General features: G+C 71.2%; 46 protein-coding genes and 3 pseudogenes (1 of these 49 only partly in view). 12 read left to right on the top strand and 37 right to left on the bottom strand.

The window, feature by feature from the left end:
* The 5 genes from ACWD26_RS35390 to ACWD26_RS35370 all read right to left on the bottom strand — a co-directional run.
* A protein-coding gene (locus tag ACWD26_RS35390; RefSeq protein WP_451276307.1) for an alpha/beta fold hydrolase crosses the window boundary here: on the bottom strand, positions 1-1,289 show its 5' portion. Its footprint begins 631 nt before the window's first position; only the first 1,289 of its 1,920 coding nucleotides appear in the window; its start codon is at positions 1,287-1,289; the stop codon falls past the left edge of the window.
* A 148-nt stretch (positions 1,290-1,437) separates the two neighbouring features.
* Positions 1,438-1,731 carry a hypothetical protein gene (locus ACWD26_RS35385; RefSeq protein WP_451276305.1) on the bottom strand — a complete coding sequence of 98 codons (294 nt, stop codon included), beginning with the start codon at positions 1,729-1,731 and terminating at the stop codon, positions 1,438-1,440.
* Between the two features lie 205 nt (positions 1,732-1,936).
* Complete coding sequence (locus tag ACWD26_RS35380) at positions 1,937-3,352, bottom strand: phytoene desaturase family protein (protein ID WP_451276303.1); 1,416 nt, start codon at positions 3,350-3,352, stop codon at positions 1,937-1,939.
* A gap of 429 nt (positions 3,353-3,781) precedes the next feature.
* Positions 3,782-5,116: a sensor histidine kinase gene (locus ACWD26_RS35375; protein ID WP_451276301.1), complete on the bottom strand. Its 1,335-nt coding sequence runs from the start codon at positions 5,114-5,116 to the stop codon at positions 3,782-3,784.
* A 99-nt stretch (positions 5,117-5,215) separates the two neighbouring features.
* Positions 5,216-5,905: a response regulator gene (locus ACWD26_RS35370; protein ID WP_451276299.1), complete on the bottom strand. Its 690-nt coding sequence runs from the start codon at positions 5,903-5,905 to the stop codon at positions 5,216-5,218.
* Positions 5,906-6,088: 183 nt separating this feature from the next.
* Here ACWD26_RS35370 and ACWD26_RS35365 point away from each other — a divergent pair, with 183 nt between their 5' ends.
* Together ACWD26_RS35365 and ACWD26_RS35360 are read left to right on the top strand one after the other, a co-directional pair.
* Complete coding sequence (locus ACWD26_RS35365) at positions 6,089-6,415, top strand: response regulator transcription factor (RefSeq protein ID WP_451276297.1); 327 nt, start codon at positions 6,089-6,091, stop codon at positions 6,413-6,415.
* A gap of 82 nt (positions 6,416-6,497) precedes the next feature.
* Positions 6,498-7,706: an MFS transporter gene (locus ACWD26_RS35360; protein ID WP_451276376.1), complete on the top strand. Its 1,209-nt coding sequence runs from the start codon at positions 6,498-6,500 to the stop codon at positions 7,704-7,706.
* 47 nt (positions 7,707-7,753) lie between these two features.
* On the opposite strand, the gene ACWD26_RS35355 is transcribed toward ACWD26_RS35360, so the two are convergent.
* The 3 genes from ACWD26_RS35355 to ACWD26_RS35345 all read right to left on the bottom strand — a co-directional run bounded on the left by ACWD26_RS35355 (position 7,754) and on the right by ACWD26_RS35345 (position 12,712).
* Positions 7,754-8,293, bottom strand: coding sequence for a hypothetical protein (locus ACWD26_RS35355; protein WP_451276295.1), 540 nt, complete (start codon positions 8,291-8,293; stop codon positions 7,754-7,756).
* Positions 8,294-8,471: 178 nt separating this feature from the next.
* On the bottom strand, positions 8,472-10,361 hold the full coding sequence (locus tag ACWD26_RS35350) for a glycoside hydrolase family 97 catalytic domain-containing protein (protein WP_451276293.1): 1,890 nt from the start codon (positions 10,359-10,361) through the stop codon (positions 8,472-8,474).
* Positions 10,362-10,408: 47 nt separating this feature from the next.
* Positions 10,409-12,712, bottom strand: coding sequence for a glycosyl hydrolase family 95 catalytic domain-containing protein (locus tag ACWD26_RS35345; RefSeq protein ID WP_451276291.1), 2,304 nt, complete (start codon positions 12,710-12,712; stop codon positions 10,409-10,411).
* Positions 12,713-12,957: 245 nt separating this feature from the next.
* On the opposite strand from ACWD26_RS35345, the gene ACWD26_RS35340 reads away from it, so the two are divergent.
* Positions 12,958-13,647: a polysaccharide lyase family 7 protein gene (locus tag ACWD26_RS35340; protein WP_451276289.1), complete on the top strand. Its 690-nt coding sequence runs from the start codon at positions 12,958-12,960 to the stop codon at positions 13,645-13,647.
* Here the strand turns inward: ACWD26_RS35340 and ACWD26_RS35335 are convergent.
* The 10 genes and pseudogenes from ACWD26_RS35335 to ACWD26_RS35290 form a co-directional block, all read right to left on the bottom strand.
* Positions 13,632-14,447, bottom strand: coding sequence for a gamma-glutamyl-gamma-aminobutyrate hydrolase family protein (locus tag ACWD26_RS35335; RefSeq protein WP_451276287.1), 816 nt, complete (start codon positions 14,445-14,447; stop codon positions 13,632-13,634). The two genes, ACWD26_RS35340 and ACWD26_RS35335, sit on opposite strands and share 16 nt — an antisense overlap.
* Positions 14,444-15,934 carry an aldehyde dehydrogenase gene (locus ACWD26_RS35330; RefSeq protein WP_451276285.1) on the bottom strand — a complete coding sequence of 497 codons (1,491 nt, stop codon included), beginning with the start codon at positions 15,932-15,934 and terminating at the stop codon, positions 14,444-14,446. Before ACWD26_RS35330 ends, ACWD26_RS35335 begins: the two co-directional genes overlap by 4 nt.
* 100 nt (positions 15,935-16,034) lie before the next feature.
* A complete protein-coding gene (locus tag ACWD26_RS35325) occupies positions 16,035-17,492 on the bottom strand; it encodes an APC family permease (RefSeq protein ID WP_451276283.1) in 1,458 nt (485 codons plus the stop codon).
* A gap of 309 nt (positions 17,493-17,801) precedes the next feature.
* A pseudogene (locus ACWD26_RS35320) lies at positions 17,802-18,452 on the bottom strand (TetR/AcrR family transcriptional regulator); the annotation flags it as partial.
* 37 nt (positions 18,453-18,489) lie between these two features.
* Entirely contained in the window at positions 18,490-19,335 is an 846-nt protein-coding gene (locus ACWD26_RS35315) for a fumarylacetoacetate hydrolase family protein (protein WP_451276281.1), read from the bottom strand.
* Complete coding sequence (locus ACWD26_RS35310; protein ID WP_451276280.1) at positions 19,332-20,252, bottom strand: 3,4-dihydroxyphenylacetate 2,3-dioxygenase; 921 nt, start codon at positions 20,250-20,252, stop codon at positions 19,332-19,334. The genes ACWD26_RS35315 and ACWD26_RS35310 overlap by 4 nt, the downstream gene beginning before the upstream one ends.
* Complete coding sequence (locus ACWD26_RS35305; RefSeq protein ID WP_451276278.1) at positions 20,245-21,705, bottom strand: aldehyde dehydrogenase; 1,461 nt, start codon at positions 21,703-21,705, stop codon at positions 20,245-20,247. The genes ACWD26_RS35310 and ACWD26_RS35305 overlap by 8 nt, the downstream gene beginning before the upstream one ends.
* A 98-nt stretch (positions 21,706-21,803) precedes the next feature.
* Positions 21,804-22,616, bottom strand: a complete 813-nt coding sequence (locus tag ACWD26_RS35300; RefSeq protein ID WP_451276276.1) for an acetoacetate decarboxylase family protein — start codon at positions 22,614-22,616, stop codon at positions 21,804-21,806.
* Positions 22,617-22,630: 14 nt separating this feature from the next.
* Positions 22,631-23,821, bottom strand: coding sequence for an NAD(P)/FAD-dependent oxidoreductase (locus tag ACWD26_RS35295; protein ID WP_451276274.1), 1,191 nt, complete (start codon positions 23,819-23,821; stop codon positions 22,631-22,633).
* Positions 23,822-23,825: 4 nt separating this feature from the next.
* Entirely contained in the window at positions 23,826-24,014 is a 189-nt protein-coding gene (locus ACWD26_RS35290; protein ID WP_005484148.1) for a ferredoxin, read from the bottom strand.
* Positions 24,015-24,186: 172 nt separating this feature from the next.
* Here ACWD26_RS35290 and ACWD26_RS35285 point away from each other — a divergent pair, with 172 nt between their 5' ends.
* Complete coding sequence (locus ACWD26_RS35285) at positions 24,187-25,542, top strand: glutamine synthetase family protein (protein WP_451276272.1); 1,356 nt, start codon at positions 24,187-24,189, stop codon at positions 25,540-25,542.
* A gap of 20 nt (positions 25,543-25,562) precedes the next feature.
* On the top strand, positions 25,563-26,861 hold the full coding sequence (locus ACWD26_RS35280; RefSeq protein ID WP_451276270.1) for a cytochrome P450: 1,299 nt from the start codon (positions 25,563-25,565) through the stop codon (positions 26,859-26,861).
* Between the two features lie 3 nt (positions 26,862-26,864).
* Here the strand turns inward: ACWD26_RS35280 and ACWD26_RS35275 are convergent, their stop codons facing one another.
* From ACWD26_RS35275 to ACWD26_RS35260, 4 genes are read right to left on the bottom strand one after another with little or no spacing between them, the layout of a single operon-like run.
* The gene (locus tag ACWD26_RS35275; RefSeq protein WP_451276268.1) at positions 26,865-27,737 is read right to left on the bottom strand and encodes a sugar phosphate isomerase/epimerase family protein; all 873 of its coding nucleotides are present in this window, start codon (positions 27,735-27,737) and stop codon (positions 26,865-26,867) included.
* Positions 27,734-28,750 carry a Gfo/Idh/MocA family oxidoreductase gene (locus ACWD26_RS35270; protein ID WP_451276266.1) on the bottom strand — a complete coding sequence of 339 codons (1,017 nt, stop codon included), beginning with the start codon at positions 28,748-28,750 and terminating at the stop codon, positions 27,734-27,736. Before ACWD26_RS35270 ends, ACWD26_RS35275 begins: the two co-directional genes overlap by 4 nt.
* Before the next feature lie 25 nt (positions 28,751-28,775).
* Positions 28,776-30,197, bottom strand: coding sequence for a sugar porter family MFS transporter (locus ACWD26_RS35265; protein WP_451276264.1), 1,422 nt, complete (start codon positions 30,195-30,197; stop codon positions 28,776-28,778).
* Between the two features lie 8 nt (positions 30,198-30,205).
* Entirely contained in the window at positions 30,206-31,156 is a 951-nt protein-coding gene (locus ACWD26_RS35260; protein WP_451276262.1) for a TIM barrel protein, read from the bottom strand.
* Between the two features lie 240 nt (positions 31,157-31,396).
* Between ACWD26_RS35260 and ACWD26_RS35255 the strand changes: the two genes are divergently transcribed.
* The gene (locus ACWD26_RS35255) at positions 31,397-32,398 is read left to right on the top strand and encodes a LacI family DNA-binding transcriptional regulator (protein WP_451276374.1); all 1,002 of its coding nucleotides are present in this window, start codon (positions 31,397-31,399) and stop codon (positions 32,396-32,398) included.
* A 108-nt stretch (positions 32,399-32,506) separates the two neighbouring features.
* Here ACWD26_RS35255 and ACWD26_RS35250 read toward each other — a convergent pair whose 3' ends face one another.
* Positions 32,507-33,511 (bottom strand): sugar ABC transporter substrate-binding protein, encoded by a 1,005-nt coding sequence (locus tag ACWD26_RS35250; protein WP_451276260.1) that lies wholly within the window; start codon positions 33,509-33,511, stop codon positions 32,507-32,509.
* 282 nt (positions 33,512-33,793) lie between these two features.
* On the opposite strand from ACWD26_RS35250, the gene ACWD26_RS35245 reads away from it, so the two are divergent.
* Both ACWD26_RS35245 and ACWD26_RS35240 read left to right on the top strand, forming a co-directional pair.
* Positions 33,794-34,660 carry an AraC family transcriptional regulator gene (locus ACWD26_RS35245; protein WP_451276372.1) on the top strand — a complete coding sequence of 289 codons (867 nt, stop codon included), beginning with the start codon at positions 33,794-33,796 and terminating at the stop codon, positions 34,658-34,660.
* A gap of 279 nt (positions 34,661-34,939) precedes the next feature.
* Positions 34,940-36,115, top strand: coding sequence for an FAD-dependent monooxygenase (locus ACWD26_RS35240; RefSeq protein WP_451276258.1), 1,176 nt, complete (start codon positions 34,940-34,942; stop codon positions 36,113-36,115).
* Positions 36,116-36,224: 109 nt separating this feature from the next.
* On the opposite strand, the gene ACWD26_RS35235 is transcribed toward ACWD26_RS35240, so the two are convergent.
* Positions 36,225-36,860: a DUF6215 domain-containing protein gene (locus ACWD26_RS35235; protein ID WP_451276257.1), complete on the bottom strand. Its 636-nt coding sequence runs from the start codon at positions 36,858-36,860 to the stop codon at positions 36,225-36,227.
* Between the two features lie 261 nt (positions 36,861-37,121).
* Between ACWD26_RS35235 and ACWD26_RS35230 the strand changes: the two genes are divergently transcribed.
* Positions 37,122-38,141, top strand: a complete 1,020-nt coding sequence (locus ACWD26_RS35230; protein WP_451276255.1) for a Gfo/Idh/MocA family protein — start codon at positions 37,122-37,124, stop codon at positions 38,139-38,141.
* A 38-nt stretch (positions 38,142-38,179) separates the two neighbouring features.
* Here the strand turns inward: ACWD26_RS35230 and ACWD26_RS35225 are convergent.
* Positions 38,180-38,398: pseudogene (locus ACWD26_RS35225) on the bottom strand (FCD domain-containing protein); the annotation flags it as partial.
* 186 nt (positions 38,399-38,584) lie between these two features.
* On the opposite strand from ACWD26_RS35225, the gene ACWD26_RS35220 reads away from it, so the two are divergent.
* Positions 38,585-40,801 carry an alpha-L-fucosidase gene (locus ACWD26_RS35220; RefSeq protein ID WP_451276253.1) on the top strand — a complete coding sequence of 739 codons (2,217 nt, stop codon included), beginning with the start codon at positions 38,585-38,587 and terminating at the stop codon, positions 40,799-40,801.
* Positions 40,802-40,808: 7 nt separating this feature from the next.
* Here ACWD26_RS35220 and ACWD26_RS35215 read toward each other — a convergent pair whose 3' ends face one another.
* Genes ACWD26_RS35215 through ACWD26_RS35205 form a run of 3 tightly spaced genes read right to left on the bottom strand, consistent with a single transcriptional unit; the run spans position 40,809 to position 43,776 of the window.
* Entirely contained in the window at positions 40,809-41,849 is a 1,041-nt protein-coding gene (locus tag ACWD26_RS35215; protein ID WP_451276252.1) for an L-idonate 5-dehydrogenase, read from the bottom strand.
* Positions 41,850-41,900: 51 nt separating this feature from the next.
* Positions 41,901-42,671, bottom strand: coding sequence for an SDR family oxidoreductase (locus ACWD26_RS35210; RefSeq protein WP_451276250.1), 771 nt, complete (start codon positions 42,669-42,671; stop codon positions 41,901-41,903).
* A 13-nt stretch (positions 42,672-42,684) separates the two neighbouring features.
* Positions 42,685-43,776 carry a 2-hydroxyacid dehydrogenase gene (locus ACWD26_RS35205; RefSeq protein ID WP_451276248.1) on the bottom strand — a complete coding sequence of 364 codons (1,092 nt, stop codon included), beginning with the start codon at positions 43,774-43,776 and terminating at the stop codon, positions 42,685-42,687.
* Between the two features lie 152 nt (positions 43,777-43,928).
* Between ACWD26_RS35205 and ACWD26_RS35200 the strand changes: the two genes are divergently transcribed.
* Positions 43,929-44,696, top strand: a complete 768-nt coding sequence (locus tag ACWD26_RS35200; protein WP_451276246.1) for an IclR family transcriptional regulator — start codon at positions 43,929-43,931, stop codon at positions 44,694-44,696.
* Between the two features lie 204 nt (positions 44,697-44,900).
* Here the strand turns inward: ACWD26_RS35200 and katG are convergent, their stop codons facing one another.
* The 3 genes from katG to ACWD26_RS35185 form a co-directional block, all read right to left on the bottom strand.
* A complete protein-coding gene (gene katG, locus ACWD26_RS35195) occupies positions 44,901-47,114 on the bottom strand; it encodes a catalase/peroxidase HPI (protein WP_451276244.1) in 2,214 nt (737 codons plus the stop codon).
* Between the two features lie 24 nt (positions 47,115-47,138).
* Positions 47,139-47,582 carry a Fur family transcriptional regulator gene (locus ACWD26_RS35190; RefSeq protein ID WP_451276242.1) on the bottom strand — a complete coding sequence of 148 codons (444 nt, stop codon included), beginning with the start codon at positions 47,580-47,582 and terminating at the stop codon, positions 47,139-47,141.
* Between the two features lie 123 nt (positions 47,583-47,705).
* Complete coding sequence (locus ACWD26_RS35185; RefSeq protein ID WP_451276240.1) at positions 47,706-48,614, bottom strand: EamA family transporter; 909 nt, start codon at positions 48,612-48,614, stop codon at positions 47,706-47,708.
* A 372-nt stretch (positions 48,615-48,986) separates the two neighbouring features.
* Between ACWD26_RS35185 and ACWD26_RS35180 the strand changes: the two are divergent.
* Positions 48,987-49,631, top strand: a pseudogene (locus tag ACWD26_RS35180) (UdgX family uracil-DNA binding protein); the annotation flags it as partial.
* 30 nt (positions 49,632-49,661) lie between these two features.
* Here the strand turns inward: ACWD26_RS35180 and ACWD26_RS35175 are convergent.
* From ACWD26_RS35175 to ACWD26_RS35150, 6 genes are all read right to left on the bottom strand, one after another.
* Entirely contained in the window at positions 49,662-50,456 is a 795-nt protein-coding gene (locus ACWD26_RS35175) for an SAM-dependent methyltransferase (RefSeq protein WP_451276238.1), read from the bottom strand.
* 263 nt (positions 50,457-50,719) lie between these two features.
* A complete protein-coding gene (locus ACWD26_RS35170) occupies positions 50,720-51,373 on the bottom strand; it encodes a LutC/YkgG family protein (protein WP_451276236.1) in 654 nt (217 codons plus the stop codon).
* Positions 51,370-52,848: a LutB/LldF family L-lactate oxidation iron-sulfur protein gene (locus ACWD26_RS35165; protein ID WP_451276234.1), complete on the bottom strand. Its 1,479-nt coding sequence runs from the start codon at positions 52,846-52,848 to the stop codon at positions 51,370-51,372. The genes ACWD26_RS35170 and ACWD26_RS35165 overlap by 4 nt, the downstream gene beginning before the upstream one ends.
* Positions 52,845-53,600, bottom strand: coding sequence for a (Fe-S)-binding protein (locus ACWD26_RS35160; protein WP_451276233.1), 756 nt, complete (start codon positions 53,598-53,600; stop codon positions 52,845-52,847). The genes ACWD26_RS35165 and ACWD26_RS35160 overlap by 4 nt, the downstream gene beginning before the upstream one ends.
* 161 nt (positions 53,601-53,761) lie before the next feature.
* Positions 53,762-55,222: a rhamnulokinase gene (locus tag ACWD26_RS35155; RefSeq protein WP_451276231.1), complete on the bottom strand. Its 1,461-nt coding sequence runs from the start codon at positions 55,220-55,222 to the stop codon at positions 53,762-53,764.
* Entirely contained in the window at positions 55,219-57,258 is a 2,040-nt protein-coding gene (locus ACWD26_RS35150) for a bifunctional aldolase/short-chain dehydrogenase (RefSeq protein WP_451276229.1), read from the bottom strand. Before ACWD26_RS35150 ends, ACWD26_RS35155 begins: the two co-directional genes overlap by 4 nt.
* Positions 57,259-57,435 lie beyond the last annotated feature (177 nt).

The raw sequence follows: 57,435 nt of genomic DNA, 5'->3' as shown, positions 1-57,435 counted from the left end.
AGGATCACCCTGCGCTGCGGCGCGACCGCTCCGTTCACGAGGTCGACCAGGTCGTGCACGGACTCCGACAGCCGGTACGGGGTGGTGGCCCTGCGGCGGCTGCCGGCGTATCCGGCGCGGGCGTAGGCGACGATGCCGTACCGGGTCTCGTGGGCCAGCCGTTCCGAGATCCAGGCGTAGTGCTCGCTCGTCGACAGCAGGCCGCCGGCCAGGACGACGACCGGCTTGTCGGGGTCGCCGGGCGAGTACTCCTCGTACTGGAGCCGGTTGCCGTGACGGGTCGTCAGCATGCGGGAGGAGTGCCAGCCCTCGGTGGTGCGCAGCCGCCGCCGTACGGCGGTCACGGCCGCCGCGGCGGTGCCGCCCGCGAGGGCGACGAGCGCGGCCTTGACGGCACGGTCGTCACGTCCGGCGACGGCGGCGTGGGACCGCGGGGTGCTGGTGTAGGCGACCAGGGGGTGGAACGCGGGGAAGGCGGTCACGAACCTGCTCAGGCCCATGAAGTAACCGTTGGCCACGTGGAACGCCGCGGCGCTGGTGATCATGGAGCGGGTCAGTTTGCCGCCGCGGGCGTAGGCGAGCGGGAAGAGGCATTCCAGCGCCAGCACGCTGTGCGTGAGCGCCTTGGCGGTCTTCGGGTGCTCCTGGGTCCAGCGGAACATGCCCTCGTGCCCGTACGTACGGGTGCGCATCACTCCGCCGAGCGCGGAGGCGTCCCGCCAGGGCTTGCCGAACAGCTTGACCCAACCGGACACCGCGTACGCCATGTTGGCCTGGAGGGCGGCGTACCACACCAGCGCGTCCTTGGCCGCCGGCGAGGGCACCAGACGGGCGGCGCCGGTGGCGATCTGGACCAGGGTGGCCACCTGGTCGGAGCCGTCGCCGCCGTAGTGGTGGCGCGGGGCGAGCACGGCGGAGGAGGCGCCGAGGAACAGGTTGCCGGCACCCCGCCACCGGGAGTCGCCGGGCAGCAGCATGCCGACGGCCACGGCGGAACGGGCCACGTGCAGGGCGGTGGTCGTGTGCACTCCGCTGACGCTGTCGACCAGACGGCGTGTCAGGGGGCCGGCTCCGGCGAGGTACTGCCTGGCCACCTCCCAGTCGTTCATGCCGCCCTTCTCGATGTCCTTGCGCTGGGTCAGGTACTCCAGGGAGGACTGCAGACTGGACACGGCGGCCAGCCGCTCGGACATGCCGATGGCGCGATCCCGGCCGACCGCGGCCGGACCGAACACCGCGGAGGTGATCCTTCCTGGAATTACGGCAGGGATCTTTCCGGTGAATTTCACGGGCCCCTCTTTCGTGGTAACCTCGTCGAACGCTTTCTTGTCTCAGAGCGCGCTGCCGGGCCAGAACACACCTCTGGCCCGGCAGTTTTCATGCACCTTCTCGATTCAGCTCCAGGTGGCCGGCCGCCGCCGGGCCATGCGGAGTGGATCAGACCGGGGTGCCACCCACGGCCGCCGCCTGGGCGTTCGCGGCGTTGGCGATGGCCTGGTTGGCGTCCGCCGCGGCGTTGTTCGCCTCGACGGCGCTGGCCGCGCCGACCACCTGGGCGACACCGCCACCGACCTGGGCCAGGTCCGCCAGACCGCCCAGCGCGGCGAGGGCGTTGTTGGCGTTGGCGATCCGGCCGATGCGCGGGGTGCCGAGGGTGGGACGGGCGGACGCGAGGATGACGCCCTCGACGGGCAGGTCCATGCGGTCCATTGCCTTCGCGATGCTGCTCATTCGCTTTTCCCTTTCGTTTGTCTTCTTCTTTTCGAGGGCTTCGGAAAACCTTTTTCCGTGCCCTTCGAGAAAGAACACTACGGGCGCCCACAGGTGCTTCACATCGAGAAAATTGACGAATCCTGGAGTGGCGGGGGTCACAGTGCGCGGACGGCACGAAAAAAGGCCCGGACCGCGCGGGTCCGGGCCTTTCTGGAAAAGGGACTCATCGACGAATGCGGCGCAACGCCGACGCGGCCGCGTTCGCGCCGCACATGCCGTGGGCGCCGGCCCCCGGTGGCGTGGCCGCCGAGCAGATGTACATGCCCGGCACGCCGGTGCTGTAGGGGTCGAGCGCGGCGCGGGGGCGCAGCACGAGCTGGAAGGCCGTGTTCTCCCCGGCCACGATGTCGCCGCCGACGTAGTTCGGGTTGTACTCCTCGAAGCCGGCCGTCGAGCGGACGGCCATGTCCAGGACCCGCTCGCGGAATCCGGGGGCGAACCGTTCGATCTGTGCGACGACCGCCTCCGTGGCGTCGCCGTCGTAGCCGTGCGGGACGTGCGCGTACGTCCAGACCGGGTGGACGCCGCCCTTCGAGCGCCGCGGATCGGCCAGGTACTGCTGGCCGACGAGGACGAACGGCCGCTCCGGCATACGCCCGGCGTGGATCGCCCGCTCGGTGGCGGCGACCTCCGCGTAGTCCCCGCCGAGATGGACGGTGCCGGCGCTGCGGGCCGCCTCGTTGGCCCATGGCACGCCTCCCTCGACAGCGAAGTCGACCTTGAAGGCGCCGGGTCCGTGCCGGTACCGGCGATAGGCCCGGGCCACCCGCGCGGGCAGCCGGTCGCCCAGGATGTCGGCCACCGCGCGCGGCGTGAGGTCGAAGAGGGTCACGTCGGCCGGTGGCAGATCGGCCGCGGAGCGCACGCGCACACCGGTCTCGATCCGGCCGCCGGACTCCCCGAGCCGCGCCGCGAGCGCGTCGGCGATGGCCTGGGAACCGCCCGCGGCCACGGGCCAGCCGTGGCGGTGGCCGGCGGCGATGATCGTCAGGCCGATGGCGGCGCTCGCCGGCTGGTGGAACGGGCGGAACGCGTGCGCGGCCACCCCCGCGAAGAGCGCGCGGGCTGTCTCCGTCCGCCACAGCCGGGCCATCGCGGCGGTCGGCAGCAGGGCCTGCGGCCCGAAGCGGGCCAGACGCAGGGGATGCCGCGGCAGATGGGCGAGCGGCCGCATGAGGTCCTCGGCGAGGGCGTCGTAGCCGTCCGCGAGCGGGCCGAAGACCCGCCTCCATCTGCGTCCGTCCACCTCACCGAGGCCGGCGGCCGTCTCCGCCACCGACCGGTGCAGGACCCCGGCCTCGCCGGAGTCCAGCGGGTGCACGCAGTCGATGTCCGGCAGGCACCAGGTGAGGCCGTGGCGACCGAGGTCGAGTCCGCGCAGGAACGGGGAGCCGACGGCCATGGGGTGTGTGGCGGAGCAGTGGTCGTGCAGGAGTCCCGGGGTCAGTTCGCTGGTGCGCGTGCCGCCGCCGATGGTGTCGGCAGCCTCCAGGACGGTGACCTCCACACCCTCCCGGGCGAGGAACACGGCGGCGGCGAGACCGTTCGGGCCACTGCCCACCACGACGGCCGTACTCATGGGCCTCCTGCGTCTCCTCGATGACGGGCGCCGCTCAGCCGGTTCGCGAAGTCGTGGACGGCGACGTGGTGGACCGGGCCCTCGAAAGGGCCCGGTCCGGGCCGGTTCACCACTCTGCGGGACGTGAGAAGGCCGTCCCGGCGCCTTGGGTCTTCGACATTAGAGGGCCGGCGGGCCCGGCGCGATTCGCAGAAATGCCTAATTCGCCATCCGGATCGCCTCACCATCGCCGGCCGAGTTCGGCACGGCCTCATTCCGCCGCTCGCTCCGGCAGCGCCGGCCGAGCCAACGATCAACCCGGCAGGGCGTGTTCGGCGTCATCCGCAGCAACGGCTCGCGCTGGCATTGGCGTCAGCCGCTGGGACGATGGCGCTCGCGCCCACCGTGGTAAGGGTGATTCACCCGGGACTTGGTACTGCGGCCGCGGTGCTAGATCGCGTCCCAACTCATCTCCGGCTCCGGCTCCGTGGGGGCATTGCGCTTGGCGTGGCGGCCGGATTGCGGGCGGGGCGTCGCGGCGGTTCCTTCGAGGGTCTCGGAGGCGGATTCGGTGAGGACCGGGAAGTGGGCGATGAGCCACCAGCCGCCGTCGTCGGCCGGGCCCGCGGTCAGGGAACCGCCGACCGCTTCCACGCGCTCACGCAGACCGATCAGACCGTAGCCGCCGTGGCCTCCCGTGGGGCGCGCACCCCGGCGCTCCGCACCGGAGTTGTACACGTCGACGCGGAGCAGGTCCTCGCGCGTGCGGTGCACGCGCACCGTCGCCTGGGCACCCGGCGCGTGCCGCCGTACGTTGGTCAGCGCCTCCTGCACCACGCGATGCACGGCGGAGCCCACCTCGGGCAGCAGACCGCTTCCGCGGGCGGCGCCGGTGATCTCCAGCTGGGCGGCCGACCCGTCACCCTGACCGCTGAACGACGAGACCAGTTTGGTGAGTTCCTCGTACGGCTCCTTGGGGCGCTCGATCGTGGGCTGCTCGCCCTCCTCCCGCAGGATGCTGACCAGACGGCGCATCGAGTCCATGGTCCGCTGCCCGGCTTCGGCGATGTTGCCCAGGATGGGGCCGACCTGGTGGGGCGCGCTCTCGTGGACCACACCGGCGGCGTGTGCCTGCGCGATGATGCCCGTCACATGGTGGGCGACGAAGTCGTGCAGTTCCCGGGCGAGTTGCATGCGCTCGGCGAGCCGTACGGCGGCGATCGTCCGGTTCCGCCGGGCGTCCAGCGTGCGCAGATAGCAGCCCGCTCCGACCGCCCCGCCGACGGCGAACGTCAGCAGGAAGGGATACGTCAGGGTGATGCCGGTGCCGCCGGTGCGCAGGGGTTCGTCGATGACGCTGGCCCCCACCGCGGCGGCCAGCGCGAGGGTGACACCGGGCCGGGTGACGCTGCGGCAGGTGCGGGCGAGCAGGACCAGCAGGCACGCCGTCTCCAGCAGCCCCCATTCGGGCAGGGCCCACCCCATCATCAGGGTGCCGAGCGTCACCGACGTCGAGACGGCCGCGGAGATCCCCGCCCGCCACTCGGTGCTGAGCCGAAGCCGCGGCGCCAGCAGCAGCGCCAGGGCGAGGGAGCCGGTCACGAGCGGCAGCCAGTCGACCGGCCCACGCTGCTGCGAGGCGATGATCCCCAGGTCGAGGAGCCACAGCCCGCCCAGCGCCGGGTACAGGGCACGGTGGTTCAGCCGCTGCGCGGGTAAGCGAGGGGGGCCGTGGTGCGGCTGGGTCGCCCGTGCCGAGAGCGCCGCGAGTGACGAAGTGGTCATACAACCGGAGGCTAGGCATGAGCATGCCTCCCCGGTAGGCGGTGGAACGTTCTGTGGGCAGCGACACAGAGCGACTACCGGACGGTCACAGAATCTCCTTCAACGTCCCGTGCGGACCGTCCCGTTGGCCCACGCCCACGCGGCCACCTCGACGCGGTTGCGCACGCCGAGCTTGTGGTGGATATGGCCCAGATGGGTCTTCACGGTGGACAGCGACAGGCACAGCTCGTCGCTGATCTCCTGGTTGGTACGGCCCACCGCGACCAGCCGGGCGACCTCCAACTCCCGGCTGCTGAGCGACGATTCGGCTACACCGATGCCGTTCGCCGGCGCCGACACCCGCTCCTCCAGCTGCTTCAGCAGCCGGACCGTCACCGCGGGCGAGACCAGCGCGTCGCCACGCGCCGCCGCCCGCACCGCCTCGATCAGCAGCGCGGGCGCGGCGTCCTTGAGGAGGAAGCCGCAAGCGCCGTTGCGCAGCGCCACGTTGAGGTAGTCGTCCTGGTCGAAGCTGGTGACCACCACGACCTGGATCGGGTGTGTCGCTCCGGGACCGGCCAGCAGCCGGGTCACCTCCAGCCCGTCCAGCTTCGGCATACGGACGTCCACCAGACACACATCGGGCCGCAACGCCCGCGCCAACTCCACACAGGTGAGCCCGTCGGGGGCCTCCGCGACCACCTCGATGCCCTCCTGGGCGTCGAGGATGAGACGGAAACCGGTCCGGACCAGATCCTGATCGTCGGCGATGATCACACGTGTCGGGGGGCTGCTCACGAGCCCGAGCATGTCATGGATCACGCGGCCGGTCCGGCCGTCCGTGGAATGACGACTGGTCGATCGACCGATGACTACCGCCGGGTATCGGTCGAACGGTCGATGGCCGGGGCCCGGATGTCACGAAAGAGTCACCACGCCCCAGGCGGACGAAGCCGCGGGTCCTCGACCCCCCTTTCGAACAAGGCAGGCACCATGGCAATGGACAGTTCTGGCCGGCTCAGCGACCGGGAACTGGAGATCCTTCTTCTGGCAGCCCACGGCATGTCCGACGCGGACATGTCCCGCAAGCTGTCGATCTCGCCCCGTACGGTCGCGTGTCACATGCGCAGCGTCCGGGAGAAGCTGTGCGCGAAGAACCGCACGCATCTCGTCGTGATGGCCCTCCGCGTGGGAATCCTCGCGCTGCGGACGGACTGGGCGGAACTGACGGACCGTCCGACCCGGCCGGACCGGTTGGACGAAACGTTCCGCTTGACGGGGCGGAGCCGGACTCAGGCCCAGCGGGTCGGCGTCGCGTAGCGAGTGACCGCCCCTGCGCGAACTCCGCTGCAGGATGGCATAGTTGGGACTCCATGCCGTCGAGTCGATGGGAGAGCGGTGGATGCCGAGTGGGCTGGTCGCGCTGGCGCTCGGCGGGTTCGGCATCGGCCTGACGGAGTTTCTGATCGCGGGGCTCCTGCCGCAGGTGGCGTCGAGTTTCGAGGTGTCCGAGGCGGCGGCGGGCCGGCTGATCTCCGGGTACGCGCTGAGCGTCGCGATCGGCGCGATCCTGCTGACCGCGGCGACGGCGCGGCTGCCCCGCAAGCAGGTCCTGATCGGTCTGGTGGCGTTGTTCGTCATCGGCAACCTGATGTCCGCCCTCGCGCCGAACTACGCGGTGATGATGCTCGGGCGGATCGTCGCGGCGCTGTGCCACGGCTCGTTCTTCGGCATCGGCTCGCTGGTCGCTCGGGGTCTGGTTGCGCCGGAGAGGAAGTCCCGCGCGGTGGCGGTGATGTTCGCCGGCCTGACGCTCGCGAACGTGCTGGGCGTGCCGTTCGGCGCCCTGGTCGGTGAGCGTTGGGGCTGGCGGGCGGCCTTCTGGGCGGTCACCGTGATCGGCGTGCTCGCGCTTGCGGGAATCGTCGCCCTCGTCCCGGCCGGGGCGGGAGACACCCGCCCCGCGACACCTCCGGGCCGCACCGGATCCCCGTCGTCGGCCGACGGGCTGCGGGCCCAGTTCCGGGCGTTCCGCTCCTGGCAGGTCTGGCTGACGCTGACGGCCACCGCGCTCGGTTACGGCGGGATGTTCGGCGCGTTCAGCTATATCGCCTACACCTTCACCGAGGTCGGCGGTTTCGCCTCGGCGGACGTCGCCTGGTTGTTGATGGTGTACGGCGTCGGTCTGGTCGTGGGGAACCTGGTCGGCGGACGCGCCGCCGACCGCGATCGGGACCGAGCCCTGCTCGTCGCCCTGCTCGGACTCACCCTCACCCTGGCCGTGTTCGGTCTGCTCGCCCACAGCGCCACCGCGTCGGTGATCCTGGTGTTCCTGATGGGGGTGACCGGCTTCGCCGCCGTGCCCGGCATGATCACCCGCGTCACCGACTACGCCCACGGCGCCGCCCTCGCCGCCAGCGCCAACGTGTCCGCCTCCAACATCGGCAACGCGCTCGGCGCCTGGCTCGGCGGCCTGGCCATCACCGCGGGCCTCGGCTACACGGCGCCGCTCTACGTCGGCGCCGCCATCACCCTCACCTCCGTCGCCGTCATGGCCGTCGCCGCACACCGAGCCAGGTCTGAGGCGCGGCGGTCCCAGCACGCCGTGTGAACGGACGCCGGCCGGTGTGCGGGAGGTTCAACGGCACGGTCCGGACGTCATGCCGCCAGTTCGCTCCCCTCTCGCAGGGCCGAGTCCATGGACCGGCAGCGTTCGAGGAAGCGGCGGCGCATCCGGAGGATCCACCAGCAGAACGCGGCCACGCCCGCGGCGAAGAACAGCGGGAAGACCACGGAACCGGCGGCCACTCCGAGAACCACCATGCCGGCCGCGAGGAGGGCCATGAAGCCCAGCCAGTACGGCAGCAACCGGCCTCCCCGCTCCAACTGCCCCAGATGCTGGGCGACCAGCCGCCGCATGGCCGCCCGCTCCTCGGGGGCACCGGGCACTTCGCGGTGCCGGAGTTTGCGGTTGAGCTCGGCGACGCCGCGGGCGTCGGTGCCCACGGCACGGGCGACCTTGCGGCGATTCATGGCCAGGAAGGCCACGATGATGGCGGTGTAGAGCACGCTCTGCACCACCCACCACACCGGATGCTCGTCCCGGCGGAACAGGGCGTTGACACCCATGCCCATCAGGAAGACCAGGACTGCCTGCAGGGTCAGACTGCGGTCGAGCCAGCGCTTGAAGGAGCGCACGGCACGTACCTCCTCGGATTCGAACGGGGATCCGCTGAACTCCCCGAGTACCCCGCCGATTCCGGTCTACCGCACACTTTCTGACGCTTCGTCATCATCAGGACGCCCCCCCGCGACCACCTCGTCGAGCCGCACGACGAGGTGGTCGCGGTCGGACCGGTGAGGGAGATCCTGACCCTCAGCGGTGGCAGGTGGTGACCCCCGGGCGCCAGGGGCAGGCGAGGGCGGCGAAACCGCCGTTGGCGACGACGTCGACGGCGAGGGTGTCGCCGCCGCGCAGGACCCGCCGGTCCTGCACGAGGCCGTCGGCGCCGTCCCGGACCGTCTCGACCAGCCAGCGTCCGGGGCCGAGGGACAGCGGTACCTCCGCCGTGCGGGCCGCGCCGGCGTACACCCCGCCCAGGAACCAGCGGTCACCGCCGCGACGGGCGATCACGGCCTCCTCGCCGGGCCGTCCGGCGAGGAGCCGGGTGTCGTCCCAGGCGGCCGGGACCTGGTCGAAGTAGGCCCGGGCGAGCGGCCGGGCGTCGTACGACTCCGGGGTGCCGGCGAACATCTGCAGGCCCGACTCGTAGGCGACGGAGAGCCCGACCTCGGCCGCGTCGGAGTTGGGGCGCAGTCCGACGCGCTGGAAGGCACCGGGGGTGAAGTCCATGGAACCGATGACGTTGCGGGTGAAGGGCAGGGTGGTGAGGTGGGCGGCGGTGTTGGTCCGCTTCTCCTCGCCCGCGACACCCTCCAGGGTCATGACGTGCGGCCAGGTGCGCTGGATGCCCTTGGGGATCGTGGAGCCGTGGAAGTTGACCAGAAGGTGGTGGGCGGCCGTCTCCGGGAGGATCGCGTCGTACCACTGGAGCGTGGACTGCGCCTCGGAGTCCATGAAGTCGATCTTGACGCCCTTGACGCCCCAGCGTTCCAGTGTCGGCAGCCACTGGGCGCGTTCCTCTGCCGTGTCGAGGTCACGTTGGTGGATCCACACGATGATCCCGACGCCCTTGGCGCGCGCGTACCGGACGAGTTCGGGCATCCAGCTGTTGGTCTGCCAGTCCGGGTCGGTGGTGTCCCACGCGTCGGACCTGAAGTACCAGCCCGCGTCGACGGCCTCGTAGGGCCAGCCGCGTTCGGCGGCGTAGTCGACGTAGGCCTTCTGCGCGGCGAGGCTCTGGCCCGCCGGGCGGCCGCCGGCGAGCCAGGTCCACAGCGCGGTGCCGGGCCTGATCCAGGAACGGTCGCGGACCTTGGAGGCGGGCGCGAGGTCGTCGGTGAAGGTGGAACGGGTGACGGTGGCCAGGTCACCGGTGACCATGGCTCGCCAGGGGGTGGTGAGGGGGCCGTCGGCCTGGACCCGGTCGTCGGCGAGCGCGACACGGTAGGTGCCGCTGCCCTGGTCGTGGGTGAGCCGGGCGCCGGAGTAGGCGCCGGTGAGATCGGACTCGGCGAGCAGGGTGTAGCCGCCGTCGGTCTCGAACAGCGCCTGGTCCGAGTACGCGCCGGTGGGGGCGCCGGCGGCGGTGTACCGGACGAACTGGCCCTCGTTGTCGACGCGGTAGGTGCTGAGCCACGCGTTCGCGTCCGCCGGCAGGGTGAACGCGGAGGTCTCGCCGAGCACATCGCCGTACCCGGCGGGCAGGACGTACCGGTAGGCGACACCGTCGGCGGAGGCGCGGACGATCAGGTCGAGCCGGGCACCGGCGGCGGTCGCGAACGACAGCCGGCTCTCGTTCATCCGGACCCGGCGGTCCAGCCGCTTGCCGGCCTTCGTCCGGTACCGCTCGTCCACCACCCGGTCCTTGCGGTGCAGGAAGCGCAGCCCCTCGGACAGATCGGCCTGTTCGGTGACGATGCCGACGGGCGACGGCTCGATGACCGTACGGCCGCCCCGGGACACCGACAGGCTCAGGGCGCCGGTGGTGCCGTCGAGCGACACCCGCGCGCGCGGCGCGTCTGCCGCGGCGGACACGGCCCAGACGCGGTCGTGCTGCTCGGCCCGCGCCGGCACGGTCGTGAGAAGGGTGGCCACCAGCCCGGCGCAGAGCCCGGCGACCGCGGTCCTGATGGGAACCGCCATGGGAAATCCTCCCTGTTGATGAGTACCTGGCCCCGGCACAGCGGCCGCTACGGCAGTCCCCAGGCCGCGCCCGGTTCACTGACGGCGACGGGGGCGATGACGAGGTCGGGCCGGGAGCCCGAGTGGACGAGCACCTCGCGGCCCCGGGGCAGGTCGATGGCGAGAGTGCCGTCGTCCAGATCCTCGGTGCGGGCCGGGGTGCCGTCGTCGAGGAGCACGGTGAGGCGGCCGGTGAGGCCGTGCCTGAGCCTGAGCGGCTCGCCGGCGAGGCTCCTGATCCGGATGAACCGGGTCGCCCCCGCCTTGCGAACGGCACTGACCAGGAAGGCGCCCTGGGTACGGAAGTCGTGCAGCGTGACGTCCGCCCACGCGGTCGGGACGGCGGGGAAGACACGGATCACGCCGCCCCAGCTCTGGCAGAACATGTCGTGCAGCGACTGCGAGGCGGACAGCGGCGTCTCGATGACCGGACCGGCCTCGGTGTAGTGGGTGTTGGCCTGGCAGGGGTAGCGGGTGGTGGGATCGAAGAACTTCCGCAGATAGGTGATCGCGGTGTCGCCGTCGCCGGTCATCGCGTACATCGAGGCGGCCCCGGTGTAGCTGTAACCCCGGTGGGCGCTGGGCAGCGCGTGCCAGCGGACGACCGACTTGGTGATCAGGTCGCGGTTCTCGGGCTGTTCCCAGTTGACGAGGTACAGCGGATAGACCATCAGCAGATGCGAGTAGTGCCGGTGGGACTGCGCGTACGGGGTGTCGGCGCCGATCATGTAGCCGTTGTCGTCGACCGGGTACGGGGTGAGCCGGGTCAGCACCTCCTGCCAGCGGGGGATCAACTCGTCGTCCACCCCCAGCAGTTCGGCGGAGTCGATGAGCGTCTGACAGCCCCAGCGGATGAGGGCCAGGTCGTAGTTGGTGTCCTGCGGCGGGACGACCGGGTACTCGGGTGAGAGCGTGCTCGGCAGATGCAGCCTGCCGTCGCTGCCCGGGGTGAGGAAGTGCAGGTAGTAGTTGATCGTCCGGCGCAGTATCGGGAAGACCGTGTCCCGCAGCAGGGCCTTGTCCATGGAGTGCCGGTAGGTCAGCCACACGTTGTGCAGCGCCCAGGTGAGGTTGCCGACCTCGGTGCCGCCGCCGGGCCGGCCCACCCCCCGGTTGGCGAACATGTCGGAGCTGCGGCCGACGCCGGAGCTGTCCGCGCGGTAGGCGGCGGGGACGTTGGCGATCAGCTGTTCCTGGTTCTGCCGCACCGTGGTGGCGAGCGCGTCGAGCTCCAGGTGGTTGGAGCCGTGGACGATCCAGTACTCCAGCTGGATGTTGAGGTTCCACCAGACCGCGGGCCAGGGCGTCGGCTCCAGCCACGGCCCGCAGGTGGCCATGACTGGGCCGCCCGCCCGGCTGGCGGAGGCGACCTTGTAGAGCTGGATCCAGTGGAAGCTCTGCAGCCGCTCGTCGGGGAACGAGACGAAGCTCTTCGGATAGAAGGCGTGCCACCAGCGGGTGTGCCGTCGCCGGAGGGCGCCGTAGGACCGCGCGCGCCGGAGATGGCGCAACGAGTCGGCCTCGGCGGCGGTGGTCGAGGGCGCACTGTGGCCGACGCTGAGCAGCAGTTCGTCGCCGTCGCGGCGGTAGGCGGTGGCGGTCTGGCCGGTGAGCAGGGGCTGGAGCACCTGTTCGGTGCCGTCGGTGGTGGTCCGGGTGGTCCAGGGCGGGTTGGGGGTGTACCCGGTGGGCGGGGCCTCGCTGATCTTCCGGGGGCTGATGGCCTCCTCGGGGTGGAAGGTCCAGACGACCCGCTCGTCGCCGTCGGCCGCCACCCGGGTGGCCAGGACCTCGTCGTGGATGAGGGCGGAGAGGGTGAGGGTGCCGGCGGTGGTGGTGACGGTGCCGGTGAGTTCGGCGTTCCACAGACTCAGTCGCCAGTCGACGGCGGTGATGGTGCCGACCGGATCGAGCGTGAGGTGTCCGACCGGTAGCCGGCAGGTGCCCCAGCCGCTGCCGAACTCGGGCCGGTGGTCCTGGACCCGGCCGTGCTGGACGGTGAAGCGGATCCGGTTGGCGCCCGGCTCCTGGTAGACCATGCTGCCGAGCAGTCCGTCGCCGAGGAACGGGCCCTCGTACCAGCGGGTGGGCAGTCTGGTCCAGCGGAGGTCCTGGTCGCGCAGGAACCGGTGCCAGGAGCCGTCGGTGGTCATGGTGTCGCGGAGTCTCCAGGGGCGTTCGCCGCCCGAGGACACGGTCTCGGCGCCGGCGGGAGATGCCGCCGGTAAGGATTCTCCGGCGAGGGCCGTCCCGGGCAGGGCCGCCGCTGCCGCTCCGCCCAGTGCGGTGCCGAGTACGGCTCGGCGGGGCATCGGTGAGTGCTTCCCCGAGTGCGAGGTCACATCGTCCTCCAGACCTGACGGGTCATCGATACATCGGGTGTATCGGCGAACCTAGGCAGACTTTGTGTACCTGTCAATGGTGTGGGTGTGGCGAGATCTAGGTGAACTGAGGCCTGAATTAGGCTGTAGGGCGGCGGAGTTGGGCTCCATGCTCACAAGGGCAAGCTGGTACAGACGTTTAACTCATCCGATGTATCGAGGAGTCGAGGTACGCGATGAACAGACGAAGCGTCTTACGGGCGGGAGCAGGCCTGCTGGCCGGCGGTGCCGCGCTCACCCTGCCGCCGGTCCCGCTCGCCGGTGCCGCGCCTGCGGCCCCGGCCGCCGACCCGACCGACGGCTGGACGAGAACCTCGTTCACGTACAGCTGGCAGAAGCCGTGGAACCTCGACCTCGGCGACCGGCACAGCCACAGCGGCGGCGTCCACCGTATGTGGGTGTACAGCACCGACGAGCCGTTCGAGGAGGGCAACTCCACCGACCCGCGCACCGAGATGCGGTGGAAGAACGACTACACGACGGGCGGCCACATGTGGGACGCCGACGTCTACCTCCCGGCCGGCACCGACCGCGCGTCGTTCGTCCAGATCCTGCGCACCCGCCGCCCCTCCGGCACCCCGGCCACCGACATCATGCTCAACATCGTCGCCACGGGCGGCGGCACCGTGCGGCGCTACGACGGCACGGTGCTCAAGACCGGCGCGTACGACACGTGGTTCAACGTGAAGATCGCCCACGTGGCGAGCGGCGGCACCGGGACCATCAAGGTCTACTTCGACGACTCCCTCGTCCTCACCGTCGACGACCGGGGCCCCGCCACCCGCTACTTCAAGAACGGCGTCTACCACCACGGCTCGGGCCGCGCCGAGGCCCGCTTCCGGAACATCGCCTACTGGACGCGCTGACCGGCCGACCGCGAGACACCCGGTCGGGGCGGCCTCGCGTCGCCGCCCGGAACGCGGCGGCCCGCCGCTCGGACGAAGGCGTCGAAGAGGTTCTGCTGGGCGGGGTCTTCGTCCGCCGTGTCCTCGGGGTGCCACTGGACGGCGGTGAACCACCCGGCCGCTGCGGGGAGTTCGAGTGCTTCCGGTGTGCCGTCGGCGGCGCGAGCGGTGATCTCCAGGCCCGCGCCGAGGCGGTCCACCCGCTGGTGGTGGTAGCAGGAGGCCTCCACCTTCTGTGCGCCGGTGGCCCGCTCCAGCAGGGTGCCGCGCCGGATCGCCACCGGGTGCACGAGGTGCCGGTGCTCGCGGTCCGGGCCGCCCATGTCCTGCTCCAGGGTGCCGCCGAGGGCGACGTTGACGACCTGGAGGCCGCGGCAGACCGCCAGCAGGGGCAGGCCCGAGTCCAGTGCGGCGCGGGCCACGTGGAGGTCGAACGCGTCCTGTGCCTCGTCCACGTCGTAGACGCTGTCGTGGGTGTCGGTGGCGCCGTAGCGGTGCGGGGCGAGGTCGCCGCCGCCCGGGAGGAGGACGCCGTCGAAGCGGGCGAGGCGCGCGGCGACGTCGCTGTCGGCGGGGTGGATGCTCGCCGGTTCACCGCCCGCCCGCCAGACGGCCTCGATCAGGGCGCGGGCGTTGACCTCGGCGGCGTAGCGCAGCGCGGAGGTCGTGGCGGAGAAGCGGGCGGGGACGGCGATGAGCGGCCGCACGGGCGTCGTCGCGGGTCGCACGGGGGTCGTCGCGGGTCGCGCGGGCGTCGTCACAGCTGGATCCACGTGGTCTTGAGCTCGGTGTACTTCTCGAGGGCGTGGGCGGACTTGTCGCGCCCGTTGCCCGACTGCTTCATGCCGCCGAACGGGACGGTCAGATCGCCCTCCTCGTAGCAGTTGACCCAGACCGTGCCGGCCCTGAGCGCGCGCGAGACCTTGTGCGCGGTGGACAGGTCGGAGGTCCACAGCCCGGCGGCGAGACCGTACTCGGTGGCGTTGGCGAGCCGTACCGCCTCGTCGAGGTCGTCGAAGGCGAGGACGGACAGCACCGGGCCGAAGATCTCCTCGCGGGCCAGCCGCATGCCCGGCTCCACCCCGTCGAAGACGGTCGGCCGCAGATAGCTGCCGCCCGTGTCGGCCAGTGTGCGACCGCCGCCGGTCAGCAGCCGGGCGCCCTCGTCGAGGCCGGTGCCGATGTGGTCGAGGACGCGTTCCAGATGGCTCTCGCCCACCATCGCGCCCATCTCGGTCGCCGGGTCGAGCGGGTCGCCGACCCGCAGTTCCCGCGCCCGGGCCACGATCGCCTCGGTGACCCGTTCGGCGACGGAGGAGTGCACCAGGAGCCGGGAGGGGGCCGTGCACATCTCGCCCTGGTTGAAGAAGATGCCCCAGGCCGCGGTGGCGGCGGCCTTCTCCAGGTCGGGGGCGTCGGGAAGGATGATGTTCGGCGACTTGCCGCCCAGCTCCAGCCAGACGCGCTTGAGGTTGGAGTCGGCGGCGTAGCGCAGGAAGTGGCGGCCGACGGCGGTGGAGCCGGTGAACGCGAGGACGTCCACATCGGGGTGCAGCCCGATCGCCCGGCCGGCCGCCGGCCCGTCACCCGTCACGACGTTGAGCACACCCGGCGGCAGTCCGGCCTCGGTGGCGATCCGGCCCAGGAGCAGCGCCGACAGCGGGGAGTTCTCCGAGGGCTTCAGGACGACGGCGCAGCCCGCGGCCAGCGCCGGGGCCACCTTCCAACTCGCCAGTGTCAGAGGGAAGTTCCACGGCACGACGGCGCCCACGACACCCGCGGGCTCCCGGGTGATCAGGGCGAGGGCGTCGGGGGCGGTGTGCGGGGACTCGTCGGTGAGTTTGTCGGCCAGCTGCCCGTACCAGCGGAAGGTGGTGATGGCGGCGCGCAGTTCGATGTCGTACGCGTCGGTGATCGGCTTGCCCATCTCCAGGGTGATGGTCAGGGCGAGCTTCTCCCGCCGCTCTTCGAGCAGTTCGGCGATACGCAGGAGGACGCGGCCGCGGTCGGCGGGTGCGAGGCGTGGCCAGGGGCCGGAGTCGAAGGCCCGGCGGGCGGCGGCCACGGCCAGGTCGACCTCGGCGGCGCGGGCGTCGGCGACCTCGACGAGGACCTGACCGTCACGCGGGGAGACGACGGCGAAGGAGGCGCCCCCGCCCGGCTCGTCCGTGCCGTCGATGTGGTGCTGGGCGGGCAGGTCCAGTTCCTCGGCTCGACGGAGCAGGGAGTCATGGGCGAGGGCGGGCATCAGCTCTCCTTCTCGGGGTTCGGATCGATGACAGTGAGCGGGCGGTCAGCCCGTGAGGGTCGTGCCGTGCGGTTGGGCCGTGACAGTCGTGCCGTGACGGTCAGGGCGTGACGGTCGGCCCGCGCCGGGTCAGCCGTGCCACGACGAGTCCGAGGACCAGCACCACCGGGACGGTCAGCTGCAGCCACAGGGCGGTGTTCGGATCACCGCCGATGAGCGTGGTGAAGTTCTCGAGGATCAGCCAGATCGCCCCGGCGATGCCGAGCGCGCCCAGAACCGGTGCGATCAGGGTGTTCCAGGGCCGGGTGTCGGCACGGGAGCGGCGGAAGAAGACGACCACGGAGACGGAGGTCAGGAAGTAGAGGAGCATGCTCCCCAGCACGGCGACGCCGCTGAACCAGGAGAAGAGCGTCAGGACCGGGTCCTTGCCCAGCAGCGCGAACGGCATGACCAGGGCCACCGCGATCACCGTCTGGACGATGCCGGCCACCCAGGGGGAGTGGCGCCCGTTGAGCGCGGTCAGCCCGTGCGGCAGCAGACCCTCGCGGCCCATGGAGAACAGATAGCGGTTCGCGGAGTTGTGGAAGGCCAGAATGCCGGCGAACAGCGAGGTGGCCAGCAGGACGGGCAGCACATCGCCGGTCCACGCGCCGAACTGGGCCGCGACGGGGGCGAAGACCCAGCCCGCCGCGTCGCCGCCCTCCAGCGCCTTGCCCGCCTCGGCCGTCGCCCGGGACGCGCCGTGCGCGGAGACCAGCATCCATGCGGTGAAGGCGAAGAAACAGGTGACCACCAGGACCGACAGATAGGTGGCGCGCGGGACCGTCTTCTTCGGCTCCCGGGCCTCCTCGCCGTAGATGGCGGTCGCCTCGAAGCCGAACATCGACGCCACGGCGAACATCAGCGCCACCCCGGGAGCGCCCTGGAGCGCCGCGTCCGGCGAGAAGCTGTCGGCGAATCCGAGCCCCTCGGGGCCGCCGCCCTTGACGAAGGTCACGACGGCGAAGGCGATCAGGATGCTGAACTCCGCCAGGACGAACACCGCCAGCACCTTGGCGCCCATCTCGATCCCGGCGGCGCCGAGGACCTGGACGACCACCATGGTGACCAGCGCCCACACCCACCAGGCGATCCGTACGCCGGCGTAGTGCTCCACAAGGCCGCTCACCGTCGCGCCGTACAGCCCGTACATCGCGGCCTGGATCGCGCAGTAGGCGAAGAGCGCGACACCGGCGCTGCCGGAGCCGGCCGAGCGGCCCAGCCCCTTGCCGATGTACGTGTAGAAGGCGCCGGCGTCCACGACATGGCGGCCCATGGCGACGAAGCCGACGGAGAACAGCAGGATCACGACGCCGGCCGCGAGATACGCGGCGGGGGCGCCGGCCCCGTTGCCTATGACGACGGCGATGGGGACGGCGCCGGCGATGCCGGTCAGCGGTGCCTGGGCGGAAAGGACGAAGAAGAGGATGCCCAGGACGCCCAGGGAGTCGGGCTTGAGCCTGCCTGCCGTGGATGGATCTTGTGTGCTGTGCGGGGCGACCGCCGTCTGACTGTCCACTCGGATCACCTGTCGGGGACGGGGAGGGATGAGGGAGGTGTTCGTTTAGGCCCAAACGAGTTGCCTTATCGTGGGCCCGAACTATCCGTTTGGCAAGGGGTCGGGTGAAGATTTTCGGCAGGTGTGACAGACGTGCGCGGGAATGCCGAAAGGCCCCGGGCGTCGGACGCCCGGGACCACAACCGCTGAGGTCAGAGGCTATGTGCGGGCGTCGTCGGCCGCGTCGGCCTCGCCCGCCGCGTCGGCCTCGCCCGCTGCGTCGGCCTCGCCCGCTGCGTCGGCCTCGCCCGCTGCGTCGGCCTCGCCCGCTGCGTCGGCCTCGCCCGCTGCGTCGGCCTCGCCGCCCCGACGGTCGTCGCCGTCCGCGTGGAGCAGCCGCAGGAGGGCGCGCAGCTCCTCCACGGCCCGCTCCGTGACCTCCGGCTCGTTGAAGACGAGCTGATGCAGGACCAGACCGTCGAGCGCGGCGAAGACCAGCCGTGTCAGCGCCTTGTCCGCGCCGGCCGGGAGCATACGGCCCAGCTCGCGCTGGGCCGCGTCGAAGTACTCGTCGTACAGCTCCCGGATCTGCGGCAGCAGCTCCGGCCGGCGGCGGGACTCCAGCAGCAGCTCGTACTGGAACGCCTGGGTGTCCGGGTCGGCCGTGACCATCTCGGAGAGCCCGGTGGAGAAGTCCGCGACCTTGCCGGTGCCCGGTTCGAGGGAACTCGTGTTCAGCGAGGTGCGGATCGTGTGGGCGAGGGCCTCCTCGATCAGCGCGTCGCGCGAGCCGAAGTGGTGCACGACCAGACCGTGGGTGACCCCCGCCTCCTCCGCGACGGCCCGGTAGGTGAGCTTGCGCAACCCGCCCCGCGCCACCACGTGCACGGCGGCGTTGAGCAGGGCCTCGCGCCCCTCGCCGTAGTGCAGGCGCTTGCGCGGCTTCCGGCTCTCGGGGGCGGCCTCGGCGGAGTCGGTCATGCGGGTGACCCTACCGGCCCGCCCCCGCACCGGGACGTCACCGCCTGGGCGGGCGGATGCCGCGGAACTCCCAGTCGCCGCCGAGCGCCGTCGACAGGACCTCCTCGGACTCCGTGGGCTGCGCGCCGATGTCGGTGCGTACGGCGGTGGGGCCGGTGACGATGTGGTTGGTGAGCCGGCCCAGGCCCTCCACCTCCACCTCGACGACGTCACCGGGCCGCACGGGCCGGGAGTTGGCCGGGGTGCCGGAGAGCAGGACGTCACCCGGGTACAGGGTGATGGTGCGGGCGATGTCGGCGACGAGGTAGTGCATGTCCCACTTCATCTCGTCCGTCGAACCGTCCTGGACGACCTCGCCGTTGACGTACGTCCGCAGCCGCTTGCCCCGGAAGTCCCAGTCGGTGACCAGGCCGGGCCCGAGCGGGCAGAGGGTGTCCGAGCCCTTGACGCGGAGCATCGAACCGGCGTCGGTGTCGCGGAAGTCGTGCAGGCCGTAGTCGTTGGCGATCGTGTAGCCGGCGATGTACTCGCCCGCCTCGGCCGGGGAGATGTTGCGCGCGGTCCTGCCGATGACGATGGCGACCTCGCCCTCGTAGTTGAGCCACTTGCAGCCCTCGGGGCGGACGATCGCGCCCTTGTGGGAGTTGAGGGAGGAGGTCGGCTTGTGGAAGTAGGTCGGCGTCTCGGGCAGTTCGATCCCGAACTCGTCGACCCGGCTGCGGTGGTTGAGGTGGACGGCGACGACCTTCGACGGCACGACCGGCGGAAGGTGCTGAGCCTCCTCGATCTTGACGCGGCGGCCGTCCCCGGCGACCAGTTCGTCGCCGTCGACGGTGACCTGGACGGTGGCCCCGTCCAGGAGGATGCGGCGGTACTCGGTCATGACTGGCCTTCCTCGGGGAGACGGGCAGAGGTGTCGGTCCAGCCACCCGCGGGGCGGTCGAACCAGAGGTGGACCTGGCCGGTACCGACGGAGTTCTCGTACTCCCCGTACTGCCGGGCCCTGGCGACACAGGCCCGCTCGCCCAGCGCGCCCGCCATCATCAGGTAGTGGAAGAACTTGGCCTCGGGCTTGTACTTCCAGAACTCGTCCATGGTGTCGAGGATCTTGTCGTGACGGCCCTCCTTGAACCAGGCGATCCGCTCGTAGTCGGCCTCGCGGGCTTCCGGCGTGAAGATGTGGACCGGGTCGCTGGCCTCGTGGTCCCGCAGCTCCCGCAGCGGCCAGAAGGTGTGCGACAGCGCGCCCGAGGCGATGACCAGGACCCGTCGCCCGGGGGTGGCGGCGATACCGTCGGCGAGCGCCCGCCCCAGCCGCAGATGGTCCTCCATGTCCCCGGTCTGACAGACCCCGATGGTCACCCACCGCTTGTCGGGCAGACCCTCGCCGAGGAACTTCCAGAGGTTGATGGTGGCGTAGTAGATCGGCAGGTACTCGTCCTCGATCGCGGTGATCCAGGTGCCGTGCTTGTCCGCGAACTTCTCGATGTTCAGGGCGAGTTCGGGGTCACCGGGGAAGTCGTACGGCATCCGGCACATCCCGCGCGGCAGCTCCTCGGAGGTGAAGAGACCGGCGCGGCGCTGCTGCGCGGTGACGACGAACTCGACGGTCGTCGCCCAGTGCGAGTCGAGGACGACGACGGTGTCGTAGTCGTCACGGTCGAAGACGTCCGCGCGGAGCTGCCTCAGGCCGGTGACGAGGGTGATCTCCTTGCCCTCGTTCAGCTCCAGCCGGTCGGCCTCCGGCAGGACGATGGTGGGGACGTGGGCGAGGAGCCCCGCCCCGACGATCTCACCCATGGTTGGTCCATCCGTTCGGCGCGGTCACGGTGTTCTTGACGTCGCAGTAGAAGTCGAAGCTCCAGGTGCCGCCCTCCCGGCCGACCCCGGACTGGCGGGAGCCGCCGAAGGGCGCCCGCAGATCGCGTACGAAGAAGCAGTTCACCCACACCGTCCCCGCGACCAGCCGCTCCGTGACCCGCGCGGCGCGCTCGGTGTCACCGGTGGCGAGGGTGGCGGCGAGTCCGAAGCGGGTGTCGTTGGCGAGCCGGACGGCCTCGTCCTCGTCGGCGAAGGTCTGCAGGGTCAGAACCGGCCCGAAGACCTCCTCCTGCACGATCTCGGAGTCCTGCGCGACATCGGTGAGGAGAGTCGGCGCGTAGTACTGCCCCTCCTTCCGGTGCCCACCGATCACGACTCGCGCCCCGGCCGTCACCGCCCGCCGCACGAACCCGTCGATCTTCTCCAGCTGCCGGGGATGGATGTTGGGCCCGATGTCGGTGGCCTCGTCCCGGGGATCACCTTGTCTCAAGGCGCCGGCCTTCTCCACGAACCGCCGGGTGAACTCCTCGGCGACGGACTCCTCGACGAGGAACCGCGTCGCGGCCAGACACACCTGTCCGGCGTTGTCGTACTGCTCCACCGCGAGGTCGACGGCCAGCTCCAGATCGGCGTCCGCGAACACCAACAGCGGTGACTTGCCGCCGAGTTCGAGGCTGAGCGGAGTGAGGTTGGGCGCCGCCGACTCCGCGATCCGCTTCGCCGTGGGCACCGATCCGGTGAAGCTGATCCGCCGTACGTCCGGATGCGAGGTGAGCGCGTCGCCGATCTCCGACCCGTACCCCTGCACGACATTGAGCACCCCGGCGGGCAGCCCCGCCTCGGCGGCGATGTCCGCCAGCAGCGACGCGGTGAGCGGGGTCCACTCGGCCGGCTTCAGGATCACGGTGTTGCCCGCCGCCAGTGCGGGGGCGACCTTCCAGGTGGCCAGCATCAGCGGCGCGTTCCACGGCGTGATCAGCACGGACGGCCCGGCCGGGTCCCAGCTCACCCGGTTGGTGTGCCCGCGCGTCTCGAAGTCCTCGTGCTCCAGCTTCAGCAGCCAGTCGGCGAAGAACCGGAAGTTGTGGGCCACCCGGGGCATGACACCCCGCCGGTGGGACCGCAGCAACGCCCCGTTGTCGTTCGTCTCGACGATCGCCAACTCTTCGAGCCGCTTCTCGACCCCGTCGGCGATGGCGTGAAGGAGACGGGCGCGCTCAGCGCGGGGCGTGGCGGCCCAAGCGGGAAAGGCGTTCCGGGCGGCGGTGACGGCGGCCTCGACCTCAGCGGCACCACCACGGGCGATCTCGCCGAGGACGCGCCCGTCGATGGGGGAGACATCGGTGAAGGTCCCGGCGGAGGCAACCCGCCGCCCACCGATCCAGTGCCGGGTGTCGACGGACACCCCGGCGACGACGATCTTGTCAGACATAAGAAGAGATTCCTTTTCGGAAAGGGGGCAGACCCGCCTACCTAGGGGCGCGGGGACTGCGCGATCAGCCCACGACAGCCCGCACTTCGACGACGGCCCTACTCGGCAGCCGCTCCCGACAACCCGGACTCCAACAACCGCCCGCCGTCCCAGACGACCCCCACCTGCCGGTAGTACGCGGCGATCGGCTCCTCGACGGACAGCCGAGCCAACTCCTCCGTAGGCGCCTCGAACAGCTCCAGCTCGGCCTCACCCACCCACGGCTCACCCCCCTCGAAGGACGCCGCCCCGGTCTCGACCAACTCGTCCAGCGCCAGCCCCTTCCCCTTCTCTATGGACGGCAGCCACCGGTGATGCGCCATCGGATGCGCGTTCACGAACCCGTTCGTCTCCGCCGGCTCCCGCAGCGTCACCACCGCCTGGGCCAGCCGCCGGTCCGCGGCCGCCAGCGTCGCCCCGAAGCGCGCCCCCGCCTCGATCCGCGGAGCGGGCCCCAGCGGATGCGGCCGCGTCTGATGGATGGACCCGAGCTTCTTCGGATAGCCCTGGTGCAGCCCGCGCGCGATCGCGAAGTCCTTGTCGACCCAGATGTAGACGCACCGCGAGTACGTCCGCCCCTTGTACGCGCAGCGGACGACCGCGAAGGCCTCCTTGTACTGGGAGAGCACGGGGTCGAGCAGCTCCGCCCCCGACGCCGAGCAGGACTGCCAGTCGGCCCAGATCAGAGCCACGGCCCCCGGATCCTCATCGGCCAACTCCAAAGGCTCCGGGAGGAGTTCGCGCACCCGCGCGGGATCCGTGCGGTACTCGACGGTGAGCAGGTCGCCCGAGTAGCGCCACGGCGGCGAGGGAATCAGCGACGAGGCCCCGCTCGCCGTCTTGGGGTGGAAGTATCCACGGACACTGGTCATGGTCAGGCGGTTCCTTACACGGTGAGGGCGGGCTGCTTGAGCAGTTCGGCGCGGTGGCGGGCGGCGGCGGAGACGGTGGCGGGGCCGCCGAGCGCCACGACACCGACCAGCCGTCCGGCGTGGTGGTAACCGACCAGGACGTCCGAGGCGGGGTCGCCTTCCATGACCCGTACGTCGTCCTTGCCGAGCACGGGCGCGCCGAAGGACTGCAGGCGGAAGTCGTGCTGGTCGCTCCAGAAGGTGGGCAGCGGCGCGAAGGGCGCCGGCTCGGCGCCGGTGAGGACCTTCGCCGCGTGCTTGGCGGTGTCCGTGGGGATGGACCAGTGCTCGACCCGGCGCGGTACGCCGTCGTAGCGGGCGTTGGGGAAGCGGGCGACATCGCCCACCGCGACCACCTCCGGCCGCCCGCCGACCCGCAACTGCTCGTCGGTGAGCACTCCGTCGGCCAGGTCGAGGCCGTTGCCGTCGAGCCACTCGGTGTTGGCGAGCGAACCGACCGACTCGACGACCACGTCGGCGGGCAGCACGGTCCCGTCGCCGAGCATCACGCCCGTGACCCGGTCCCCGCCCGCGAACCCGGCGACGCCCGTGCCGAGGGCGAAGCGCACCCCGCGCTCCTCGTGCCGCCGCAGCAGCGCGCGTCCGAGCAGTTCGCCGAGCGGGCCGACCATGGGCAGCGGCAGCGGATCGACGACGGTCACCTCGGCGACACCGAGTCCCACGGCGGTGGCGGCCACCTCGCAGCCGATGAAGCCGGCGCCCACGACGACCACCCGGACACCGGGCCGGGTCAGCTCCTCCCGCAGGCCCCGCGCGTCGGCGAGGGTGCGGACGGTGTGCCGGCCGGTGAGCGGGCCGGGGCAGGACAGCCGCCGGGGCCGCATACCGGTGGCGATCACGAGGCCGTCGTACGGCAGCTCCGAGTCGTCGTCGAGTACGACGGTGCGCTCGGCGAGGCGGGAGGCGACGACCTTCGTGCCGAGCCGCCATTCCACGTCGTCCACGCTCGCGCGGGGACGGAAGGCCAGCGACTCGAAGGGCGCCTTGCCGGCCAGCACCTCCTTGGAGAGCGGGGGCCGGTTGTAGGGCATGTGGGGCTCTTCGCCGACGAGGGTGATCGCCTCGGTCCAGCCGGCCGCGCGCAGCTGCTCGGCGGCGCGCAGGCCGGCCATGGAGGCCCCCGCGACGACCACGTGTCCTGTCACGGTCTCAGCCCTCGATCCGGATGGCCTGGAGCGGACAGACGTCGGCCGCTTCCTCGACCTCGTCGAGCAGGGCGTCGTCGGGATCGCTGACGTAGGCCAGACGCCCGTTCTCGTCGAGCTGGAAGACGTCGGGGGCGGCGAAGACACACTGTCCGTGGTCCTGGCACTTGTTCATGTCGACGACGACCTTCATGGCCGGTCCTCCTGAAGTAGCTCGTTTGGCTTCAAACAACATAGGAAGCCGCCTACCCCTGGTCAATACCTGTCCAGGTGGATAATTTTTTCGCCCCAGCCCCTTGTGGGTCGCCGAAGCCGTTCATATCGTTTGGCATCAAACAAATGGCTCAGTCGTCGAGGAGACAACGGTGAGCGCATCTGAAACACCGGCCGTCGGGCACCACCAGGAGCGGCTGGCCGCCGAGGGCATCGACGTGGTCCGGGTGACCTACCCCGATCTCATCGGCACCGACCGCGCCCGCGACGTCCTGCTCGACCAGCTGCCCACGGCCTGCGAACACGGGCTCGCCTTCTGCCGGGCGGTCTACCACACCTCACCGCAGGGTGACGTGGTCCCCGTCCCCGGAGGCCTGGACGCCGGCCTGCCCGACATCCATGTCCGCCCGGACCTCGACACCCTGGTCGCCCTGCCCTGGGAGCCCGGAGTCGCCTCCTGCATCGGCGAGACCATCGACCCGGCCACCGGGTCACCCGCCCCCGAGTCCCCCCGCGACCTGCTGCGCTCGGTGCTCGCCCGATGCGCCGAACAGGGCCTGCGCCCGATCGTCGGCCCCGAACTCGAGTACTTCCTCTGCGACGAGGACCCCACCTCCCCGAGCGGCTTCAAGCGCTACTCGGACGCCGCCGGAGTCGTCTACACGGCCGGCCTGCGCGCCGACCCCGACAACCATCTGCTGCGCACCCTGCGCCTGCTCCGCGACCTCCGCGTCGGCGTCACAGCCGGCAACCACGAGTTCGACGGCGGCCAGTTCGAGATCAACCTGACGCACTCGGAGGCCCTGTCGGCCGCCGACCGCTCCTTCCGCTTCAAGGCCGCCGTCAAGGAACTCGCACGCAAGGAGGGCCGGCTCGCCACCTTCATGGCCAGGCCCTTCAACGACGCGGGCGGCTCCGGCTTCCACCTCCACCTGTCCTGCGACGACGAGCGCGGACACAACGCCTTCGACGACTCCTCCGGACAGTACGGGCTGTCCGGCACCGCCCGCCACGCCATCGCCGGCGTCCTCGCCCACGCCCCGGCGCTCGCCGCCCTCGCCAACCCCACGGTCAACTCCTACAAGCGCTTCGGCCCGGACACCCTCGCGCCCTGGCTGATCGACTGGGGGCTGGACAACCGCAGCGCCATGGTCCGCGTCCCGCCCGAGCGCGGCTCCGGCGCCCGCCTGGAGCTGCGGCTCGGCGACGCGAGCGCCAACCCGTACCTGCTGATCGCGGGCACGATCGCCGCGGCACTGCTCGGCGTCGAGGCGGGCGAGGAACCTCCCGCCCCGCTGGAGGGTTACGGCTACGACACCGCGAGGGCGGCCGTGCTGCCCATGAGCCTGTCCGCCGCGCTCGACGCGCTGGAAGCGGACACCGCCCTGACCGAGATCCTCGGCAAGGACTTCACCACCTCGTACCTCAGCTACAAGCGCGACGAGGTCGAACGCTTCCAACGGCACGTCACCGACTGGGAGTTCACCGAGTACGCCTACCACCTGTGACGTCCAGGAGAACCACCACCATGACCACTTCCGCCCACCGCGCCTCCGTACGCGAAGCCGTCCAGGAACCCCTGCCGCTGGACGACGTGGACCTCGCCGACCTCGACAACTTCACCGACGGCGTCACCCCGTGGCGTATGTTCCACACCCTGCGCCACCAGGACCCGGTGCACTGGCAGCCGGAGGAGGCCCCCAACTCCGGCTTCTGGGCGGTGACCCGGCACGCCGACATCGCCCGCGTCGACCGCGACGCGGAGACCTTCACCTCGACGAGGTTCGTCAACCTGGAGGAGGTCGACGAGGACCAGATCAGGACCCGCGCCTCCATCCTGGAGCTGGACGGCGTCCGCCACCGCGCCCTGCGCAGCGTCATCCAGCGTCAGTTCGGCGCGAGCGTCATCAACAGCTACACCGACTTCCTGCGCGGCCTCACCGCCACCACCCTCGACGCGGCCCTCGCCAAGGGCACCTTCGACTTCGTCGCCGACGTCTCCGCCGACTTCCCCATCAACGTCCTCGCCCGGCTCCTCGACGTACCCCCGGAGGACAACCAGCGGCTCATCGACTGGGGCAACCGCATCATCGGCAACACCGACCCCGACTACGCGGACGTCCTGCTGAACAGCGCGGAGAGCGAGCAGTACCGGCACCTGCCCTTCCGCTCGCCCGCCTCCCTCGAAGTCTTCGAGTACGGCCGCGAGCTGGCCCGGCAGCGGCGCGGCGGCGACGGCACCGACCTGGTCTCCAAGCTGGTCAACACCACCCCGCGCGACGGCGTCCCGCTCTCCGCGCAGGACTTCGACAACTACTTCCTCCTCCTGGTCGTCGCCGGCAACGAGACCACCCGCCACACCATCACCCACTCGATGCTGGCCCTGCTCCAGCACCCGGAGCAGCTCGCCCGCCTCCAGGAGGACCCGTCGCTGATCCCGGTGGCGACCGAGGAGTTCCTGCGCTGGGCGTCGCCCGTCTACCACTTCCGCCGCACCGCGACCCGTGACGTCGAACTCGGCGGCAAGCGGATCAAGGAGGGCGACAAGGTCGTCATGTGGTACGCCTCCGGCAACCGCGACGAGGAGGTCTTCGGCAACCCGTACGACTTCGACGTCGCCCGCGCCGACAACGACCACGTCACCTTCGGCAAGGGCAGCCCCCACCTGTGCCTGGGCAACCTGCTGGCCCGCACGGAGATCCGCATCATGTTCGAGGAGCTGATCCCGCGCCTCGCCGACATCCGCCTCGTCGGTGACGTTCCGCGCGTCCGGTCCAACTTCGTCAACGGCATCAAGAAGCTGCCGGTCGAGGTGACTCTCGCCTGAGCGTCAGCGCACCGCGAGCTCCTTGGTGATGCGGTCCAGCATGAATGTGGACGACTCCTTCGCCCGCTCCTCCCAGGCGAAGACACAGGCGGTGGCCACCCCGTCGAAGTCCAGCTCGCGCAGGGTGCCGAAGAAGACGTCCCAGTCCACCTCGCCCTGGCCGATGTCCAGGTGCTGGTGGATGCGGGCGGTCGTACCGGGCGGGTTGAGGATGTACCGCAGGCCGCTGGAGCCCTTGTGGTTGAAGGAGTCCGCGATGTGCACATGCTTCAGCCTGTCGCCCGCGTACCGCAGCATCGCCGCGATGTCCGCGCCGGTCTCCGAGGCACCGGAGAGGTGGAAGGAGTGCGGGGCACAGTAGAGGTAGTTCACCCAGGGCTCGTTGATCGCGCGGACGAGGTCGACGGCCGGGGTGTTCTCCTCGCAGAAGTCGTCCGGATGGGCCTCCAGGTTCAGCGCGATGCCCTCCCGCTCGAACAGCGGCAGCAGCTCCTCCAGCGAGCGCCAGAACGCGGCCTCGCTCTCGGCGGCCCGCTCGGGGCGGCCGTTGAACTCCGAGTTCATCAGCGGGCATTCGAGGTCTGCGGTGATCTCGATCATGCGCTTCCAGTAGCGCACGGCGGCCTGCCGCTCGGTCTCGTCCGGTGAGGACCACTTGTACAGCGGCAGCACGGAGGACAGCCGCACACCGTGTGCGCGCAGGGAGTTCTTCAGCTCCGCGACGCGCTCGTCGTCGGCCCGGGGATGCAGGAAGAAGGGCATGAAGTCGTCGCGGGGCGACAACTCGATGTACTCGTAGCCGATTTCGGCGACCGTGCGCACCATCTCGTCGATCGGCAGCGCGCGGAGCATATAGGGGTCGAGGGCGATCTTCACGCGACACCTCCGTAGAGTGCGGGCCGGGGCTTGAGGTCGGTGGCGACGACACGGCCCGACTCCAGGGCCTCGACGGTCGCGCCGGTGATGACGGTGGCCGCGTAGCCGTCCCAGGCGGACGGGCCGGTGGGCTCCTCTCCGGCGGCGACGGCGGCGATCCACTCGCGGAACTCGGCGTCGAAGGCGTCGGCGAACCGGCCCACCCAGTCCGTGAGCACCTCGGTGGTGTGCTGACCGGCACCGCGCACGGCGACCGAGGCCGGGTCGGGCAGCCGGACCAGCCCCTCCTCGCCGACCGCCTCGCACTGGATGTCGTAGCCGTACTGGCAGTTGACGAAGACCTCCAGATCGATACGGACGCCCTTGGCGGTCTCGAAGAGCATGATCTGCGGGTCCTTGAGGTGGGCGAACCGCTTGCGCGTGGCGCGCGGCGTCACCACCTGGGCGGAGACGATCTCGTCGTCGAGCAGCCAGCGCAGCACGTCCACCTCGTGCACCGCCGTGTCCAGGGCGGCCATCGAGGAGGTGTACGACTCCGGGACGGTCGGGTTGCGGTGGGCGCAGTGCACGATCAGTGGCTCTCCGATGCGGCCGGAGTCGATGACCTGCTTCATCTGCCGGTAGCCGGCGTCGTAGCGGCGCATGAAGCCGACCTGGACCAGACGGCGGCCGAGCGCCGTCTCGGCCTCGACGATCCGCAGACAGTCCTCGGCGGTGGTGGCCAGCGGCTTCTCGCAGAACACCGGCTTCCCGGCGGCGATCGCGTTCAGCACATGCTCGGCATGGGTCGGGCCCCAGGACGTCACGAGGACGGCGTCCACCTCCGGAGAAGCGATCAGGGCCGCGCCGTCGGCCGGCACCTGGGCCCCGATCGGCGCCGCCGCCTCCTCGGCGCGGGCGGTGTCGATGTCGGTGACGGCGGTGACACGGGCGCCGGTGACGGTGTCGGTGAGGCGCCGGATGTGTTCCTTGCCGATCCAGCCGGCGCCGATGACGCCTACACGTACGGTCATGGTCTTTCCTTAGAGATGAATCGAGTCAGGAGAAGCGCGTTTGGAGTTCGGCTTCGAGGGTCTCCAGCGAGCGGCCCCGGGTTTCCGGGACGTAGAGCTTCACGAAGGTGAGCGAGAGGACGCCGGCCACCACGAAGAGGAAGAAGGTGTTGGAGACACCGACCCCGGAGACCAGGGACGGGAAGACCAGGCCGATCAGGAAGTTGGTCAGCCACAGCACCACCGCCGCGACGCCCATGCCGAAGCCGCGCATCCGCATCGGGAAGATCTCCGACAGCATCAGCCAGGTCACCGGCGAGATCGCCCCCTGCTGGAAGGCGAGGAAGGTGACGGTCATCGCGAGCACGGCGTACGCCCGGCCGTCACCGGCGGGGAGGGTGAGCGAGAAGATCCCGATGAGCAACAGGGCGGCCGTGGTGCCGATCTGACCGGTCATCAGCATCGGACGGCGGTCGGCGCGGCCGAGCAGCCAGATGCCGACGAAGGTGGCGAGCACCGAGATGACACCGTTGGCGATGTTCGCCGTGAGCGCGCTGTCGGAGGCGAAGCCGGCGTCGGTGAGGATCTGGGTGCCGTAGTACATGATCGTGTTGACGCCGGTGATCTGCTGCACGATCGCGATGCCGAAGCCGACGAACATCAGCCTGCGCAGCCACGGCGTGGCCCTCAGGTCCCGCCAGCCGCCCAGCTTCTCCTGTTCCTCCTTGACCGCGAGCGCGGACACCTCGCTCAGCTCGGCCTCGGCCCGCTGCCGCGACCGCACCTGCTTGAGCACCTCCAGGGCCTCGCCGAAACGGGTCCTGGAGGCCAGCCAGCGCGGGCTCTCCGGCATCACCAGCATCCCGAACCAGAGCACGACGGCCGGGAGGGTCGCGAGGACGAGCATCCAGCGCCAGACACCGCCCGACTCGCCGCCGACCCGTGCGATGACCGCGTTGGAGGTGAAGGCCAGCAACTGCCCGGTGACGATCATCAGTTCGTTACGGGTGACGAGCGCGCCGCGCCGCTCGGCGGGCGAGATCTCCGCGAGATAGACGGGCACCGTCACCGACGCGCCGCCGACCGCGAGACCCAGCACGAACCGGGCCACGACCATGACCGCCGTGTTCGGCGCCAGTGTGCAGCCCAGCGCGCCGACGAAGAACACGACGGCGAGAACGAGGATCGTACGGCGCCGCCCGCGCGCGTCCGACATCCGGCCGCCGACGATCGCGCCCAGGGCCGCGCCCAGCAGCAGCGAGCTGGTGACCATGCCCTCGGTGAAGGGCGTCAGACCGAGGTCCTCGGTCATATACGGCAGGGCGCCGTTGATGACGCCGGTGTCGTAACCGAAGAGCAGTCCGCCGAAGGTGGCGATGAGGGTGATGAGCCGCAGCCGCCGGGAGACGGCCGGTGGCGCGTCGTCGGTGACCGGGGTGGCGGATGTCGTGCCGTCCTTGACAGCCATGGGCGCTCCTACCGTTCGAGGGTCGGACGCCGGGTACCCGTCAGCCCGCAGCCGGACAGCTGTTCACGGGTGCGTACGGCGACGGGCAGCGGCACCTCGGGCGCGCACGGGTAGAGGTCCTGCTCGACGATCACGAACAACTCGGCGTCCAGTTCGGCGAGTTCGGCCACGACCTCGGCCGGGTTCGGCACACCGGCCGGCGGCGACACGCACACGCCCCGCCGCACGGCCTCGCCGAACGACAGGTTCTCGGCGGCGACCTGGGCGAGGACGGCCGGGTCCATCTGCTTGATGTGGACGTAGCCGACACGCTCGCCGAACCGGCGGATCAGGTCGAGGTTGTCGCCGCCGCCGTAGGCCACGTGCCCGGTGTCGAGGCAGAGGTTGGTGCAGCGGGAGTCGGACTCGTTCAGCAGCCGCTCGATCTCTGCCTGCGTCTGGATGTGGCTGTCGGCGTGCGGGTGGACGACGAGCCGTATGTCGTACTCGTCGAGGAGGAGCCCGCCGAGCCGGTCGGCGGCGCGGCCGAAGCCGGCCCACTGCTCGGCGGTCAGCTCCGGCGACTCGGTGAGGGCGCCGGTCTTCTCGTCCCGGTACATCGGCGGGATGAGGACGAGGTGGTGGGCGCCGGCGGCCGCCGTCAGCGTGGCGACCTGGCGGACGTGGGCGAGCATCTCGTCCCAGGCCTCCGGGCGGTGCAGCGCGCCGAAGGCGGTGCCGCCGGAGACCTGGAGCCCACGGGCGTCGAGTTCCTCCTTGAGCCGCCGCGGGTCGGTGGGGAGATAGCCGTAGGGGCCGAGCTCCAGCCACTTGTACCCGGCTTCGGCCAGCTCGTCGAGGAAGCGGGTGTACGGCACCTGGTGCTCGTCCTCGGGGAACCACACGCCCCAGGAGTCGGGGGCGGAGCCCAGGCACAGATTGCCCACGGTGGTACGGAGTGGGGATGGCGCCGTTGCCATGACGTGTGTCCTTCGCGGAGAGGGGCAGGGACGACCGGGGAAGGTGTCGCGCTCTACTAGCGCGCTCTAGTGCGAGTACGATGACCCCTGTCCAAATGTCATGTCAATAGCCTGCCGCCGGGAGATTTCGAGCCCCTGGCCCCCGGCCTGCCCCGAGTGATCCTCCGGGCAGGCCCTATGGTGGGCGGCGGGTGGAGGGTGGGTTCACAGGTGAGTGCATCGGGCAAGCAGCGGCCCACGATGGCGGACGTCGCCGCGAGGGCGGGCGTCTCCCGGGCGCTCGTCTCGATCGTGTTCCGCAACCAGCCGGGGGCGAGCGAGGAGACCCGTGAGCGGGTGCTGCGCGTCGCCGACGAGATCGGCTACCGGCCCGACAGCGCGGCCCGGCTGCTGGCGCGGGGCCGCAGCCGCACGCTCGGCGTGATGTTCACCGTCCACCAGACCTTCCACACTGACCTCATCGAGGGCATCTACCCGGAGGCCGAACGCCTCGGCTACGAGGTCCTGCTCTCCGGCGCCACCCGGGGCCGCAGCGAGGAGAAGGCCGTCGAGGCGCTGCTCAGCCACCGCTGCGAGGCCCTGATCCTGCTCGGCTCCTTCGCCGAGCCCGACTTCCTCGAAGGCCTGGGACGCCGTACCGTCGCCGTCTCCGTCAGCCGCCGTGTCCCCCGCGCCCACGTCGACTTCGTGCACTCCGCCGAGGGCAAGGGCGTACGGCAGGCGATGGACCATCTCGTCGAGCTGGGGCACCGCCGGATCCTGCACCTCGACGGCGGCCGGGGGCCCGGCTCGGCCGAGCGGCGCCGCGCGTACCGTGCCGCGATGCGCCGTCATGGCCTGGAGTCCGTGGCCCGCGTCGTTTCGGGTGACCACACGGAGGAGTCGGGCATCGAGACCGGACGCCTGCTCCTCGCGGAACGCGACCGGGGGCAGCCCCTGCCGACGGCCGTCCTCGCCGGCAACGACCGCAGCGCGATGGGCCTGTTGATGTCCCTGACCCGGGCCGGTGTCGAGGTGCCCCGCGATCTGTCCGTCGTCGGCTACGACGACAGCCACCTCTCCCACCTGATGCCGATCGGCCTGACCACCGTCCGCCAGGACGCGCGGCTCATGGCGGAGCACGCGGTGCGGTTCGCGGTGGAACGACTGGAGAAGCCGGAACTGGAGCCGCGAGAAGCCGTGTTGGAGCCGAAGCTGGTGGTACGGGGGAGCAGCGGGGCGCCTCCGGAAGGGGCGGGCTGAGGCGGGTGCGGAGGGCCGCCGGGGCTCGGCGCGTGGGAGCGGCCGGCACCGCGTGTGCGATGCCGACCGGTACGCGCGGCGCCCATGGTGCCGAGGTGAGCCGTGGCGTCAGCGGGTGCCCTTCGCAGCGAACTCGGCGACGTCGTCCACGTTCTCCTTGGTGATGAAGGCGGGGCCGGTGAGGACGGGGGCGGTGCCGCCGCCGCTGAGGTTGCCGTTCGTCCTGTAGAGCCACAGGGCGTCGACGGCGAGGTAGCCCTGGAGATAGGGCTGCTGGTCGACGGCGAACTCGACATCCTCGTCCTTCACGGCCCGTACCAGGTCCTTGTTGAGATCGAAGGTGGCGACCTTGGCCTTGCCGGCGGCGTCGGACACGGACTGCACGGCGGTCAGCGCGATGGGGGCGCCGAGGGTGACCACCCGGTCGATGGAGGAATCCTGCTTGAGCTTCGCGGTGATCGTCGACTTGACCGAGGGCATGTCGGTGCCGTTGACGTAGAGGATGTCGGTGGTGCCGCTGAAGCCCTTCTCGAGGCCCGCGCACCGGGCTTCCAGGGCGACCTGTCCCTGCTCCTGGATGACGCAGAGGGCGTGCTTGGCGCCCGCCTGGTTCAGGCGTTCGCCGAAGGCCTGGCCGGCGATGTTCTCGTCCTGGCCGAAGTACTCCAGCATGCCGAGTTCCTTCCAGTCGTCGACGCCGGAGTTGAAGCCGACGACCGGGATGCCCGCGGCCGTGGCCTTGGCGACGACCTCCTTCATGGCGTCCGGCTTCGCGGCGGTGAGCGCGATGCCGTCGACCTTCTGGTCGATGGCGTTCTGCACGAGGTTGGCCTGGTTGCCGGCGCTCGGGTCGCTGGAGTAGACGAGCTCGATGTTGTCCTTGGCGGCGGCTGCCTGGGCGCCCTTGCGGATGAGGTCCCAGAAGGTGTCGCCGGGGGAGGCGTGGGTGACCATGGCCACGGTCATGCGGGGGGTGTCGGCCGTGCCCGCGGCGGCGGTGTCCCCGCCCTCCGCGGACTTCTTGCCACCGGAACCGCTGGAGCAGCCGGCGGCGAGCAGGGCGCCGGCCAGGACGGTGGCGGTCAGAGCGGCGACTCGATGGTGTCTGTGCATGTCCCTCGCACCTCGCTGTGCTGGTCAGGGTGGGTGTGCGGGCCGACGGCCCGAAGAGCTAGCGCGCTTCACTAGTGCGCTCTAGTGGCATGACTATGGGGCCGCTCCTCGGTGATGTCAACGGGTATGTCAGGACGTCTCAACAAATCACGCACGCGGCTCCGCCGAACCGGCTCGGCCATGCCGGCCCACCCCGATCCACCCGACCGGAGCGGGCACAGGATGTCGGGTCCGGCAAGGTGGCTTCTTCCTAACGTGGTGATCGAAAGGAAGGAGGCCGGGGTGCTGGAGCGGCTGAACCAGGCCATGGAGCACATCGAGCGCCACCTCGATCAGCAGATCGACGTGGCCGACCTGGCGCGGATCGCGGTGACGTCGGAGTACCACCTGCGGCGGCTCTTCTCCGCACTGGCGGGCATGCCGCTGTCGGAGTACGTCCGGCGTCGGCGGCTGACGGTCGCCGGCGCCGAGGTGCTGGCGGACGACCGGACGCTGCTGGAGATCGCGGTGCGCTACGGCTACGGCTCGGGAGAGGCGTTCGCACGGGCGTTCCGTGCGATGCACGGCGTCGGGCCGGGGGAGGCCCGGCGGGCCGGCGCCCGGCTGCGGTCCCAGCCCCGGATGTCCTTCCGCCTCGTCGTCGAAGGGAGCGGCAGCATGCGGTATCGGGTCGTGGAGAAGGCGGAGTTCCGGGTGGTCGGGAGGAAGGCCCGTGTCCCGCTCGTGCACGAAGGGATGAATCCGGCGATCGCCGACTTCATCCGGAGCATCGGCAAGGAGACCCTGCGGCAGATCGAGGGCCTGTCCGATCAGGAGCCGTCGGGGATCGTCGCCGTCAGCGACAACCTCGACTCCAGCCGGGCCGAAGGGACCGAACTCGACTACTACCACGGCGCGGTGACCCGCGCCGCCGTCCCCGAGGGCATGGACGAACTCACCGTGCCCGCCGGGACCTGGGCCGTCTTCGAGAACTCCGGGCCGTTCCCGCAGGCACTCCAGTACCTGTGGCGGGACGTGTTCACCCAGTGGTTCCCGTCCAATCCGTACCGGAGTCGCCCGGGCCCCGAGATCCTGCGGACCCGACTGTCGCCGGACGCGGCGCGGGCGGACGCGGAACTGTGGATTCCAGTGGAGCGCAACCCGCTCTGAGCGTGGAGCGCAACCCGCTCTGAGCGTGGAGCGCAACCCGCTCTGAGCGTGGAGCGCAACCCGCTCTGAGCGTGGGGCGCAGCCCGCGCTGAGTGTGGGAGCGCAATCCGCCCCAGGCGTGGACCGCAACCCGCTCTGGGCGTGGGAGCGCAATCCGCCCCGGGCGTGGAGCGCACCTCGCTCAGAGCGAGGGCGCGCGGCGACTTCGCGTCGTCGCGCGCCTGCCTCAGGCCCTCGTCCGCCCGGTAGCGTGGAGAGACGTCGACCTGAGGTGGGGGCATGAGGGCGATCGTGGTGGGGGCGGGTATCGGGGGACTGGCCGCGGCGCTGAGCCTGCGGCGCGCCGGGTGTGAGGTGACCCTCGTCGAACAGACGGCACGGTTCACCGAGATCGGCGCGGGCATCCAGCTCGCGCCCAACGCCACACGCGTACTGCGTCGACTCGGCCTCCTCGACGCGGTCGCCGCCCGGTCCACGCGGCCGACGGGGCTGAGCTTCCGTACCTGGTCCGACGGCGGCGAGATCTGCCGTTACGCGCTGGGACGCGAGGCCGAGGAGGCGTTCGGGGCGCCGTACCTCCAGACCCACCGGGCCGATCTGCACCACGCCCTGGCCGCCGCGGTGCCGCCCGGGTCGGTGCGGCTGAACACCGTGGTCGTGGGCATCGGGCAGGACGACAGGTCCGCGCAGGTGACGACGGCCGACGGCGAGCGCCTGGAGGCGGACCTCGTCGTGGCCGCCGACGGGGTGCGGTCCGCCGCCCGGCAGTGGCTGTTCGGCGCGGACGAGGCCCTGTTCTCGGGAACCGCCGCCTACCGGGCGCTGCTTCCGGCCGACAAGGTCGCCGACCTGGACCTGCCGGAGTACGCCCTCTGGCTCGGACCCGGGCGGCACTTCGTGCACTACTGGGTGCGCGGAGGGGAACTCCTCAACGTCGTGGGCGTCGTCGGGGCGGAGAGCGCGCGGGAGTCGTGGACCGCCCGGGCCGAGCCGGGGGAGCAACTGCGCGCGTTCGAAGGGTGGGACCCGCGCGTGATCAGCGTCATCGAACGGACGGGCACGGTGCTCCGCTACGGCATCCACACCCGTGCCCCGCTCGCCCGCTGGAACCTGGGCCGCGTCACCCTGCTCGGTGACAGCGCCCACGCGATGGTGCCCTTCCAGGCCCAGGGCGCGGCACAGGCACTGGTCGACGCTGCCGTGCTCGGCGACGCCCTCACGGACGCGACACCGGCCGACGTACCGGAGGCGCTGGACCGGTACGTACGCCGACGGCTGGCCACCGCCACGAAGGTGCAGGCCAGTTCAGTGCGGGCGGGTGAGGACTACCACCTGCCGGACGGACCGGAGGCGGCGGCGCGCGACGCCCGCCTGGCCGCCCAGGCGGCCGACAACGAGTTCGGCCCCCACGCCGCCGCGTGGGGAGCCGACGCCCTCGACGAGCGGATGCCGTGACAAACACCGACAGCGGACAGCGCACGCGCCGGTGACACGGGCGCGCGCGTTCGCCACCGCGGTGCCTCGGTGGTGCCGTCGAGGTGAGCCGAGCGCCGCTGGTGGCTCGTCAGACCGCGGGCTTCCAGCCCGGGATCGTCGGCAGCACCTTCTCGGCGACGCGGAACAACGCCTCGTCGTCGGGTGTCAGGGCGTCCTCGCGCCAGATGACGAGCTCGTAGGCGGTGCCGCTGTCCTTCGCGTCGCCGGCGACCAGCAGATGGCGGGCGACGCCGCCGGGGCCGGAGTCGGCGTCGCCGCCGTCGAGCCGGAAGGAGATGGCGATGGTCCGGCCCGAGTAGAGGACCGCCGGGTGCCCCAGGACCGTCCTGGTCCGGGCGCTGTCGCCCAGATAGCCGACCGACTCGGCGACGGGGAGGTCGTCGTGGGACGCCGAGAGCTCCACGGTGTAGGTCTCCAGCTCGACGGTCGCCTCAGGGGTGACGGTCTTGGTGCCGTCGGCCCAGGTGGACTCGCTTTCGCTGCCCGACGCGTTCACCGCCTGCTCGGTCGGGGTGCCGAGGAGCCTCGGCAGGTCGGCACGGTTCAGCGCGGTGCACAGCTGCGCGCCGGAGACCTTGCCCCGGGCCGCCGGCGAGGCATCGTCCGAGGGCGAGCAGACGGCCGGCCCCCGGTCCGCGGACGTCTCGTCGAGCGAGTCCGGGAGGAACCACATGCCCCCCACGAGCGCTCCGACGGCAGCCACCGCCGCGAACACCTGGGCCCCCGGCCCGTGCCTTGTCTGGAATCAACGGAATCGTCGACCATGTCCCCCACCTTGATGTGCACACGCCCCCCGTGCGCTGGGGGAGCCTAACTCCCGGGCGTTCCAAGGGGAAACGAGATTCTCCGGGCCGGATGCCGGCCCGGACGCCGTCGACAAGGGCAACGTCGCCGAGGTGGCCGCGCTCGCGGCCAAGGGCATCCGCCGGCCGACGCGATCGCCCCACGAAAGGAAGGACCGGCCATGTCCCAGCAGGACTCACTCGGTGTCGCCGTCATCGGCACCGGACGGATGGGCGCCGACCACGTGCGCCGGATCACCGAGGTGACCAGCGGCGCCCATGTGGCCGCCGTCGTCGACCTCGACACCGACCGGGCCGAGGCGATCGCCGCCGGAGTCGGTGGATGCGTGGCCTTCGCCGACCCGGCCGAGGCACTGGCCGCACCGGGCGTCGACGCCGTGCTCGTGGCCTCCCCGGGCCCCGCCCACGAGGCCGCCCTGCTCACCGCCTTCGAGCACGACCTGCCCGTACTGTGCGAGAAGCCCCTCACCCCGGGCACCGCCTCCGCGCTGCGCCTGCTGGAGGCCGAGCAGGCGCTGGGTCACCGCAGGGTGCAGGTGGGGTTCATGCGCCGCTACGACCGCGAGTACGTCCAGCTCAAGGCCCTGCTGGACAGTGGGGAGCTGGGCCGGCCGCTGATGCTGCACCACCGGCACCGCAACGCCGGGGCCCCGCCCGGCTTCACCGACGCCATGGCCGTCAACGACTCCGTGGCCCACGAGATGGACATCACCCGCTGGCTGCTCGGCCAGGAGATCACCGCCGTCACCGTGCTGCGGCCCCGGCCGTCCGCGCACGCCCCCGAGGGCCTGAGCGACCCGCAGTTCGTCGTCTTCGAGACGGACGGCGGTGCCGTCGTCGACGTCGAGATCTTCCTCACCGCCCGCTACGGCTACCAGGTCCAGGCCGAGGCGGTGTGCGAGAACGGCACGGCCCGCGTCGGCGAAGGGCACGACATGCTCGTCAACACCGCCGGGCGCTGGGGCGGCACGGTCACCCCGAGCTACCTCGAGCGTTTCGAGGACGCCTACGACCGTCAGGTCCAGGCTTGGGTCGACGCCGCCCGCCGTGGCGAGGTCACCGGCCCCGGCACCTGGGACGGGTACGCCGTCACGGCGGTCTCCGAAGCGGGCGCCCGCGCCCAGAGCGACGGTGTCCGGGTCGAGATCGAACTCGTCGAACGCCCCGACTTCTACCGCTGACGCACGACCGCACCCGACCTCCACCGCCGCTTCACGCCACGGCGGGCCGGTGCCGCGAAGATCGCCTCGTGCCCAGCGAGGGTGCGTCCCGCGGCCCGCTCGTCGACGAGCCCGCGCCAGACACGGGCCCGCAGGGTACGGCCCGAGACGCCGTCGAGCAGGGTGACCAGTGATTCGTTGCCCGTGGCGGCGACGACCGCGCGGTGGAACGCCGCGTCGTGCGCGTTGAGCAGCTCGACGTCGTCACGGGCGGGCCGTCCGCATGGCATCCAGGCACGGCTTCCCGGGCGAGATGTGCCCTGTCCGTCAGAGACATGTGATGTCTCCCTCTGGGTGAACCGTTCCTTTCCCGGTCAAATCGGCCAACTTCTCTTTGTCTCTCGGTGTTTTCATCCCTGCACAACCGTTGACAGTAGTGGTCCGCATGCCTGACGTTCGTGCCTATGTCGCAATCGATCAGCAGGCGCAGGTTACTGGTCGGCGCCACAGCCGTTGTGGCGGCCACGGTGGCCACCGACGTGTTCGCGGCCGGCGGAGCCCTGGCCGCGCCGAAGGTCTACACACCGACCTGGGAGTCCGTGAACCGGCACCCCGCCGCCCCCGAGTGGTTCCGGGACGCCAAGTTCGGCATCTACTTCCACTGGGGCGTCTTCAGCGTCCCCGCGTACGACAGCGAGTGGTACCCGCGCAACATGTACGTGCCGGACCACAAGGCGAACAGGCACCACACGGCCACGTACGGCGATCCGGCCGTCTGGCCGTACCACAACTTCATCGACGGGGCGGAGGATCTGGCGGGCCGCCACCAGGAGTTCGCCCCGAAGCTCAAGTCGGACGGCGGTGCGTTCGACCCCGACGAGTGGGCCCAGTTGTTCGTCGACGCCGGTGCCAGGTTCGCGGGGCCGGTGGCCGAGCACCACGACGGCTACTCGATGTGGGACAGCCGGGTCAACGAGTGGAACTCCGTGGCCAAGGGACCCCGGCTGGACCTGCTGGAGCTCTTCACCGACGCCATCCGCGCCAGGAAGCTGAAGCTCCTGGTCGCCATGCACCACGCGTACAACTACACCGGCTACTTCGAGTACGCGCCCCCGCAGTCGGACCCGAGCCTCAAGAAGCTGTACGGGCAGCTGAGTCCCGAGGAGGAGAACCAGCTCTGGTACGACAAGCTCAAGGAGGTCGTCGACCGGTCCCGGCCGGACATCCTCTGGCAGGACTGGCGGCTCGACCACGTCGACGAGACCCAGCGGCTGAACTTCCTGTCGTACTACTTCAACCAGGCGAACAAATGGGGCAAGGAGGTCGTCGCCACCTACAAGGACGGCCTCAACAGCCACGGTTCGGTCTTCGACTACGAGCGCGGCGGCCCCGCCGACCTCACCGCCCCCTACTGGCTGACCGACGACAGCATCTCCAACACCAGTTGGTGCTACACCGAGGGCATCGGCTACTACTCGCTCGCGCAGATGCTGCACTCGTTCATCGACCGGGTCAGCAAGAACGGCAACATGCTGCTCAACATCGCGCCCCAGGCCGACGGCACCATCCCGCGGGGCCAGCGCGACCTCCTGCTCGGCATCGGCGACTACCTGAAGCGCTTCGGCGAGTCGATCTACGGCACCCGCGCCTGGACCGCGTACGGCGAGGGCCCGACGAAGATGGGCGGCGGTTCCTTCACCCGGCCCACCGCCGGTACCGCGCAGGACGTCCGGTACACCCGGAACAAGGCGGGAACCATCCTGTACGCGACGGTCCTGGGCTGGCCCGGCGGCTCGCTGACGCTCAGGACGCTCACCTCCGACCGGATCGACCTGGACTCGCTGTCCTCGGTGGAACTCCTCGACGCGACGGCCGGTACGTACATCGACCTCGCGACTCCGACCCAGGACGCGACCGGCCTCAAGGTGACCCTGCCGTCTTCGGCACCTTTCGAGGCCCCCGCGTACGTCCTCAAACTCCGCTTCTCCGGCCGGATACCCACCCTCCGGCCCCTCACCGGAGTCCTGGTCTTCGAACACGCCCGCTTCTCCGGCGACAGCGCGGTCCTCGCCCTCGGCACCTACCCGGCCGAACAGCTGACCCTCTCCGGCATGCCGCCAGGCACCCTCTCCTCGCTGAAGCTCGCCCCGGGCTACCAGATGGTCGGCTACTCCGGTGACGACTTCACGGGCAGGTCCTGGACGTTCACCTCCGACACCGCGCGGATCCGGAAGCGGGTCACCTCGCTGGAGGTCGTGTTCGACCCCTCCGCCCGGTTCCGGATCACCAACGTCACCAACGGCCTCGCACTGGACAGCGGGGGAGACGTCTCCGGCGGCTCCGACCTGAAGCAACGGACGTGGGACGGCTCTCCCCGCCTCCAGTGGCACGCCGTCCACCTCGGCAACGGGCACTACAAGCTGGAGAACCGGGCCAACGGCATGGTCGCCGACGGGTGGGGTGCCACCGGCGGGGGCGCCACCGTCAGACAGGCCGAGTGGAACGGCGGCACCGACCAGCAGTGGCTGATCACCCACCGGGGCGACGGCCGCTACTCCCTCGCCAACCGCACCACGGGACTCGTCCTCGACGGCGGCGGCAACGTCTCCTCCGGTTCGGTCGCCAAGCAGTGGACCTGGGGCACCAGCACCAACCTGCTGTGGACCTTCACCCAGGTCTGACGCCCCCTCACCCCTCCCCGGACAGATCCAGCAGCACCTTGGAGGCGGCGGTGCGGTCCTGAGCCGTGTCGAACGCGGCGACGGACCGCTCCAGCGGGAACGTGTGGGTGACGACCGGGTCGACGGGCAGGCCCTGGGCCAGCAGGGACAGGGCCTCGTCGAACTCGGAGTCGAAGCGGAACGATCCACGCAGTTCCAGCTCTCGGGTGACCGCGACATTGCCCAGCAGCCCGATCTCCCCGGGCGGCAGCAGCCCGAGCATGACGACGGTGCCACCGCGTCGGACGCGCTCCACACAGCTCCGCAGCCCGGCCGGCGCCCCGGACGCCTCGACGGCGACGTCGAAGGCACCGGCCCAGGCGGGATCGTCGGGCCGCTCCGCCCGAACGGTGGCGGTGGCGCCCACCTCGGCGGCGATCCGCAGCGGTTCGTCGTGGAGATCGCTGACGACGATCTCGGCGGCCCCTGCGTGCCCCAGCGCGGCCACGACGAGACAGCCGATCGGGCCGGCCCCGGTGACCAGAACCCGCTTGCCGCTCACCTCGCCCGCCCGGCGCACGGCGTGCAGCGCCACCGACAGCGGCTCGGCGAGCACGGCCCGCCGCAGCCCCAACCCGGGCGGGTGCGCCCGGATCTGCGCGGCGGGCACGGCGACGCGCTGCGCGAAACCGCCCTGCACGTGCGGGGTGTGGGCGGCGCTGCCCAGATAGCGGGTGTGGGCGCAGATGTGCCGCCTGCCGCGGGCGCACTCCGGACAGACCCCGCAGGGCGTGGCGGGATGGATCGCGACGGGCGCGCCCACTGCCGGAGCGCCCGGCCCCTCGACCCCGGGCCCGAGCGCGGCGACATGGCCCACCACCTCATGGCCGAGCACCATGGGCTCGCTCACGGCGAAGTCGCCCACGCGGCCCCGGTGGTAGTAGTGCAGGTCGCTGCCGCAGATCCCGCCGAGCGCGACGGCGACCGCGATCTCACCGGGCGCCGGACCGGCGTACGGCCGCTCCTCGACCCGGAGATCGCCGGCTCCGTGGACGACACACGCACGCATGAGGGCTCCTTGAGGGGTCGGTCAGGTCGCAGGACGGAGGCGTCGGCCGGGTCACAGGACGGACAGCATGCCACCGTCGACGTACAGCAGTTGGCCGTTGACGAAGTCGGAGGCGGGGGAGGAGAGGAACAGCAGGGCACCGACCAGGTCCTCGACCTTGCCCCAGCGGCCGGCCGGGGTCCGCCCCCGTACCCAGGCGCTGAACTCCTCGTCCGCGACCAGCGCCGAGGTCAGCTCGGTGTCGAAGTAGCCGGGGCCGATGCCGTTGACCTGGATGCCGTGCGGGCCGAGGTCGGCGCACATGCCCTTGGTCAGCATCTTCAGGCCGCCCTTCGTCGCCGAGTAGGGCGCGATGCCGGGGCGGACCGCCTCGCTCTGCAGCGAACAGATGTTGACGATCTTGCCGTGGCCCCGGGGGACCATCCGGCGGGCGACCTCGCGGCCCACGAGGAAGGCGCTGGTGAGGTTGGTCTCGAGCAGGCCGTGCCAGTCCTCGTCGGTGAAGTCCAGGAGCGGGGCGCGGCGTTGGGCGCCGGTGTTGTTGACCAGGATGTCGATCGGTCCTGTCCGCTCCTCGAGCCGGGCGACGGCGGCGGCGACCGCGGCCGAGTCGGTGACGTCGAAGGCCTCCGCGAGAACGGCCTCGCCGAAAGTTTCGGCCAAATCCTTGCGGGTGGTCTCCAGGGCGACGGTGTCCCGGCCGTTGAGCACGACCGTGCAGCCGGCCTCGAGCAGGCCGACGGCCAGGGCCCGGCCGATACCTCGGCTCGAACCGGTGACCAGGGCGACCTTTCCGGTGACGTCGAAGAGGGGGTGGCTCATGGTGGTCGTCCTCTCAGGCACGGCTCGGCATGCCGGGGCGGGCCGTGTCGTCGGGTGGCGGTGTGCCGGGGTGGGTCGCACGAGCGGATGCCGCTGTGCCGGGGTGGGCAGCACGAGCGGATGCCGGTGTGCCGGGGCGTGCCGCGCTGCCCGGCAGTGCAGTCCTCGCCGGGGTGCCCGCGAGCACGTCGAGGATGTTGTCGACGGCGAGGTCCACCATGGCGGCACGCGTGGCCTCGGTGGCCGAGCCGATGTGGGGGAGGGCCACCACGTTGGGCTCGCCGACCAGGGGCGACAACTCGGCCCCCATCGGCTCGCGCGCGAAGACGTCCAGGCCGGCGGAGTGGATCGTGCCGTCGCGCAGCGCCTCGAGCAGGGCCTCCTCGTCGACGACCCCGCCCCGCGAGGTGTTGACCAGGGTGGCCGTCGGCTTCATGGCCGCCAGCTCGGCGGCGCCGATGAGGTGACGGGTCCGCGGGGTCAGGGGCACGTTAAGCGAGACCACGTCGGACTCGGCGAGGAGGGTCGGCAGGTCCACCGGCGTGGAGAGCGTGTCCTCGCGCGCGGACCTGCTGTGGTGCAGCACCCGCATGCCGAAGCCGTGGGCCCGCCGGGCCACCGCGCGCCCGATCTGCCCGTACCCGACGATGCCGAGTGTGGCCCCGTACACGTCCAGGCCGAGGTAGTCGCTCATCCGGGGCACGTCCCACCGTCCGGCGGTGAGCGAGTCACGGGCGGCACCGAGCAGCCTGCGGGCCATCAGAACGAGCGCGAAGGTCAGATCGGCGGTGGTTTCGGCGAGGACGCCGGGGGTGTGCGTGACCACGACACCGCGCTCGGCAGCCGCGTCCCGGTCCACGCCGTCGAACCCCATGGCGGCCAGCGCGACGACCTTCAGTGAAGGTCCCGCGGCGTCCAAGAGGGCTGAGTCCACCCGGTCGTTGCCCAGACAGAGGATGCCGGTCACCCCCGGGGCGAGCGCGCGCAGCTCGCCCGCCCCGGGCCTGCCGGGCCCGTCCCAGCGCACCAGCTCCGCCCGGCCGGCCAGCCGCTCCAGGCCGCCGCCCGGGAGGGCGGGCCGGGTGGTGAGCACCCGCTGCGTCATACCTGACCCCTGACCCTGTTTTCCCACTCAATGGAAAGGCTGTCTGCTCAACGGAAACATCGTCGAGGCGACGTCCAGGCGGTGTCAACCATCGAGCACTCGATGTCCGCCACTGAATGGGAGATCTTTCCACTCAGTGGTAATTTGCCGCTGTGAGTGGCGGCGAAGTACCGGCGGATGTGGTCGGGCGGGCGATCCGGCTGCTCGTCCTGGTCGGCGAGCACCCGCACGGCATCACCCTGTCCGAACTGGCCCGCGCCAGCGGCGTCGCCGTCAGTACGGCCCACCGGCTGGTCAACTCCCTCTGCCGCGAGGGCCTCGTCGAGTTCGAGACCGACGGCAAGCGCTACAAACCGGGCCTCAGACTCTTCCAGCTCGGCCAGCAGGCCGGTCAGGTGTACGGATTCGCCGGCACCGCCCTCCCCGTGATGCAGCGTGTGACACGGCAGACCGAGGAGGCCACCTTGATGTCCGTCCTCGACGGCACCCGGCATCTGTACGTGCACTACGTGGACGGCCCCCTACCGGTCGGCGTCCGCAGCGACCCGGGCCGCCACGGGCCGCTGCACTGCACCTCGATGGGCAAGGTCCTCATGGCCTTCGCCCCCGACGACGTACGCGCCGACCTCCTGGAGCGCGTCGAACTCACCCCGCACGGCCCGAACAGCGTCACCGACCGCGACGTCCTGCGCGCCCACGTCGCCCGCGCCGCCGAACTCGGCTACGCCACCGCCGACGAGGAACACCACGCGGGCCTGCGCGCCGTGGCCGTCCCGATCCTGCGGCCCGACGGCACCGTCTTCGCCGCCCTCTCCACCGCCGCGCCCGCCTTCCGCCGCAGCATGGACGACCTCGTCGCCATGGTCCCGCTGCTCCGGTCGGCGGCCGCCGAACTGGGCGTCCGCCTGCCCGCCCGGTGACCCGACCCGACCCTGTCGGGCTGCGCCCTCATCGGCTGGGCCGCAGCGGGGTCAGCGCCGCGACGGCCGTCTCCTCCGGCGGGGCGACATACGCGGCCGCCTTGATCATGGCCTTGCCGTCCCCGGGAGCGGCAGACGAAAAACGTCCGGGCCGGCCCACGGAGGGCCGACCCGGACGTCAAGGTCCGACTAGGTCGGGAGAGCTCAGACCAGGTCGAAGCGGTCCAGGTCGGAGACCTTGGCCCACGCCGCGACGAAGTCGTTCACGAACTTCTCCTTGGCGTCGTCGCTCGCGTAGACCTCGGCGAGGGCACGGAGCTCGGAGTTGGAGCCGAAGACGAGGTCGGCACGCGTGCCGGTCCACTTGACCTCGCCGGTGTCCGCGTCACGGCCCTCGAAGAGGGTCTGGTCGGCGGAGGTGGACTTCCAGGTCGTACCCAGGTCGAGCAGATTGACGAAGAAGTCGTTGGTGAGCACGCCCGGGGTGTCGGTGAAGACGCCGTGCGTGGACTGGGCGTGGTTGGCGCCCAGGACGCGCAGACCACCGACGAGGACCGTCAGCTCGGGGGCGCTCAGCGAGAGCAGGTTCGCCCGGTCGATCAGCAGGTACTCGGCGGGCAGGCGGTTGCCCTTGCCCTGGTAGTTGCGGAACCCGTCGGCCGCCGGCTCCAGCGCGGCGAACGACTCGGCGTCCGTGTGCTCCTCGGTCGCGTCCACACGGCCCGGGGTGAAGGGCACCTCGACCGCGTAGCCGGCGTCCTTGGCGGCCTTCTCGACCGCGGCGGCACCGCCGAGGACGATCAGGTCGGCCAGAGAGACCTTCTTGGCGCCGGAGTTGAACTCCGCCTGGACGCCCTCCAGGACGCTCAGGACGTGCCGCAGGTCGTCCGGGTTGTTGACCTCCCAGCCGCGCTGGGGCTCCAGACGGATCCGGGCACCGTTGGCGCCGCCCCGCTTGTCGCTGGAGCGGAAGGTGGAGGCCGACGCCCACGCGGTGGACACCAGCTGCGAGACGGACAGACCCGAGGCGAGCAGCTTGCTCTTGAGCGCCGCGATGTCGGCCGCGTCGATGACCTCGCCCTCGGCCTCCGGCAGCGGGTCCTGCCAGATCAGGGTCTCCGCCGGGACCTCCGGGCCGAGGTACAGCGACTTCGGGCCCATGTCACGGTGGGTCAGCTTGAACCAGGCGCGGGCGAAGGCGTCCGCGAACTGGTCGGGGTTCTCGTGGAAGCGCTTGGAGATCTCGCCGTAGATCGGGTCGAAGCGCAGCGAGAGGTCGGTGGTGAGCATCGTGGGCAGCTTCTTGGCGTCGCTGTGGGCGTCGGGGATGATCGCCTGCGCGTCCTTGGCCACCCACTGGTTGGCGCCGGCGGGGCTCTGGGTGAGCTCCCACTCGTAGCCGAAGAGGATGTCGAAGAAGTCGTTGCTCCACTGGGTCGGCTTGGTGGTCCAGGTGACCTCCAGGCCGGAGGTGATGGCGTCGCCGCCCTTGCCCGTGCCGTAGGTGGACTTCCAACCGAGGCCCTGCTGCTCCATGGTGGCGGCCTCGGGGTCGTCGCCCACGTGGTCCGCGGGGCCGGCGCCGTGGGTCTTGCCGAAGGTGTGGCCACCGGCGATGAGGGCGACGGTCTCCTCGTCGTTCATCGCCATGCGGCGGAAGGTCTCACGGATGTCGCGGGCCGCGGCGAGCGGGTCCGGGTTGCCGTTCGGGCCCTCCGGGTTGACGTAGATCAGACCCATCTGGACGGCGCCGAGCGGGTTCTCCAGCTCACGGTCGCCGGTGTAGCGCTGGTCGTCCAGCCAGGTCGTCTCGGGACCCCAGTAGACGTCCTCGTCGGCCTCCCAGACGTCGGCGCGGCCACCGGCGAAGCCGAACGTCTCGAAGCCCATCTGCTCCAGGGCGACGTTGCCGGTGAGGATCATGAGGTCGGCCCAGGAGATGGACTGGCCGTACTTCTTCTTCACCGGCCACAGCAGACGGCGGGCCTTGTCCAGGTTGCCGTTGTCCGGCCAGCTGTTCAGCGGCGCGAAGCGCTGCTGGCCGCGACCGCCACCACCGCGGCCGTCGTGGATGCGGTAGGTGCCGGCGCTGTGCCAGGCCATACGGACCATCAGCGGGCCGTAGTTGCCGAAGTCGGCGGGCCACCAGTCCTGCGAGGTGGTCAGCACCTCCGCGATGTCCTGTTTCACGGCCGCGAGGTCGAGGTTGTTGAACGCCTCGGCGTAGTCGAACGACTCACCGAGGGGGTTCGCGACGACCGGGTCCTTGGCGAGGATCTTCAGGTTGAGCCGCTCCGGCCACCACTGCCGGTTCCCGCCGCCCTGGGTCGGGTGCGCCGCGCGCCCGTGGGCGACCGGGCAGCCTCCGGTCTTCTCGGGCTTCGCGTCCGTGACGATCGCGTCGTGGTTCTCAGTCATGAAAGTCCTTCCGGAACTGGTGGATCACGGTGCTGAACTGCTGGCGTTGGAGCAGGGGGGACACAGGCCCCAGTAGATGACCTCGGCCTCGTCGATCGCGAAGCCCTGGTCGTCGGAGGCGGTCAGGCACGGGGCATGTCCGACCGCGCAGTCGACGTCGACCACGACACCGCACGAGCGGCACACGAGGTGATGGTGGTTGTCCCCGACACGGCCCTCGTACAGGGCCGGGCTGCCGGGTGGTTCGAGGCGGCGTACGAGGCCGACGTCGGTCAGAGCGTTCAGAGCCTCGTACACGGCTTGGAGAGAGATGTGGCCCACACGATCGCGCACTCCTGAGGCGATCGCTTCGACGCCGAGATGGTCGCCGTGCCGGACGGTCTCCAGCAGCGCGACGCGCGCGGCCGTCACCCGCAGGCCGGCACCGCGAAGCTCCTCGGCGGTGTTCGGAGGCTGGGATGCGGTCATGGCGACCAACCTACCCTCCTAAACACGAACAGTTCAAGAAAACGAACGACCCAAGTTTGCGTGTGCTGTTTCGCACACCGTCCGTGACCGTCCGGCGGGATGAGCGGCGCCCCGACGAGGTGGTCAGCCCAGGGTGAGGAGCACGATCGCGAGCGCCGCGCCGACGAGGCCGGCCGTCTGCCGGGCGGTCACCCGCTCGTGCAGCACGGTCAGGCCGAGGGCGGTCGGAACCGCCGGGTACAGGGAGGCCAGGACGACCACGACGGACAGCATCTGCCGCTGGGCCGCCCAGAGGTAGAGGATCAGCGCGAGCGCGGCCCCCGCTCCGATCAGAGCAGCCCTCGCCCACGCCCGGGGCAGCTGACGGAACCGCCCGGCATGCCGCCGCAGCCCGGGCAACAGGAGCGCGACCGCGGCCGCCCGCCCCGCGACCACCGGCCACACCCCGCTCTCGGCACCGGCCTGGGCCAGCCCGAGATACTGCACCGCCACGCCGAGGCTGGCGAGCAGTCCGTCCCGGGCCGCCCCCGCCGGGCCTCCGGTGGCCCCCGCCCGGTGCGCGCCGCGGCCGGCCCCCGCCTGGCTCCCGGGCGCCTTGCCCACCGAGGGGCCGGCCGGACCCCCGCCGCCGCCCGACACCAGCCACAACGCCGGCACCGTGACGCAGATGCCCAGCCACGCCACGGCGGCGGGCCGGTCGCCGAGCAGGAGGACCCCGCAGACCACGGACAGGGCGACGCCTGTGACGGCGCTGACCGGCACCACCACGCTCATGCTGCCCCGGCTCAGCCCCCGGTTGAGGTACGTCATGGCCACACCGCTGCCACAACCGGACAGCGCACCCCACAGCACATCCGACGGCCTGACCTCCGGTGCCGGCACCAGCAGGGCCACCACGAGCGCCAGCAGCAGGCCTCCCACCTGGCCGAGCAGGGTGACCACGGCGAAGTGCACCCGCCGGGACAGCAAGCCGCCGGCGAAGTCGACGATGCCGTACAGGGCGGCGGACGCGAGCGCGAGGAGGGCGGCCATTCGACCATGGGTGCCCCGGGCACGCGCGTTCATGGTGGATCGGGGGCGGTGGGGGTACCCGGGAACGAGTTCGAGCCGGCTCCCGGTGCAGCGCTCCGGGCAGCCTCCCGGCGAAGGAGGTGGCCTTGGATGGGCCCCACCCAGCACACGCGCACGACCAAGCCCACGAGTTCCGCCGAGCCCGCGGGCACGACCGGACGCGCGAGCGCCACGAAGGGCACAAGCGCCACGAAGGGCACAAGCGCCACGAAGGGCACGAGCGCCACGAAGGGCACGAGCGCCACGAAGGGCACAAGCGCTACGAAGGGCGCGAGCACGTCGAAACGCGCGAGCGCCGCGAAGCGCACGAGCCCGGCCAAGGCCGCCGGCCGGGACCCGCGGGCCTACGATGCCGAGCCCTATCTGCCGAGCCGCGGCGGTCTCGCCGCCCACCGTCGGGCGGCGGCGGACTGCCGGGGCTGCCCGCTCCACGAGGACGCCACCCAGACGGTCTTCGGCAAGGGGGACGAGTCCGCGCGGCTCCTCCTGGTCGGTGAACAACCGGGGGACCAGGAGGACAGGCAGGGCGAGCCCTTCGTCGGCCCCGCCGGACGTCTGCTGCGGCGGGCGCTGGACGAGGCCGGGATCGACATGGACACGACCTATGTGACCAACGCCGTCAAGCACTTCAAGTTCACCCGGCCCCCCGGCGGCGGCAAACGCCGTATCCACAAGGCGCCCGACCTGCACGAGGTGGCCGCCTGCCGCCCCTGGCTGCGCGCCGAGCTGCGCCTGGTCCGGCCCGAGATCGTGGTGGCCCTCGGCGCGACCGCCGCCAAGGCGCTGCTCGGCAACTCCTTCCGGGTCACCAAGGACCGAGGCACTCTGGTGCCCATGCCGGAAGACGAGTCGCCGTACGTCGTCGCCACCCTGCACCCCTCCGCCGTGCTCCGCGCCGACGACCGCGAGGGCGCGTACGCGGGGCTCGTGTCGGACCTGAAGGTGGCCGCCGAAGCTTTGGCCAAGAGTGAGCCGTAGTCTCCACGGCCCGCGCCCCGCCAACGGTTCCTACGGTTTGCGCGCCACCCCGCCGAAGCAGTCGACCTCCCACGGCTCGTCGGAGCCGCCCCGCTCGGCCCGCCACCGGGCCACGGACACGAGCCCGGGTTCCAGCGGCTCGAGCCCGTCGAAGAAGCGGGCGAGCTGCTCGGGGGACCGGTTGACGCGCGGGTTGTCGCTCGTCTCGTTCCAGTGCTCGACCATCGATCGCATCGCCTCCGGCCGGTACACCTCCGTGCTGTCGCCGAGCACCAGATGGCTGCCCGAGGGCAGGGCGCCGAGGAGCCGCGTGACGACGTCGTACGCGCTCTCGTCGGGCACATGGGCGGTGATGCCGAGCAGGACGAGGGCGACGGGGCGGGTGAAGTCCAGGGTGGCGGCGGCGCGTTCGAGGATGGCGTCCGGTTCGCGCAGGTCGGCGTCGACGAACGCGGTGGCGCCCTCGGGGGTGCTGGTGAGCAGGGCGTGGGCGTGGGCGAGGACGGTGGGGTCGTGATCGACGTAGACGACCCGCGTGTCCCCGGCGATGCGCTGGGCGACCTCGTGGGTGTTGTCCACCGTGGGCAGCCCGGTCCCGATGTCGAGGAACTGGCGTAAGCCGGCCTCCTCGGTCAGGTGGGTGACCGTGCGGCGCAGGAAAGCCCGCTGGGCCCGGGCTATGTCGACGATCTGGGGGTTCACCCTGCGGATCTCGTCACCGACCTGCCGGTCGATCTCGTAGAAGTCCTTGCCGCCGAGCCAGTAGTTCCAGATCCGGGCCGAGTGGGGAATGTCGCTGTTGATCACCGGACGGTCAAGTGGCATGGAAGCTCCCCGTGTTGATGGGTGCGGTCGCCGCTCAACCTAACAAGATCGTCACGTACATGATCAGTGGATGCCGTCGGGGCGAGCGTCCACCGCCGATATCCGGCCGACCTGCGGCCCCGTCGTGAGGTGATGATTCCGCGACGAACGGGGCCGTACCGGCGCGGTCGGGCCCCTACCGGCGCCGAACCGGCGCCGGTACACGTGGCACGAGGGCGTCTGCCGCACCGCGACGCCACGTCCGAGAGGCCGGCCTCCGAGGCTCAGCCGCCGCTCCCGGTCACCAGCACCACCTCCAGCGTGCGCGGCCCGTGCACCCCCTCCACCCGGTCCAGCTCGATGTCGCTGGTGGCGGACGGGCCGGAGATCCAGGTCAACGGGCGGGTCGGGTCGAGTCGTTCGAGGGCCTGCGGCACCGACGACACGACCTGATCCGGCACGCGTACGACGCAGATGTGGTGGTCGGGCACGAGGGTGATCCGGCGGCGGCCCTGGTCGGGGGAGCCGTCGAGGACGATGGTGCCGGTCTCGGCGATGGCGAGGGCGCAGGCGGTGACGACGCTGTCGACCTCGTCCAGCTCGTGCGCAGTGCTCTCTCCACGATCCGGGACCCGCGTCACATCGGCCGCCGCCAGCCACTCCGCACGTAGCCCGGGCGGCACGAGCACCGTCTTCGACCCGTGCTCGCGCAACAGTCCGGCCACGAGTCCGGCGAGCCCGTCGGCGTCCGTGCGGTGCACGAGCGCCCGGTACTCCGCCAGGTTCTCCGCCAGCAGCTCCACCGTCTCCGCGACGCTCCGGTCCCCGTGCTCACGGAGGTAGTCCCGCCGAACCGCCCGCTCGTACGGAGTGTCGTCCCGCCGTACGTCGGCGAGGGCGCGCCGCACCCGGCCCAGGATCAGATCCCTGCTGCTCACTTCGTCCCCTCCCTGCCGCCGTTCGTGCGCTGCCACCAGTCCCGGAACGGCTCGGCCGGCAGCGCGGGAAGATCGCGGCTGCCGCTCCACGCCTTGCCGGGACCCGGCAGCGTACGGGGATGGAAGCGGCGGGTGCGGGACGCGAGCCGCTGTCCGGTGCGCAGCGCACCGGGGTGGCCGAACGCCCAGCGGGCCGCCCGCATCGCCGCCCGCTCGGCGGCGTGCCCCTTCGCGGGCTTGAGCACGACCTTGTTGCCCTGCTGGGTCACCGTGCCGCCCTGCGCGACCCGCTCCCGCAGATGCACCAGTACCTCCGGGATGTCGATGGCGACCGGGCACACCTCGTAGCAGGCCCCGCACAGCGACGAGGCGTACGGCAGCGAGGAGTCGATCTCGCTCCCCGTACCCCGGAGTTGAGGGCTGAGGATGGCACCGATCGGACCCGGATACACCGAGCCGTACGCGTGGCCGCCCGCCCGCTCGTACACCGGGCAGACGTTGAGACACGCCGAGCAGCGGATGCAGCGCAGCGCCTGGCGGCCGACCTCGTCGGCGAGCGTGTCGGTGCGGCCGTTGTCGATGAGGACGAGATGGAAGGTGCTCGGCCCGTCCTCGTCGCTGGTGCCGGTCCAGGTGGAGGTGTACGGGTTCATGCGCTCGGCGGTCGAGGAGCGGGGGAGGGTCTGGAGGAAGACCTCCAGGTCCTGCCAGGTGGGCACGATCTTCTCGATGCCGACGACCGAGATCAGGGTCTCGGGGAGAGTGAGGCACATCCGGCCGTTGCCCTCGGACTCCACGACGACCAGGGTGCCGGTGTCGGCCACCATGAAGTTGGCGCCGGAGATGCCGACCTTGGCGCGCAGGAACTTCTCCCGCAGATGCAGCCGCGCGGCCTCCGCCAGCTCGGCGGGCGTGTCGGTCAGGCCCTCGGGAGCCGGGCGGCCCCACTCGCTCATCTCGCGCGCGAAGATGTCCCGGATCTCGCCCCGGTTGCGGTGGATCGCCGGGACGAGGATGTGGGAGGGCCGGTCCTTGCCCAACTGCACGATGAGTTCGGCGAGATCGGTCTCGTAGGCGTGGATGCCCTCGGCCTCCAGCGCCTCGTTCAGCCCGATCTCCTGCGTGGCCATCGACTTGACCTTGACGACCTCGCTCTCCCCGGTCGCCTTGACGAGATACGTGACGATCCGGTTGGCCTCGTCCGCGTCGGCGGCCCAGTGCACCGTGCCGCCGGCGGCCGTGACCGACTCCTCCAACTGCACCAGATACCGGTCGAGATGACGGAGCGTGTGGTCCTTGATCTGTTTGCCGGCCTCGCGCAGCTCGGCCCAGTCGGACATCTCCGCGACCGCGGTCGCGCGTTTGGCGCGGATGGTGTGGGTGGCGTGGCGCAGATTGCCGCGCAGCGTCGTGTTGTGCACGGCTTCGTGCGCGGCCTTCGGGAACGCCGGCATCCCGAGATACGTCCCGCTCATACCAGCGGCTCCTCTTCCGTGCTCGCCAGGATCTCCGCGATGTGGACGGGCCGCAGATCCGTCCGCAGCCGGGTCATCGTGCCGCCGATGTGCATCAGGCACGAGTTGTCGGCCGCGCACAGCACCTCGGCGCCCGTCGACTCGGCGTTGCGGACCTTGTCCGCGCCCATGGCGGCCGAGACATCGGAGTTCTTCACGGCGAACGTGCCGCCGAAGCCACAGCACTCGTCGGCACCGGGCAGCTCCACCAGCTCCAGACCCTTCACGGCCCGGAGCAGCCGCCGGGGCCGCTCGCCGAGGCCCAGACTCCGCAGCCCGTGGCAGGTCGGGTGGTAGGTCACCTTGTGCGGGTAGTACGCGCCGACGTCCGTCACGCCCAGCACATCCACCAGGAACTCGGTCAGCTCGTAGGTCTTCGGCACGACCGGCGCCAGCGTCCGCGCGAGGGTGTCCCCGCGCCCCTCCGCCCGCGCCCGCTCACCCATCCGCGGATACAGCTCCCGCACCATCGCCCCGCAGGAGCCGGACGGCGTCACGATCGCCTCGTACTCCCGGAATACATCGGAGAACTGTCGGGCCAGCGGTTCGGCCTCCCGCCGGTATCCGGTGTTGTAGTGCGCCTGGCCGCAGCAGGTCTGCCCCATCGGGAAGTCGACGTCGACGCCCAGCCTGGTCAGCAGTTTCACCACGGCGCGGCCGGTGTCCGGATAGAGCGTGTCGTTGACACAGGTCAGGAACAGGGCGACACGCATCGCGGCTCCTTGGGGGTCGATCATCGGATGAGTGCAGAGTACGACGCGGGTCCGCGAAGGGCGAGAGGCCCCGCGCGCCCATCATCGACGGAAGGGGCCCCGCCGGCCGATCGGCGCCGGGAGGTTCCCGTGCGCCGATCCTCCGTGGGGACGGGCCCCGCTCACCGTTCGGTGAGCCGGGCCTCCGCCGCGCGCCAGGCCGCCGGGTCGCCCTGCGGCTCGTACCGCACCAGCGGCTGGGTGCGGGCGAGGAGTTGCCGCATGGAGGCCCGGTCGCCCACCAGGCCGTGGGTGCGGGCCTGGACGAGGACGTTGCCCAGGGCCGCCGCCTCCGCCGGTCCCGCCACCACCGGCAGCCCGCAGGCGTCGGCGGTGAGCTGGCAGAGCAGGGCGTTGCGGGTGCCGCCGCCGACGATGTGGACGACGTCCACGGGGTGGTCGGCCAAGGCCTGGGCCTCGGTGACGGCCCGCCGGTGGGCGAGGGCGAGCGAGTCGAGGATGCAGCGGGTGATCTCGGCGGGTGTCCGGGGGACGGGCTGCCCCGACTCCCGGCACGCCTCGGCGATCCGCTCCGGCATCCGGCCGGGCGCGAGGAACACCGAGTCCCCGGCGTCCACGACCGACCGCATCGCGGGTACCGTCGCGGCGGCGCGCAGCAGCTCACCGAGATCCGGGTTCCCCCACTCCCGTACGCACTCCTGGAGCAGCCACAGTCCCATGATGTTCCGGAGGTAACGGACCGTTCCGTCGAGCCCCAGCTCATTGGTGAAGTTGGCGGCCCGGCTCGCCTCGGTCAGCACCGGCGCGTCCAGCTCCAGACCGGCCAGTGACCAGGTACCGGTGCAGATGTACGCGAACCGCTCCCCGGTCGCCGGGACGGCCGCCACCGCCGAGGCGGTGTCGTGCGAGCCGACGGTCGTCACGGGCACGGGCCCGGTCAGCCCGGTCTCCACCAGCACCCGATACTGGAGCAGCCCCGCCGGATCCCCGGGCCGCCGCAGTGGCGGGAACAGCTCCAGGTCGACCCCGAGCCGCTCGGCCACGTCGTACGACCAGTCACGCGTCCGGGGATCGATCAGCTGCGTCGTCGAGGCGTTGGTCAGCTCGGTGCCCAGCTCGCCCGTCAGCCAGTACGTCAGCAGATCGGGGATGAGCAACAACCGTTTGGCGTAAGTCAGTTGGGCGGACGAGCGGGCGGCGACCAACTGGTACAGCGTGTTGAAGGGCGCGTACTGCAACCCGGTCGCCGCATACAGCTCGGCGGCGGGCACGGTCGCCCACACCTTCTCCGCGACACCCTCGGTACGGGAGTCCCGGTAGTGCACCGGATTGCCCAGCAGGGCCCCGTCACCGTCGAGCAGCCCGTAGTCGACGGCCCAGCTGTCGATCCCGACGGAGTCGACCTGCCCGGCCGCCTTCAGCCCGTCCAGGACGCCCGCGTACAGCGCGAGCACATCCCAGCGCAGCCCCTCGGGCGTCCGCACGGGCCGGTTCGGGAACCGGTGTGCCTCGACCAGCTCCAGCGAGTCCCGCCCCGCGCGGCCGACCATGACACGTCCACTGGACGCACCGAGGTCGACCGCCGCGTACGACTTCACGGACCCGCCCATGGTCGTGCTCATCGGAGGAAGGCGGCGGCCACGCCGGCGTCGACCGGGACGTGCAGACCGGTGGTGTGGGTCAGCTCCCCGCCGGTCAGCGCGAACACCGCGTTCGCCACGTGGTCCGGCAGCACCTCGCGCTTGAGGATGGTCCGCTGCGCGTAGAACTCGCCCAGCTTCTCCTCCTCGATCCCGTAGGTCGCCGCGCGCTGGGCGCCCCAGCCGGCCGCGAAGATGCCGGAGCCGCGTACGACACCGTCCGGGTTGACCCCGTTGACGCGGATGCCGTGCTCACCCAGCTCGGCGGCCAGCAGCCGCACCTGGTGGGCCTGGTCGGCCTTGGTGGCGGAGTAGGCGATGTTGTTGGGCCCGGCGAAGACGGCGTTCTTCGAGGCGATGTAGACGATGTCACCGCCCAGCCCCTGCGCGATCATCACCCGGGCCGCCTCACGCGAGACGAGGAAGGAGCCACGGGCCATGATGTCGTGCTGCAGATCCCAGTCCTTCGCCGACGTCTCCAGCAGTGGCTTGGAGATCGAGATGCCCGCGTTGTTGACGACGAGATCCACACCGCCGAAGGCGAGCGCGGCGGCCTTGAAGGCCTCGGCGATCTGCTCCTCGTCCGTCACGTCGACGGTCACGGCGACGGCCTTGTCCGCCCCGCCCAGTTCCTCGGCGACGGCGGCGGCGTTCTCGGCGTTCAGATCGGCGACGACGACACAGGCCCCCTCGGCGACCAGCCGGTGCGCGATGGCCTTGCCGATCCCGCTGCCCGCACCCGTCACCAGCGCCACCCGGGTGGCCAGCGGCTTCGGCTTGGGCATCCGCTGGAGCTTGGCCTCCTCCAGCGCCCAGTACTCGATGCGGAACTTCTCCGACTCCTCGATCGGCGCGTACGTGGACACCGCCTCGGCGCCCCGCATCACATTGATCGCGTTGACGTAGAACTCGCCGGCCACCCGCGCGGTCTGCTTGTCCTTGCCGAAGCTGAACATGCCCACGCCCGGGACCAGCACGATCGCCGGGTCCGCGCCGCGCATCGCGGGGGAGTCGGGCTCGGCGTGCCGCTGGTAGTAGGCGGCGTACTCCTCGCGGTACTCGGCGTGCAGCTCCTTCAGCCGCGCGATCGCCGTGTCGAGGTCGGCGGTCGGCGGAAGGTCGAGCACGAGCGGCCGGACCTTCGTGCGAAGGAAGTGGTCGGGGCACGAGGTCCCGAGGGCGGCGAGCCGCGGGTGCTCCGCACCGGCCAGGAAGTCGAGGACGACCTCGGAGTCGGTGAAGTGCCCGACCTGAGCCTTGTCCCGCGAGGCGATGGCCCGGATGTGCGGCGCCAGGGCGGCGGCGCGCTCCCGGCGCTCCGAGGCGGCCAGTGCCGCGTAGCCGTCGAGGGTGGGCCCGAACGGCTCCGCCTTCCCCCGCTCGACGAGGAACCGCTCGGCGGTCCGGATGATGTGCAGCGAGTTCTTCTCGCACTCCTCGGCGGTGTCACCCCAGGCGGTGATCCCGTGCCCACCGAGCACACACCCGATGGCCTGCGGGTTCTCCCGCTTCACGGCGGCGATGTCCAGCCCGAGCTGGAAACCGGGCCGCCGCCACGGCACCCACACCACGCTGTCCCCGAAACACTCGGCGGTCAGCTTCTCCCCATCGGCCGCACAGGCGAGCGCGATCCCGGAGTCCGGGTGCAGGTGATCCACGTGGGCCGCGTCCACGAGCCCGTGCATGGCGGTGTCGATGGACGGCGCGGCCCCACCCTTTCCATGCAGGCAGTAGTCGAACGCGGCCACCATCTCGTCCTCGCGCTCGACACCCGGGTACACGTCGACGAGCGCCCGCATCCGGTCCAGCCGCAGCACGGCGAGCCCGGCCTCGGTGAGCGTCCCGAGGTCCCCGCCGGACCCCTTCACCCACATCAGTTCCACGTCACCACCGGTGACGGGATCGGTGTCGGTCCCCTTCGCGGACGCGTTGCCACCGGCGTAGTTGGTGTTCCGGGGGTCGGCACCGAGCCGACGGGACCGGGCAAGCAGAGCTGCGGCTTCGGGATGGGTTGCCATGTGCGATCAATCCTTACGATGAGATGAGTACGAGGTACGGGGTTCAGCTCGGGGGCGGGGGTGCGTCGCCGAGTGCGGGTGAGTGGGGCTTCTCGCGCAGTTCCCCGCGCCCCTGAAAAGCAGGGGCTGCGCCCCATGCTTTCCAGGCCCGCAGGGCCTGGGCCTTTAGGGGCGCGG

It is taken from the genome of Streptomyces sp. NPDC002787 (assembly GCF_053592095.1).
This window is presented reverse-complemented; position numbering and strand designations above follow the sequence as displayed.

Coding starts and splice junctions, on each gene's coding strand:
- ACWD26_RS35385 (WP_451276305.1), bottom strand. CDS start 1,731: ATGAGCAGCATCGCGAAGGCAATGGACCGCATGGACCTGCCCGTCGAG.
- ACWD26_RS35380 (WP_451276303.1), bottom strand. CDS start 3,352: ATGAGTACGGCCGTCGTGGTGGGCAGTGGCCCGAACGGTCTCGCCGCC.
- ACWD26_RS35375 (WP_451276301.1), bottom strand. CDS start 5,116: ATGACCACTTCGTCACTCGCGGCGCTCTCGGCACGGGCGACCCAGCCG.
- ACWD26_RS35370 (WP_451276299.1), bottom strand. CDS start 5,905: ATGCTCGGGCTCGTGAGCAGCCCCCCGACACGTGTGATCATCGCCGAC.
- ACWD26_RS35365 (WP_451276297.1), top strand. CDS start 6,089: ATGGCAATGGACAGTTCTGGCCGGCTCAGCGACCGGGAACTGGAGATC.
- ACWD26_RS35360 (WP_451276376.1), top strand. CDS start 6,498: ATGCCGAGTGGGCTGGTCGCGCTGGCGCTCGGCGGGTTCGGCATCGGC.
- ACWD26_RS35350 (WP_451276293.1), bottom strand. CDS start 10,361: ATGGCGGTTCCCATCAGGACCGCGGTCGCCGGGCTCTGCGCCGGGCTG.
- ACWD26_RS35345 (WP_451276291.1), bottom strand. CDS start 12,712: ATGCCCCGCCGAGCCGTACTCGGCACCGCACTGGGCGGAGCGGCAGCG.
- ACWD26_RS35340 (WP_451276289.1), top strand. CDS start 12,958: ATGAACAGACGAAGCGTCTTACGGGCGGGAGCAGGCCTGCTGGCCGGC.
- ACWD26_RS35330 (WP_451276285.1), bottom strand. CDS start 15,934: ATGCCCGCCCTCGCCCATGACTCCCTGCTCCGTCGAGCCGAGGAACTG.
- ACWD26_RS35315 (WP_451276281.1), bottom strand. CDS start 19,335: ATGACCGAGTACCGCCGCATCCTCCTGGACGGGGCCACCGTCCAGGTC.
- ACWD26_RS35310 (WP_451276280.1), bottom strand. CDS start 20,252: ATGGGTGAGATCGTCGGGGCGGGGCTCCTCGCCCACGTCCCCACCATC.
- ACWD26_RS35305 (WP_451276278.1), bottom strand. CDS start 21,705: ATGTCTGACAAGATCGTCGTCGCCGGGGTGTCCGTCGACACCCGGCAC.
- ACWD26_RS35300 (WP_451276276.1), bottom strand. CDS start 22,616: ATGACCAGTGTCCGTGGATACTTCCACCCCAAGACGGCGAGCGGGGCC.
- ACWD26_RS35290 (WP_005484148.1), bottom strand. CDS start 24,014: ATGAAGGTCGTCGTCGACATGAACAAGTGCCAGGACCACGGACAGTGT.
- ACWD26_RS35280 (WP_451276270.1), top strand. CDS start 25,563: ATGACCACTTCCGCCCACCGCGCCTCCGTACGCGAAGCCGTCCAGGAA.
- ACWD26_RS35270 (WP_451276266.1), bottom strand. CDS start 28,750: ATGACCGTACGTGTAGGCGTCATCGGCGCCGGCTGGATCGGCAAGGAA.
- ACWD26_RS35265 (WP_451276264.1), bottom strand. CDS start 30,197: ATGGCTGTCAAGGACGGCACGACATCCGCCACCCCGGTCACCGACGAC.
- ACWD26_RS35260 (WP_451276262.1), bottom strand. CDS start 31,156: ATGGCAACGGCGCCATCCCCACTCCGTACCACCGTGGGCAATCTGTGC.
- ACWD26_RS35255 (WP_451276374.1), top strand. CDS start 31,397: ATGGCGGACGTCGCCGCGAGGGCGGGCGTCTCCCGGGCGCTCGTCTCG.
- ACWD26_RS35250 (WP_451276260.1), bottom strand. CDS start 33,511: ATGCACAGACACCATCGAGTCGCCGCTCTGACCGCCACCGTCCTGGCC.
- ACWD26_RS35240 (WP_451276258.1), top strand. CDS start 34,940: ATGAGGGCGATCGTGGTGGGGGCGGGTATCGGGGGACTGGCCGCGGCG.
- ACWD26_RS35230 (WP_451276255.1), top strand. CDS start 37,122: ATGTCCCAGCAGGACTCACTCGGTGTCGCCGTCATCGGCACCGGACGG.
- ACWD26_RS35220 (WP_451276253.1), top strand. CDS start 38,585: ATGTCGCAATCGATCAGCAGGCGCAGGTTACTGGTCGGCGCCACAGCC.
- ACWD26_RS35215 (WP_451276252.1), bottom strand. CDS start 41,849: ATGCGTGCGTGTGTCGTCCACGGAGCCGGCGATCTCCGGGTCGAGGAG.
- ACWD26_RS35210 (WP_451276250.1), bottom strand. CDS start 42,671: ATGAGCCACCCCCTCTTCGACGTCACCGGAAAGGTCGCCCTGGTCACC.
- ACWD26_RS35205 (WP_451276248.1), bottom strand. CDS start 43,776: ATGACGCAGCGGGTGCTCACCACCCGGCCCGCCCTCCCGGGCGGCGGC.
- katG (WP_451276244.1), bottom strand. CDS start 47,114: ATGACTGAGAACCACGACGCGATCGTCACGGACGCGAAGCCCGAGAAG.
- ACWD26_RS35190 (WP_451276242.1), bottom strand. CDS start 47,582: ATGACCGCATCCCAGCCTCCGAACACCGCCGAGGAGCTTCGCGGTGCC.
- ACWD26_RS35185 (WP_451276240.1), bottom strand. CDS start 48,614: ATGGCCGCCCTCCTCGCGCTCGCGTCCGCCGCCCTGTACGGCATCGTC.
- ACWD26_RS35175 (WP_451276238.1), bottom strand. CDS start 50,456: ATGCCACTTGACCGTCCGGTGATCAACAGCGACATTCCCCACTCGGCC.
- ACWD26_RS35165 (WP_451276234.1), bottom strand. CDS start 52,848: ATGAGCGGGACGTATCTCGGGATGCCGGCGTTCCCGAAGGCCGCGCAC.
- ACWD26_RS35160 (WP_451276233.1), bottom strand. CDS start 53,600: ATGCGTGTCGCCCTGTTCCTGACCTGTGTCAACGACACGCTCTATCCG.
- ACWD26_RS35155 (WP_451276231.1), bottom strand. CDS start 55,222: ATGAGCACGACCATGGGCGGGTCCGTGAAGTCGTACGCGGCGGTCGAC.
- ACWD26_RS35150 (WP_451276229.1), bottom strand. CDS start 57,258: ATGGCAACCCATCCCGAAGCCGCAGCTCTGCTTGCCCGGTCCCGTCGG.